General features: G+C 49.7%; 34 protein-coding genes and 14 pseudogenes (1 of these 48 running past the window's edge). 22 read left to right on the top strand and 26 right to left on the bottom strand.

Features of this window, described 5'->3' with window-relative positions; all coding sequences use genetic code 11:
- The 5 genes and pseudogenes from sapA to DZ54_RS0101265 all read left to right on the top strand — a co-directional run.
- On the top strand, positions 1-1,456 hold the 3' portion of the coding sequence (sapA, locus tag DZ54_RS0101285) for an ABC transporter substrate-binding protein SapA (protein ID WP_025672845.1). Its footprint begins 161 nt before the window's first position; only the last 1,456 of its 1,617 coding nucleotides appear in the window; its start codon lies off the left edge, out of view; its stop codon occupies positions 1,454-1,456.
- A 3-nt stretch (positions 1,457-1,459) separates the two neighbouring features.
- Positions 1,460-2,422 carry an ABC transporter permease gene (locus DZ54_RS0101280; protein WP_025672844.1) on the top strand — a complete coding sequence of 321 codons (963 nt, stop codon included), beginning with the start codon at positions 1,460-1,462 and terminating at the stop codon, positions 2,420-2,422.
- On the top strand, positions 2,409-3,296 hold the full coding sequence (sapC, locus tag DZ54_RS0101275; RefSeq protein ID WP_025672843.1) for a putrescine export ABC transporter permease SapC: 888 nt from the start codon (positions 2,409-2,411) through the stop codon (positions 3,294-3,296). Before DZ54_RS0101280 ends, sapC begins: the two co-directional genes overlap by 14 nt.
- Positions 3,296-4,301 (top strand): annotated as a pseudogene (locus DZ54_RS17980) (peptide ABC transporter ATP-binding protein). The gene sapC and the pseudogene DZ54_RS17980 overlap by 1 nt, the downstream one beginning before the upstream one ends.
- A 97-nt stretch (positions 4,302-4,398) precedes the next feature.
- Positions 4,399-5,100, top strand: a pseudogene (locus tag DZ54_RS0101265) (peptide ABC transporter ATP-binding protein); the annotation flags it as partial.
- A gap of 63 nt (positions 5,101-5,163) precedes the next feature.
- On the opposite strand, the gene pyrF reads toward DZ54_RS0101265, so the two are convergent.
- The 9 genes and pseudogenes from pyrF to gyrA all read right to left on the bottom strand — a co-directional run bounded on the left by pyrF (position 5,164) and on the right by gyrA (position 16,193).
- Entirely contained in the window at positions 5,164-5,862 is a 699-nt protein-coding gene (pyrF, locus tag DZ54_RS0101260) for an orotidine-5'-phosphate decarboxylase (protein WP_025672841.1), read from the bottom strand.
- 87 nt (positions 5,863-5,949) lie between these two features.
- Positions 5,950-7,120: pseudogene (gene lapB / locus DZ54_RS17975) on the bottom strand (lipopolysaccharide assembly protein LapB).
- Between the two features lie 3 nt (positions 7,121-7,123).
- A complete protein-coding gene (locus tag DZ54_RS0101250; RefSeq protein ID WP_025672840.1) occupies positions 7,124-7,411 on the bottom strand; it encodes a LapA family protein in 288 nt (95 codons plus the stop codon).
- Positions 7,412-7,710: 299 nt separating this feature from the next.
- On the bottom strand, positions 7,711-7,995 hold the full coding sequence (ihfB, locus tag DZ54_RS0101245) for an integration host factor subunit beta (protein ID WP_021022390.1): 285 nt from the start codon (positions 7,993-7,995) through the stop codon (positions 7,711-7,713).
- 72 nt (positions 7,996-8,067) lie between these two features.
- Positions 8,068-9,740 (bottom strand): annotated as a pseudogene (gene rpsA / locus DZ54_RS17970) (30S ribosomal protein S1).
- 102 nt (positions 9,741-9,842) lie between these two features.
- Positions 9,843-10,526, bottom strand: a complete 684-nt coding sequence (gene cmk, locus DZ54_RS0101235; protein WP_025672839.1) for a (d)CMP kinase — start codon at positions 10,524-10,526, stop codon at positions 9,843-9,845.
- A gap of 188 nt (positions 10,527-10,714) precedes the next feature.
- Entirely contained in the window at positions 10,715-11,995 is a 1,281-nt protein-coding gene (aroA, locus tag DZ54_RS0101230; protein WP_025672838.1) for a 3-phosphoshikimate 1-carboxyvinyltransferase, read from the bottom strand.
- 160 nt (positions 11,996-12,155) lie between these two features.
- Positions 12,156-13,238, bottom strand: coding sequence for a 3-phosphoserine/phosphohydroxythreonine transaminase (serC, locus tag DZ54_RS0101225; protein ID WP_025672837.1), 1,083 nt, complete (start codon positions 13,236-13,238; stop codon positions 12,156-12,158).
- Between the two features lie 271 nt (positions 13,239-13,509).
- Positions 13,510-16,193 (bottom strand): annotated as a pseudogene (gene gyrA / locus DZ54_RS17965) (DNA topoisomerase (ATP-hydrolyzing) subunit A).
- Between the two features lie 311 nt (positions 16,194-16,504).
- Here gyrA and ubiG point away from each other — a divergent pair.
- From ubiG to yfaE, 5 genes are all read left to right on the top strand, one after another.
- Positions 16,505-17,215, top strand: a complete 711-nt coding sequence (gene ubiG / locus DZ54_RS0101215; protein WP_025672836.1) for a bifunctional 2-polyprenyl-6-hydroxyphenol methylase/3-demethylubiquinol 3-O-methyltransferase UbiG — start codon at positions 16,505-16,507, stop codon at positions 17,213-17,215.
- A 28-nt stretch (positions 17,216-17,243) separates the two neighbouring features.
- Complete coding sequence (gene gph / locus DZ54_RS0101210) at positions 17,244-17,900, top strand: phosphoglycolate phosphatase (RefSeq protein WP_025672835.1); 657 nt, start codon at positions 17,244-17,246, stop codon at positions 17,898-17,900.
- A gap of 395 nt (positions 17,901-18,295) precedes the next feature.
- Positions 18,296-20,584 carry a class 1a ribonucleoside-diphosphate reductase subunit alpha gene (gene nrdA / locus DZ54_RS0101205; RefSeq protein WP_025672834.1) on the top strand — a complete coding sequence of 763 codons (2,289 nt, stop codon included), beginning with the start codon at positions 18,296-18,298 and terminating at the stop codon, positions 20,582-20,584.
- Between the two features lie 50 nt (positions 20,585-20,634).
- On the top strand, positions 20,635-21,768 hold the full coding sequence (nrdB, locus tag DZ54_RS0101200; RefSeq protein ID WP_025672833.1) for a class Ia ribonucleoside-diphosphate reductase subunit beta: 1,134 nt from the start codon (positions 20,635-20,637) through the stop codon (positions 21,766-21,768).
- Entirely contained in the window at positions 21,765-22,055 is a 291-nt protein-coding gene (gene yfaE, locus DZ54_RS0101195) for a class I ribonucleotide reductase maintenance protein YfaE (RefSeq protein ID WP_025672832.1), read from the top strand. Before nrdB ends, yfaE begins: the two co-directional genes overlap by 4 nt.
- Before the next feature lie 104 nt (positions 22,056-22,159).
- On the opposite strand, the gene DZ54_RS0101190 is transcribed toward yfaE, so the two are convergent.
- A complete protein-coding gene (locus DZ54_RS0101190) occupies positions 22,160-23,413 on the bottom strand; it encodes a CinA family nicotinamide mononucleotide deamidase-related protein (RefSeq protein ID WP_240473882.1) in 1,254 nt (417 codons plus the stop codon).
- Positions 23,414-23,638: 225 nt separating this feature from the next.
- Here DZ54_RS0101190 and tyrP point away from each other — a divergent pair, with 225 nt between their 5' ends.
- Positions 23,639-24,811: a tyrosine transporter TyrP gene (gene tyrP, locus DZ54_RS0101185; protein ID WP_025672830.1), complete on the top strand. Its 1,173-nt coding sequence runs from the start codon at positions 23,639-23,641 to the stop codon at positions 24,809-24,811.
- A 60-nt stretch (positions 24,812-24,871) separates the two neighbouring features.
- On the opposite strand, the gene DZ54_RS17960 is transcribed toward tyrP, so the two are convergent.
- The 3 genes and pseudogenes from DZ54_RS17960 to cysB all read right to left on the bottom strand — a co-directional run bounded on the left by DZ54_RS17960 (position 24,872) and on the right by cysB (position 28,014).
- Positions 24,872-25,507, bottom strand: coding sequence for a sulfite exporter TauE/SafE family protein (locus tag DZ54_RS17960; protein ID WP_338057017.1), 636 nt, complete (start codon positions 25,505-25,507; stop codon positions 24,872-24,874).
- 225 nt (positions 25,508-25,732) lie between these two features.
- Positions 25,733-26,968 (bottom strand): methyltransferase, encoded by a 1,236-nt coding sequence (locus DZ54_RS0101175; protein ID WP_025672829.1) that lies wholly within the window; start codon positions 26,966-26,968, stop codon positions 25,733-25,735.
- Positions 26,969-27,039: 71 nt separating this feature from the next.
- Positions 27,040-28,014, bottom strand: a pseudogene (gene cysB, locus DZ54_RS17955) (HTH-type transcriptional regulator CysB).
- 364 nt (positions 28,015-28,378) lie between these two features.
- On the opposite strand from cysB, the gene DZ54_RS0101165 reads away from it, so the two are divergent.
- Complete coding sequence (locus DZ54_RS0101165) at positions 28,379-29,137, top strand: hypothetical protein (RefSeq protein ID WP_025672828.1); 759 nt, start codon at positions 28,379-28,381, stop codon at positions 29,135-29,137.
- Between the two features lie 95 nt (positions 29,138-29,232).
- Here DZ54_RS0101165 and DZ54_RS0101160 read toward each other — a convergent pair whose 3' ends face one another.
- On the bottom strand, positions 29,233-29,712 hold the full coding sequence (locus DZ54_RS0101160; RefSeq protein WP_025672827.1) for a low molecular weight protein-tyrosine-phosphatase: 480 nt from the start codon (positions 29,710-29,712) through the stop codon (positions 29,233-29,235).
- Positions 29,713-29,866: 154 nt separating this feature from the next.
- Between DZ54_RS0101160 and cobO the strand changes: the two are divergent.
- A pseudogene (gene cobO, locus DZ54_RS17950) lies at positions 29,867-30,456 on the top strand (cob(I)yrinic acid a,c-diamide adenosyltransferase).
- Between the two features lie 57 nt (positions 30,457-30,513).
- Here cobO and DZ54_RS17945 read toward each other — a convergent pair.
- From DZ54_RS17945 to apbC, 5 genes and pseudogenes are all read right to left on the bottom strand, one after another.
- A pseudogene (locus DZ54_RS17945) lies at positions 30,514-31,574 on the bottom strand (metal-dependent hydrolase).
- 53 nt (positions 31,575-31,627) lie between these two features.
- Positions 31,628-33,772, bottom strand: coding sequence for an AsmA family protein (locus DZ54_RS0101145; protein ID WP_051415810.1), 2,145 nt, complete (start codon positions 33,770-33,772; stop codon positions 31,628-31,630).
- 98 nt (positions 33,773-33,870) lie between these two features.
- Positions 33,871-34,457 (bottom strand): annotated as a pseudogene (gene dcd, locus DZ54_RS17940) (dCTP deaminase).
- Between the two features lie 182 nt (positions 34,458-34,639).
- Positions 34,640-35,284, bottom strand: coding sequence for a uridine kinase (gene udk, locus DZ54_RS0101135; RefSeq protein WP_025672825.1), 645 nt, complete (start codon positions 35,282-35,284; stop codon positions 34,640-34,642).
- A gap of 141 nt (positions 35,285-35,425) precedes the next feature.
- Positions 35,426-36,538 (bottom strand): iron-sulfur cluster carrier protein ApbC, encoded by a 1,113-nt coding sequence (gene apbC / locus DZ54_RS0101130; protein ID WP_025672824.1) that lies wholly within the window; start codon positions 36,536-36,538, stop codon positions 35,426-35,428.
- 157 nt (positions 36,539-36,695) lie between these two features.
- On the opposite strand from apbC, the pseudogene metG reads away from it, so the two are divergent.
- Both metG and DZ54_RS0101120 read left to right on the top strand, forming a co-directional pair.
- Positions 36,696-38,733: pseudogene (gene metG, locus DZ54_RS17935) on the top strand (methionine--tRNA ligase).
- A 224-nt stretch (positions 38,734-38,957) separates the two neighbouring features.
- A complete protein-coding gene (locus DZ54_RS0101120; protein WP_025672823.1) occupies positions 38,958-39,776 on the top strand; it encodes a hypothetical protein in 819 nt (272 codons plus the stop codon).
- A 100-nt stretch (positions 39,777-39,876) separates the two neighbouring features.
- On the opposite strand, the gene serS is transcribed toward DZ54_RS0101120, so the two are convergent.
- The 5 genes and pseudogenes from serS to lrp form a co-directional block, all read right to left on the bottom strand.
- Entirely contained in the window at positions 39,877-41,163 is a 1,287-nt protein-coding gene (gene serS, locus DZ54_RS0101115; protein ID WP_025672822.1) for a serine--tRNA ligase, read from the bottom strand.
- A 73-nt stretch (positions 41,164-41,236) separates the two neighbouring features.
- Positions 41,237-42,556, bottom strand: coding sequence for a replication-associated recombination protein A (locus tag DZ54_RS17930; RefSeq protein WP_420804826.1), 1,320 nt, complete (start codon positions 42,554-42,556; stop codon positions 41,237-41,239).
- A gap of 16 nt (positions 42,557-42,572) precedes the next feature.
- Positions 42,573-43,217 (bottom strand): outer membrane lipoprotein periplasmic chaperone LolA, encoded by a 645-nt coding sequence (gene lolA / locus DZ54_RS0101105; protein ID WP_037353224.1) that lies wholly within the window; start codon positions 43,215-43,217, stop codon positions 42,573-42,575.
- Positions 43,218-43,233: 16 nt separating this feature from the next.
- Positions 43,234-46,028, bottom strand: a pseudogene (locus DZ54_RS23160) (DNA translocase FtsK).
- 223 nt (positions 46,029-46,251) lie between these two features.
- Positions 46,252-46,746, bottom strand: a complete 495-nt coding sequence (gene lrp / locus DZ54_RS0101095; protein WP_025672820.1) for a leucine-responsive transcriptional regulator Lrp — start codon at positions 46,744-46,746, stop codon at positions 46,252-46,254.
- 166 nt (positions 46,747-46,912) lie between these two features.
- Between lrp and ald the strand changes: the two genes are divergently transcribed.
- The 7 genes and pseudogenes from ald (at position 46,913) to infA (ending at position 54,470) form a co-directional block, all read left to right on the top strand.
- Positions 46,913-48,037 (top strand): alanine dehydrogenase, encoded by a 1,125-nt coding sequence (gene ald, locus DZ54_RS0101090; RefSeq protein WP_025672819.1) that lies wholly within the window; start codon positions 46,913-46,915, stop codon positions 48,035-48,037.
- A gap of 118 nt (positions 48,038-48,155) precedes the next feature.
- On the top strand, positions 48,156-49,115 hold the full coding sequence (gene trxB / locus DZ54_RS0101085; protein WP_025672818.1) for a thioredoxin-disulfide reductase: 960 nt from the start codon (positions 48,156-48,158) through the stop codon (positions 49,113-49,115).
- A gap of 77 nt (positions 49,116-49,192) precedes the next feature.
- Positions 49,193-50,961 (top strand): annotated as a pseudogene (gene cydD / locus DZ54_RS17915) (heme ABC transporter permease/ATP-binding protein CydD).
- Positions 50,954-52,671 (top strand): annotated as a pseudogene (gene cydC / locus DZ54_RS17910) (heme ABC transporter ATP-binding protein/permease CydC). Before cydD ends, cydC begins: the two co-directional pseudogenes overlap by 8 nt.
- A gap of 15 nt (positions 52,672-52,686) precedes the next feature.
- The gene (aat, locus tag DZ54_RS0101070) at positions 52,687-53,400 is read left to right on the top strand and encodes a leucyl/phenylalanyl-tRNA--protein transferase (protein ID WP_025672817.1); all 714 of its coding nucleotides are present in this window, start codon (positions 52,687-52,689) and stop codon (positions 53,398-53,400) included.
- Positions 53,397-54,122 (top strand): arginyltransferase, encoded by a 726-nt coding sequence (locus DZ54_RS0101065; protein WP_025672816.1) that lies wholly within the window; start codon positions 53,397-53,399, stop codon positions 54,120-54,122. The genes aat and DZ54_RS0101065 overlap by 4 nt, the downstream gene beginning before the upstream one ends.
- Positions 54,123-54,251: 129 nt before the next feature.
- Entirely contained in the window at positions 54,252-54,470 is a 219-nt protein-coding gene (gene infA / locus DZ54_RS0101060; RefSeq protein WP_025672815.1) for a translation initiation factor IF-1, read from the top strand.
- Between the two features lie 71 nt (positions 54,471-54,541).
- Here the strand turns inward: infA and clpA are convergent.
- Together clpA and clpS are read right to left on the bottom strand one after the other, a co-directional pair.
- Positions 54,542-56,798, bottom strand: a pseudogene (gene clpA / locus DZ54_RS17905) (ATP-dependent Clp protease ATP-binding subunit ClpA).
- 45 nt (positions 56,799-56,843) lie between these two features.
- Positions 56,844-57,164, bottom strand: coding sequence for an ATP-dependent Clp protease adapter ClpS (gene clpS / locus DZ54_RS0101050; RefSeq protein ID WP_025672814.1), 321 nt, complete (start codon positions 57,162-57,164; stop codon positions 56,844-56,846).
- Positions 57,165-57,671 lie beyond the last annotated feature (507 nt).

Below are 57,671 nucleotides of genomic sequence, written 5' to 3'. Positions count from 1 at the left end.
GACCGCGGACACCTTATCGAGCCAGCTATACGACCGTCTGCTTCGACTGAACCCTGACACCTACCAACCAGAGCCAATGCTCGCGAAAAGTTGGGAGGTCAGTGACGACGGTAAAACCTATACGTTTGTACTTCGTCGCGGCGTTGCCTTCCACCGCAGTGTGACGTTCACGCCCTCTCGTTATCTGAATGCAGAGGACGTTGTCTTCTCTTTTCGTCGCTTGATTAATCCCCGTCACCCTTTTCATCGCATTTCTGGCGGTCAATATCCATGGTTCGATAGCATGGATTTTTCAGGTTTAGTCTCGAGTGTCAAAGCGACCGATACCTACCGTGTACAATTTACCCTCTCCCGGCCCGATGTGTCTTTTCTTTCAACATTGGCCACCAAGTTTTCGGTGATTCTTTCAAAAGAGTACGCCAACCAATTATTAGAAGCTGGGACACCAGAAAAAATCGACACCTATCCGGTGGGAACCGGCCCGTTCGCCATGGCTGAGTATCAGCCTCGTGAACTGATTCGCCTACGCCGCCACTGGCAATATTGGCAAGGTCCAGCCCCTATGGAACAGGTGGTCTTTGATATCTCAACCCGAGGCACTGGCACCTTGGCGAAAATGCTCACCGGTGAATGTGATGTGCTCGCTTCTCCCGTCGCCAGCCAGTTGCCGGTGGTGATTGATGATCCGCGTTTTCGTTTATCCTCAAATGGGATGAACGTGGCGTTCATTGCACTCAACACTCGCCATCCGGCGCTCTCGGAAGTAGAGGTTCGTCAGGCGATCAACTTGGCGATTAATCGCGGTGCCTTACTCAGCTCGGTGTACTATGGTACCGGCACTCCCGCCACTAGCTTATTACCTCCGATGTCATGGGCATATGATCCGAATCGTCAAAGTAAATATGATCCCAAGCTCGCGGCGGCTTTACTCGCTAAAGCGGGGTATCGCCATGGGTTCAGTGTTGACTTAACGGTGCCATTAAAACCCACGGCATTTAATCCCAGTCCACGTAAAACCGCCGAGCTGATCCAAGCTGACCTCGGAGAAATTGGGATAGACGTTAATATCATTCCCGAAAAAACCGTTAACCGCGCATCCATTCGGGAAGGCGACGATAGTCACGATATGGTGCTCACCGGTTGGGTGGCCGATAATGGCGATCCCGATGCTTTTTTACGTCCTCTACTGACCTGTAATGCCAAGTTCACGGGATGGAATATCGCCAATTGGTGTAACCGCTTTTTTGATCAAACTTTAAATGAGGCGATTGCGACAGACAATATCGCCATGCGCAAAACCTTATACCGTGACGCGCAAACCATTCTTGACCGCAGAATGCCGGTGGTGCCGCTTGCGCATGGCATTCAACACCAAGTCCGTGATGCGCATTTAACCGGGCTGACGATGACCCCTTTTGGGGCGGACAGTTTTGCTGATGTGTCACGGGAGCGCTAAACCATGTTGATCTATACTTTACGACGCTTCAACTTATTCTTGATCACCTTGGTCATTCTCACGTTGGTCGCTTATAACATCATTTTATTGTCGCCTGATTCGGTGTGGCACCAATATGACTATTGGTTAGGGTGGATTTATTATCTACGCCAACTCATTGATGGAAACCTCGGGGCCACCGCAAATGGTGAGCCGGTGATTAATACCCTTTCACATGTCGCACCGGCGACGTTGGAGCTGTGTATTTCCGCCCTGGTAATTAGCGTGATGGTGGGGGTACCGCTTGGCACACTCGCAGGGCTGCGCAGTCAAGGGCCCACCGATAAGGTAATTTCATCTCTCGCGCTGATCGTATTTTCGATTCCTACCTTTTGGTTAGCGATCTTACTGATCATGGTGTTTTCACTCGACTTACAATGGTTCCCAGTCTCGGGCCGGTATAACCTTTTGTATGAGATCCCACACATTTCCGGATTTGCGTTGGTCGATTTATGGCTCTCGGATTTACCACTTCAAGGAAAAGTGGCGACCGATATCATGCGTCATCTTGCGCTCCCGACTCTAACACTGGCAGTGGTACCGACGACTGAAATTATCAAAATGGTCAGAAACTCGATGGCCTATGTCATGAGTCAGAATTACATTAAAGCGGCCGCTACCAAGGGGCTATCGAAAACTGAGATTGTGCTTCGTCATGGGATGAAAAACGCGATTCCGCCAATCATTCCCAACTTTGGTTTATTGGTTTCCACCATGGTGACCTTTGTGATCATCGTAGAGTCAGTGTTTAACTGGCCAGGTATTGGGCGCTGGTTACTTGATGCCTTACTTGCCAAAGACTACACATCCGTGCAAGCGGGCGTGCTAGCGATCGGTGGGTTTGTGTTACTGATTAATATTATCTCCGATGTGCTAGGGGCTTTTATGAATCCACTGGTAAGGAAGAAATGGTATGCCCTCAAATAATGTTTACGTCGAACAGCATATTCCCACTCAGTTTGAACGCACTTGGAATGCCTTCCGCCGCAACAAATTAGCGGTGATTGGCTTTTGGTGTCTGGCTGGGCTTATCTTGGTGACCCTCTTTGCGCCGTTGCTCGCGCCTTGGAATCCGCAACATCAAACCGGTCAACTTTTGATGCCACCCTCTTGGGTACAGTCTGGGCAGATTGAGTTCTTTCTCGGCACCGATGATTTAAGCCGAGATATGCTGTCGCGCTTAGTTGCGGGCTCTCGCTTAACCTTTGGTTTTGCCCTGATAACGGCATTAACCGCGTCGCTGGTCGGCGTCGCTATCGGTGTACTCGCAGGGATGACCAAAGGCCTAAAATCCAGTGTGTTAAACCACATTCTTGATAGCATTCTTTCTATTCCTTCTCTGCTATTGGCAATTATTGTGGTCGCATTTCTCGGCGTTGGTGAAACCCAGGTGTTGCTCGCGATTTGGTTATCATTGATCCCGCGTATTATTCGTGCAGTGTATACCGCGGTCCACGATGAAATAGAAAAGGACTACATCATCGCTGCACGTTTAGACGGGGCGAATGATATCTATTTGCTACACCATTCTATTTTACCCAATATTGTCACCGTGTTGAGTACAGAAGTGACCCATGCGATCTCGGTAGCGATCTTGGATGTTGCTGCGCTCGGCTTTTTGGGGTTAGGGGCTCAACCTCCGGCCCCCGAATGGGGCGCAATGCTCGGCGACTCTATCGAGCTGATTTTTACCGCCCCCTGGACAGTGACGCTACCCGGTATGGCCATTGCGTTTAGCGTGTTGGTTGTTAACCTTGTGGGTGAAGGGGTCAGCCAAGCCATCAACGCAGGAACTGAATAATGCCGTTATTAGATATTCGACACCTGACCATCGAGATTGAAACGCCTCAAGGAATGGTTAAAGCGGTAGATAGAATGAGCTTGACCATTAATGACGGCGAAATCCGCGGCCTAGTAGGTGAATCGGGCTCAGGCAAAAGCTTGGTCGCTAAGGCCATTTGTGGTGTGACCAAAGATCAATGGCATGTTAGCGCCGACCGCTTACGCTTGGCAATATTGATTTACTGGAGCTGCCCGCCAGAGAGCGTCGCCACGTGGTGGGTAAAGACATTGCGATGATTTTTCAAGAGCCCTCCACCTGTCTTGACCCCTCTGAAGTGGTGGGACATCAGCTTGAAGAAGCCATTCCTCCGCGTCCTTTCTGGTCAGTTGGTGGCAACGCTTAAACTGGCGTAAACAGCATTCTATCGCCCTACTTCACAAGGTGGGAATAAAGGATCATCGGCGGGTGATGGACAGCTACCCGTACGAGCTCACCGATGGCGAGTGTCAAAAAGTGATGATTGCGATGGCGATCGCCAACCGTCCTCGGCTATTAATTGCGGATGAACCGACCAATGATTTGGATCCCATCACACAAGCACAAATATTCCGATTACTCAGCCGTACGAATCAACTGTCGAACACGACGATTTTGCTGATTAGCCATGATCTTACCTTGGTCACGCGTTGGGCAGATAGAATTACTGTGATGTATTGTGGTCAGTCAGTGGAATCAGGGAATCGCGAACAAATCCTGACAACCCCGCATCATCCTTATACAGATGCATTATTACGGACCATGCCGGATTTCAGCCGCGAGATCCCGCATAAAAGCAAGTTAGAAACGTTGCCAGGATCAATACCGCCATTGCAACATTTACCCATCGGTTGCCGACTGGGGCCACGTTGTCCTTATGCGCAACGAAAATGCGTGGAAGTGCCACGGACCCAGAAAGTAAAAAATCATAAATTTGCCTGTCATTTCCCGCTCAACATGGAGAACAACCATGGCCGCTCTTCTTGAAATCGATGGGCTATCAAAAGACTATCATCACCGCACTGACTGGCTGAAAAAACGCGTGACTCATGCGGTGAAACCGGTCTCGTTCTCATTGGATGTGGGTGAGACAATTGCATTTGTGGGAGAAAATGGCTCAGGAAAATCGACCCTTGCAAGGATGATTGCTGGCGTGGTTGAACCGACTGCCGGACAAATCCGCGTGAATGGCGACCTGCTCCACTATAAAGATTATCAAACGCGCTGCAAGCTCATCCGGATGATCTTTCAAGACCCGAATACGTCACTGAACCCACGCAACCAGATTGGACAAATATTAGAAGGGCCTTTGCGTAGAAATACCAATATGACGCCTCAAGAGCGCGGAAAACGGATAAAAAATACCTTACTGCGGGTTGGCTTAATCCCCGAACATGCTTATTTTTATCCGCAAATGCTCGCCACTGGGCAAAAACAGCGGGTCTCGCTAGCAAGAGCGTTGATTTTGCAACCCAGTGTGATTGTTGCCGATGAGGCGTTAAATGGCTTGGATATGTCGATGCGGTCGCAGATCATCAATCTGCTCCTCGAGCTGCAAGAGGAAATGGGGCTGTCTTATGTTTATGTGTCGCAACACATGGGGGTGATTAAACATGTGACCGACAAGCTGATGGTGATGCAAAAAGGCGAAGTGGTTGAATCGGGCGACACCGCGTCGCTATTTGCTAAACCACAGCATAGCCTCACTCAGCGGCTTATCGATAGCCACTTTACCGCCCCTGTTTTAGACAGACGGTCTCGCAAATCCCCAAGCACACGGCCATAATGCCAATAGGGGCGGCCTGCTAAGCTTGCCGCCCAACCTTTTTACACGCTTATCAGTGTGGCATTAAGTGCGTAAGGATTGATTAATCGTATTTAACACAGCCGCCGGGTCGGCGGCTTGTGTGACAGGTCGACCAATCACTAAGTAATCAGACCCGGCATTCACCGCTTCTACTGGGGTCATGATACGGCGCTGATCGCCCACGGCGCTGCCGGCCGGCCGGATCCCTGGGGTAACCAGCTTAAAGCTCTCACCACACTGCGCTTTAAGCATACTGGCTTCATGCGCTGAACACACTACCCCATCAAGCCCTGCCTGTTTGGTTAAGCCAGCCAAACGCTGTACTTGGGCTTGAGGTGAAACATGGATCCCACTATCCGCTAAGTCTGCCTCTGTCATACTCGTAAGTACCGTCACACCAATGAGCCACGGACGATTGCCGCCATAGGGCGTTAACGCTTCGCGCGCGGCTACCATCATGCGCTCCCCCCCAGATGCATGTACATTGACCATCCATACACCTAGCTCTGCCGCTGCCGCCACAGCACGGGCACAGGTATTCGGGATATCATGGAACTTGAGATCGAGAAAGACGTCGTGTCCACCTGCATGAAGCTGTTTAACAAACGCCGGCCCAAACAAAGTAAACATTTCCTTGCCGACTTTTAGACGACATGAACCTGGCTCGATTTTATCCGCAAAGGCTAACGCTTGGTGCATATCTGCATAATCAAGTGCCACGATGACTTTTGGGTCGTGCATTTTGTCTCCTCGTTCCTCATTGAATTCTTACACACGGCATCATGCCGCAACAACTGATAAAAAAACGGCGATGCCTAAGCATCGCCATTACTCCCCATCAAGCCCCCGAATCGGCCTTGATAGCCCCCCAACTTTTGCAAGATGGGCATTGCCAATAAAGCGCATGGGTGGAAAAACCACATTTGCGACATCGGTAATGGGGTTTGACTTTCATTTGCTCGGCGACCAAGTCTTTCAAGGTGTTTAGGCTGGCTTTTGCACGCCCTTCCTCTGCTTGCTCCACATGGTATTCCATTAACTTATGAAAGCCGCGCATGGTGGGATTACGCGTAAGCTGGCGGGTGAGAAAACTCTGTGCCATGGCAATATTTTCGTTGCTGCCAATGACTTCAGAGAGCATGAGCTCAGCGCTGACGCCCGCGTTCTCTTCAATACATTCTTTTAAAAAACGTACCAGCTGCATCTCACGCCCCAAGGCGCGATAGCTTTCTGCGAGCAAAGGCAGCGCTTCACTGACAAAATCGGCATCCTGCTCTAAGATATTCTCGAGCTGTTTAAGCGCGCCTTTATAGTCTTCATGCTGGATATCGAGCCTTGCCAGCTTTAAGCTCGCCCGCACACAACTTTTATCGTAAGACAAGGCACGGCGTAATAATTGTCGCGCTTTGTGCTCATCCCCCTCAGCGAGTTGCTGCATTGCAAGCTCACAGTGAAAATGGGCAATATCTTTACGCAGCTTATGTTTGCCCATTTTGACCAGCTTCGCAGCGGTATCGATTGCTTGCTCCCATTCTCGCGTTTGTTGCGAAATGGCAAGCAATTGCTGAAGGGCGAATTCTCGATAATCTGGCTCATCAACCAGCTCTGCAAAGATTTTCTCGGCGCGATCAAAAAAACCCGCGACCATATAATCTTTAGCGAGCTGCTGCATCGCAAGATTACGCTGATCTAACGTAAGATTGGGGCGGGCAATTAAGTTTTGATGGATCCGGATGGCTCGGTCGACTTCACCACGAGAGCGAAATAAATTGCCCAAAGCGAGATGAGTATCAATGGTTTCGTTATCGACCTGTAACAGCTCAATAAACAAGTCGACCGCTTTATCTGATTGCTCAGACAGCAGCAAATTGAGCCCCGCCACATATTGGCGCGACAAATGATGGGACTGTTCTTGCCGTCGATGACGAGCATTCCTGTTACCCATGTACCAACCGTAACCGGCGGCAATGGGAAGTAACAGAAACAACAGCTCTAGCATGGATTATTTTTCCTTAAGCGGGTCCGTACGCAACTTATCAAGTTCTTTGCGTTGTTTTTCCACCTGTTTACGTAGTCCTCGAGCCGTCATCCGAGCCTTGAGGTATAGCGCACCGCAAACGAGCCAACCAATACCAAATCCGATGACAAAGACAATCCCCAAGATGACCGATAAACGAAACTCACCCTGAGCGATTAAATAATTAAAATTGACCACAGCTTGGTTCTGCGCTCCTAGCGCCAAGGCGATCAAAAAGCATAATACCAAAAACAGAATGCCGAGTATTTTCACAAGTATTCCCTCATTGCGAAAGGCCGAATGCCCGATCAGTGATGTAGATAGACAAAGTGCGAGGCACCTGCCACTGTGAACGTTTACGCTTGATTTCAATATCAAACGTCATCTTGAGCTTGCCCCTAGCTTACGCTTTATTCAGGCTAAGGTTAATCCAAATAATAACGTATCAGTCGTAGGTACAAGATCTTAAACAGGAGGTATGATTATGCAGGAAATTCGTCACGCAAGCTATGATCGACGGACATAAAAAAACGGCATACTCTCAGCATGCCGTCTTTTTCAGCGTCTATCGATTAACCATAAATGTTAACGCGATCACGAAGCTCCTTACCAGGTTTAAAGTGAGGGACGTATTTACCGTCTAACTCAACTTTCTCGCCTGTTTTAGGATTACGCCCTACACGAGGCGCGCGATAATGTAGTGAGAAACTACCAAAACCACGGATTTCAATACGATCACCGCTTTCTAGTGTGCTTGCCATATGTTCAAGGATCTCCTTGATGGCATCCTCTACCTGCTTCGCAGACAGATGGGTTTGCTGACTACAGAGCCTTTCAATCAACTCAGATTTGGTCATAAACACCCCGCTTTAGTATGTTTCTCAACAGTATAGACACAGAGGGGGAATATTTCCCCCTCAACGTATACATTATTCGCTTTTCGCTGCTGCTTTAAACGCGTCAGCCATCGCGTTGCCGATAGAACCTTCTTCGGTTTTGTTCAGGCTCGCGACTGCTTCTTGCTCGTCAGCTTCGTCTTTCAGACGTACAGACAGGTTAAGAACGCGGTTCTTACGGTCAACACCGGTGAACTTCGCTTCAACACTGTCGCCAACTGAAAGCACTTGTGTCGCGTCTTCAACACGATCACGCGATGCTTCAGAAGCACGCAGATAACCTTCAACACCTTCTGCTAGCTCAACAGTTGCGCCTTTCGCGTCAACATCGGTTACCGTACCATTAACGATAGCACCTTTTTTGTTGGCTGCCAGGTAGTTGTTGAATGGGTCTTCTTCCATCTGCTTGATGCCGAGTGAGATACGCTCACGCTCTGCGTCAACCTGAAGAACCACTGCTGAGATCTCGTCGCCTTTCTTGTATTCACGAACGGCTTCTTCACCGGTTGCGTTCCAAGAAATGTCAGACAAGTGAACCAGACCGTCGATGCCGCCGTCTAGACCGATGAAGATACCGAAGTCAGTGATTGACTTGATCTTACCAGTAACACGGTCACCTTTGTTCTGAGTTTCAGCGAATTGCTGCCATGGGTTGGCTTTACACTGTTTCAGACCTAGGCTGATACGACGACGCTCTTCGTCGATGTCCAGAACCATAACTTCAACTTCGTCACCCACGTTAACCACTTTAGATGGGTGGATGTTTTTGTTGGTCCAGTCCATTTCAGACACGTGTACCAGACCTTCAACGCCTTCTTCGATTTCAACGAAGCAGCCGTAGTCAGTTAGGTTGGTTACGCGACCCGTCAGCTTGTGACCTTCTGGGTAACGCTTAGCAATTGCTACCCATGGATCTTCACCCAGTTGTTTCAGACCGAGTGATACACGAGTACGCTCACGATCAAACTTCAGAACTTTAACGTTGATTTCGTCACCAACATTAACGATTTCTGATGGGTGCTTAACGCGCTTCCACGCCATATCAGTGATGTGAAGCAGGCCGTCAACGCCGCCCAGATCAACGAACGCACCATAGTCAGTCAGGTTCTTAACGATACCTTTAACTTCCATGCCTTCTTGCAGAGAAGCTAGCAGCTCGTCACGTTCAACACTGTTTTCTGACTCGATAACTGCACGACGAGAAACAACAACGTTGTTGCGCTTCTGGTCAAGCTTGATCACTTTGAACTCGAGCTCTTTGCCTTCCAGGTGAGAAGTGTCACGTACTGGACGAACGTCAACCAGTGAACCCGGTAGGAACGCACGGATGCCGTTCAGTTCTACGGTGAAACCACCTTTCACTTTACCGTTAATAACACCATTAACAGTTTCAGCTTCTTCGTACGCTTTTTCTAGCTGGATCCAAGCTTCGTGACGCTTAGCTTTCTCGCGAGAAAGCTGAGTTTCACCGAAACCATCTTYCACTGCGTCCAGGCTACATCGACTTCACCGCCTACTTCAATTTCAAGTTCGCCAGCAGCGTTCTTGAATTGGTCAGCCGGAATGGACGATTCAGATTTCAGGCCTGCGTCAACCAGAACAAAACCGTTCTCGATAGCAACAACAGTACCCTTAACAATAGAACCTGGGCGAGTTTCGATTTCTTTTAGAGACTCTTCAAAGAGTTGAGCAAAAGATTCAGTCATTATATTTAAATCTTCAATTTGATAAACGTCCACGGGTATCCTACCGCATGGGGTTGTTAAATATGTTAGCTATCATCCTTGCAGCTAACAGTTATAGACTGCTTATGCAGCCGATAATTTGCTTTCAATAAACGCCAGCGCCCGCTCGATCACCTCGTCAATCGATAATGAGGTAGAATCTAGCTCTAGGGCGTCAGACGCAGGGCGTAATGGTGCCACCGCACGGTTGCGATCACGATCATCACGCTCTTGAATTTCACTTAAAAGGCCATCAAAGGTAACATTAACCCCCTTGCCTTGCAACTGATGCTGACGACGGCGTGCACGCTCTTCAGCACTGGCATCTAAGAAGATTTTAGCTTCTGCCTGCGGGAAAACCACGGTCCCCATATCACGTCCGTCGGCAATCAAGCCAGGTTGACCAGCAAAAGCACGCTGGCGGCGTAATAATGCTTCACGTACTCGAGGTAACGCCGCCACTTTTGAAGCTTGATTGCCTACCTGCTCTGTCCGCAAGGTTCCCGAGACATCCTCGCCTTCGAGGATCACCTTAACCAAGTCACCTTCGGCCAAAAACTGCACGTCTAAGTTTGCGGCCAGTGGCACCAGTGCGTCTTCGGATTCAGTATCAACATCATGATGAATCGCTGCGAGTGCCAATACCCGGTAGATAGCACCAGAATCGAGCAGGTGCCAACCGAGCTTTTCAGCCAGTCGCATACATAAGGTTCCTTTTCCTGCACCGCTTGGTCCATCGACTGTAATAACAGGCGCCTGTGTCGGCATAAATCTCTCCACATTGGTCTCGATCGCTTACCGCGCCCATTCTATCGCTTCATGCGTTTTTATCACATCATGCTTTCGCGCAAACGGGCGGTTCAATAATTCGAGGGGTAGTATAGAAGAAATAGGCAAGAAAATCATTGCTGCTGCATCAATACCAGCAGCAATGAGGAACACGTTGGGCCTCACCCTTAAGCACTGATCGCCGCAAGCTTGTCAAAGTAATCAGGGAAGGTTTTTGAGGTACAGCCCGGATCGTTAATCGTCACCGACGTGTCACTGAGCGCCACCAGTGAAAAACACATCGCCATGCGGTGATCGTCATAAGTATCAATCGCGGCATGCTTGAGTTGCTCAGGTGGCTCAACATACAGATAATCTTCGCCTTCTTCGACCACCGCACCGAGTTTTTTCAACTCCGTTGCCATCGCATAAAGTCGATCAGTTTCTTTGACACGCCAATTATACACGTTGCGAATCCAGGTCGGTCCACTTGCAAATAAGGCAGTCACTCCAATCGTCATGGCCGCATCGGGAATGTGGTTAAAATCCATATCCACACCGTTGAGTGTATTCCGACGCGCTAAAACGTAATCGTCGCCCCACTCTATTTCCGCTCCCATGGCGGCAAGTGCATCAGCAAACTGGATGTCACCTTGCACACTTTTTCGTCCAATGCCTGTTACTTTGACTTCACCGCCTTTGATCGCGGCAGCCGCGAGAAAGTAAGAGGCGGACGACGCATCACCTTCGACCATAAAATGCCCGGGCGATTGATAGCGCTGACCTGCTGGCACCACAAATTGCTGGTAGTTATCGTTTTGCACCTCAATGCCAAACTGCGCCATGATAGCAAGCGTAATATCAATATACGGTTTCGAGACTAAGTCGCCTTTGATGGTAATCCGCGTGTCTTGCCGTGCAAACGGGGCGGCCATGAGCAGTGCAGTCAAAAACTGGCTAGATATACTACCATCGATGTTAACTTCACCACCGACTAATCCAGTGCCTTTGATGTGCAATGGCGGGTAACCCTCGGTCTCTAAATAACGGACATCAGCGCCAATCGCATTGAGCGCGTCGACTAAGTGGCCAATGGGGCGTTCTTTCATTCTGGGTTCACCCGTCAAGGTGACCTCACCTTTGCCAAGACAAAGTGCCGCGGTCAAAGGTCGCATCGCTGTACCGGCATTACCCAAAAATAATTCAAGCGGTGTGTCTGTCTGAAAGGCTTGTCCTCGCCCTTCAACTACACACTCGGTGCGATCCGAAGACAACTGATACGGCACACCCAACGCGGTAAATGCATTGAGCATATGTCGAATATCATCGCTATCAAGTAAGTTGGTCAATCGTGTCGTTCCCGACGCTAATGCGGCGAGCAGCAATGCGCGGTTAGACACACTTTTCGAGCCAGGTAGGTTAATTTGGCCATTCACATGAGAAACGGGGGAAAGTGTCAGTTGCTCCATTCTGGTTTATATCCATGATGCTTAGTGACTCCAGAGTAACCAAAATACAAGCTGTCTCACAATTATTATTTTTATCAAAGTGTCGATAAAGGAAATGAAGTAGAAACAACAACGCCCCATTGGCGCATAGCCGCTGGGGCGCGAGGCGTTTTATACCTGATTAGGCGTATTTTTTCTCAAATTCGGCCATAAAGTCGACTAAAGCCTGTACTCCCTCAAGCGGCATCGCATTATAGATAGACGCACGCATCCCACCGACATCACGATGCCCTTTTAGTGCATGCAAGCCTTGTGCGGTCGCCTCCGCGAGGAAAGTTTCATCCAGATCACTGTTGGCCAGTTGAAATGGTACATTCATCAGTGAACGGTTGTCAGGATGAATCTGGTTGCGGTACAAGCTTGACTGGTCAATCGCATCATATAATAACGCCGCTTTTTGCTGGTTGCGGGCATACACGGCTTCAATACCACCCAGTGTTTTTAACCACTTAAAGACTTCAGCCGCGAGATACCAGCCAAAGGTCGGTGGTGTGTTAAACATGGAGTCTTTATCCGCCAGAACTTTGTAGTTGAGTACGCTCGGCAACACCTCTTTGGCTAGACCGAGCAAGTCATCACGCACAACCACCAATGTCAGACCAGCAGGGCCAATGTTCTTTTGCGCCCCCGCGTATATGACACCATATTTAGACACATCAATTGGACGTGACAAGATGGTCGATGACATATCGGCCACGATCGGCTTATTGGTTTCAGGCAAATCGTTAATTTCAATGCCGTCGATGGTTTCATTAGGGCAAAAATGCACATATGCGGCGTCGTCACTGAGCAACCAGTCTTTGGCTGGCGAGATGGCTCGCTGACCTTCGCGCTCGCGTCGAACATTAATCACATTCGGCGTGCAATAGCGCTTTGCTTCTTTGACAGCACTCTCGGCCCAATAGCCACCATCAACATAATCTGCAATGGTATGATTACCCATCAGGTTCATTGGCACCGCGGCAAATTGTGCACGCGCGCCACCTTGGCAAAACAGAATATGATAATTCTCTGGGACAAACAGTAATTCACGAAGATCCTGTTCAGATTGGCGTGCTAACGATAAAAATGCCTCACTGCGATGCGAGACTTCCATCACTGACGTGCCAAGGCCTTGCCAGTTCATGAGTTCTTTTTGCGCTTTAAGCATGACCTCACGTGGCAGCATCGCCGGGCCAGCTGAAAAGTTATAGACCTTATCCATGTTGGGGAGGGGCTCCTGCTTTTTGTCATCTCCCGCGTCCGTTGGACGGTAAGAAAACTCGTTGTTTTAAAAAAGACGCTGGTTTTTAAAGCCGTTCATTTTAAAAGGCGTGTGATTGATTTAACACGTTTCACATACATTTTGAAAGCACCAAGATATATTCCACCGTGATTTCTTGGCTCTCGCTGATATTTTTTAGCGCTACCTAATTAGTAGGCAATAAAAAAGGGTGCAGTTCACTGCACCCTTCAATCTTATAGCAAAGTCACGATTAAGCGTTTGGATCATCATCCGGCGTTGACGCGTCGTCTTGATCATCGCTCACCGTTGACGAAGCATCATCGCTCGATGCTAACGCATCGGAACCTTCTGCCTTATTGGTCGCCGCCGCTTCGTTCGCGAGGGCTTCGATTTCTGCTTCGTCAGGCTCTTCAATGCGCTGTAAGCCAACCACTTTCTCATCGTCGCTCACGCGGATCAGGCGAACTCCTTGGGTATTTCGACCCACTTGGCTCACTTCTTCGGCGCGTGTACGTACCAATGTGCCAGCATTGGTGATCATCATCAGCTCATCGCCTTCACACACCTGAATGGCACTGACGACATCACCGTTACGTTCGGAGACTTTGATGGACACTACACCTTTGGTGGCACGGCTCTTGGTCGGATATTCATCCAGAGCGGTACGTTTACCAAAGCCGTTTTCGGTCACCGTCAAGATCTCAGCGCCTGCTTGAGGGATAATCAGCGAGACCACTTGGTCGTTCTCGGCCAATCGAATACCTCGAACCCCTGCAGCGGTGCGGCCCATGGCGCGCACGGTGTCATTTGAGGCGACAAAACGTACAACTTTACCGAATTGCGAGAACAGCATCACTTCACTGCTATCATCCGTAAGCTGCGCGCCAATTAGGCTATCGTTATCACGTAAGTTCACCGCAATGATGCCCGCGCTACGGGGACGACTAAAGTCGGTCAATGGCGTTTTCTTCACCGTGCCGTGTGCGGTTGCCATGAAGACATATTTATCTTCCTCGTACTCACGCACCGGAAGAATCGCGGTAATTCGTTCACCTTCTTCAAGCGGTAGTAAGTTAACAATCGGCTTACCACGCGCATTACGTGACGCGTGCGGCAATTGATAAACCTTGAGCCAGTACATCCGGCCACGCGTGGAGAAGCACAAGATAGTGTCATGGGTATTGGCCACCAATAGACGCTCGATGAAGTCTTCATTTTTCATGCGCGTTGCGGACTTACCTTTACCACCACGGCGTTGCGCATCATAGTCACTCAATGCTTGATACTTGACGTACCCATCGTGTGACCAAGTTACCACGACGTCTTCTTGGTTAATCAAGTCTTCGATATCAATGTCGGCACTCGCCGCAGTGATTTCGGTCAGGCGTTTGTCACCAAAGCTATCACGCACGGCTTCCAGCTCTTCACGGATCACTTCCATCAAGCGCTCAGTGCTCGCCAAGATGTGTAGTAGCTCAGCGATTTGCTCTAGAAGGCCTTTGTACTCGTCCAAGATCTTTTCGTGCTCAAGCCCAGTGAGCTTATGCAAACGCAGATCCAAGATAGCTTGAGCTTGTTGCTCGGTGAGATAGTAAGAACCATCATCACGGGCACCAAATTCTGACGCGAGCCACTCTGGGCGAGCATTTTCGCCCCCAACGGCTTCTAGCATGGCCGATACGCCACCGAGAGCCCAGCCTTGGTCTTGTAGCTTTTGCTTAGCCACTGCAGGGGTCGGCGCTTGACGAATAAGCTCAATCACTTCATCGATGTTGGCAAGCGCCACCGCCAGCCCTTCAAGGATATGGGCACGATCGCGCGCTTTACGCAATTCGTAAACCGTTCGACGTGTGACCACTTCGCGACGGTGATTCACGAAGCATTTCAACATTTCTTTTAGGTTGAAAAGCTTCGGCTGATTGTTATCCAGCGCCACCATGTTGATACCAAACGAGGTCTGCAATTGGGTTTGCGCGTAGAGGTTATTCAGCACCACTTCGGCAACCGCGTCACGGCGACATTCGATAACAATCCGCATGCCGTCTTTATCCGACTCATCACGTAGCGCGGAAATGCCATCGATTTTTTTGTCTTTAACCAGCTCGGCGATTTTTTCAATCAAACGCGCTTTGTTAACTTGGTAAGGGATCTCGTTAACAACAATGGTCTCTTTACCATTTTTTCTGTTTCGATATCCGCTTTGGAACGTAGGTAGATTTTACCACGGCCCGTTTTGTAGGCGTCTTCAATCCCTTTACGACCATTAATCATTGCCGCGGTAGGAAAGTCAGGACCGGGGATATAGTCCATCAACTCGTCGATGGTAATATCTTCGTTATCGATATAAGCCAGACAACCATTAACCACTTCGGTTAAGTTGTGAGGCGGGATGTTGGTTGCCATCCCGACCGCTATCCCCGACCCGCCGTTGACGAGAAGATTAGGTACGCGCGTTGGCAATACATCCGGGATTTGTTCAGTGCCATCGTAGTTAGGCACGTAATCCACGGTTTCTTTATCAAGATCGGCGAGCAGTTCATGGGCAATTTTGGCCATGCGCACTTCGGTGTAACGCATTGCCGCCGCAGAATCGCCGTCAATAGAACCGAAGTTACCTTGACCGTCTACCAACATGTAGCGCAGCGAAAATGACTGCGCCATTCGCACAATGGTGTCGTAAACCGCACTATCACCGTGTGGGTGATACTTACCGATCACATCACCGACCACACGGGCCGATTTCTTATATGGCTTGTTCCAGTCGTTGCCAAGTACGTTCATCGCGAATAATACGCGGCGGTGTACTGGCTTTAGGCCATCACGCACGTCAGGAAGAGCTCGGCCAACAATGACGGACATTGCATAGTCGAGGTACGAGCTTTTTAGCTCCTCTTCGATATTGACTGGCGTGATCTCTTTAGCAAGATCGCTCATGGAGCCAACATCCCTTCAAAATAATGTTTGCGTATTCAAATACGTGACCACGGAGAATAACACAAAGCCTCTTACGAGACACGTGAATATGGTCAAGATGTATCACGTATCTCGTTAGTAGACGCTCTGAACAGGTCTATAAGGATAAAAACCCACCACTTGCGTATTCGGCTATGCATTTTGACGAACAAAAGCCCACAATGTGTCTGAGCGCGTTGGCATGATGTCTTACGTCTACGTGACAGATAGGCTTCTTTTTATCGTGTTGGATTTCGCTATAATGCAGCAAAACCGATAAGGAAGCTGTAGTTATGACTCAGGTATCAAATGTCGATCCGGCAGAAATTCAAAAGTTTGAAGACATGGCATCCCGTTGGTGGGATTTAGAGGGGGAGTTCAAACCTCTACACCAAATTAACCCTCTGCGTCTTGACTATGTGATGGAAAAAGCGGCTGGACTCTTTGGTAAGAAGGTGCTCGATGTCGGATGCGGTGGCGGGATTTTAGCAGAGAGCATGGCGCAAGAAGGCGCCGAGGTTACCGGATTAGATATGGGTAAAGAACCACTCACCGTTGCCCGGCTCCACGCGCTCGAAGCCGGCGTTGATGTGCAATACATCCAATCAACGGCCGAGGAGCATGCAAGCAGCTTTTGCCAACAGTATGACGTGGTGACGTGCATGGAGATGCTTGAGCATGTGCCTGAACCAGCGTCTGTCATTCACGCCTGTGCCCAAATGGTTAAACCTGGCGGTCATGTCTTTTTCTCCACCTTAAATCGTAATACAAAATCCTGGCTCTTTGCGATCATCGGTGCAGAGCATATCCTGAAGTTAGTCCCAAAAGGCACTCATGAGCATCATAAATTTATTCGGCCCTCAGAGCTGATGGCGATGATTGATAGCACCGCCCTCAATGCCAACGATATGACTGGGTTGCACTATAACCCGCTTTTCGACACCTATAAGCTGTCAAACACCAATGTCGATGTGAATTATCTCGTTCACACTCAGGCTCCCTAACCGACCGAAGAAAAGGAAACAAGCTGGCATGACTCCGTCGACCGTCCTCTTTGATCTTGATGGCACCCTGCTTGATACCGCACCCGATATGGGTGAGGCAGCGAATCGTGTCCTGGCCGAATTTGACCTGCCGCCTTTGACGCGTGAGCAAATATACACCCACACCAGTTTTGGGGCCCGAGGCTTACTCACAGCCGGATTTGGCAAGCAAGCTAAATTCCAAGATCCCATCGCTCTTCGTGCGCGCTTTCTTTACCATTACGGCCAAGCCATATGCCAAGGGACGCAAGTGTATGATGGTATAGAGGCACTGTTAGATAGGTTGTCGCGGTTAAAAATATGCTGGGGCATTGTCACCAATAAGCCTGAGGGGCTGACCCATCAGTTACTCGCCCATTTCCCACGCCTGCAAGCGGCGCAAGTGATTGTGGGGGCAGATACCTATGCCCATGCTAAGCCTCACCCTCTGCCACTGTTAGAAGCCGCCAAAACGCTCAATTGTGCACCAGAGCGTTGCTTCTACGTCGGAGATATCGAAAACGATACCTTGGCGGCTCGTGCAGCGAACATGCAGTCGGTGGTGGCTGGTTGGGGATATATCGGCGATCCGGCTTTGATCAGCAATTGGGAAGCAGATCATATTTTCACTACGCCAGCGCAGCTTAGTGCCTTTCTTGGATCCTAGTCACACCCCACATTTTGTGGGGTTTGCTGGCTTTTCAATCAGTTAAAACCGATCACCGTTCATCGCTAAGATCAATCAAAATAAATTTTTTTTATTGCCGATTTTTGCCTTCCAGTGATTGAAATTTTCATTAATCTTGGCGGCCTTGCGCCAGTAGGTTGGTAATTACTAACTTGAGGGATAACATCCCCAAGATATCCACACCCTAGGGCAATCAGATTGGCTTGCAAAAGCAAGTCTATATCACTATCTTGTAATCGACTTACACGCCGACCCCTATATATAGTGTATGAACGACGCCACGTCCGCATAGAGGCCGACCAAAAAATCATCAGCATTTTATAAAACTTGCGAAAAAGAGCAGTTTGGCAAGGAAATATTGGGAAAGCATACAAATGAACCAAGAAATTACCGTATTAAAGCGTGATGGACGCAAAGAAAAGTTGAACCTTGACAAGATCCATCGCGTTGTGACTTGGGCTGCCGAAGGCCTCTCAAACGTTTCCGTTTCTCTGGTTGAGATGCGCTCTCACATCCAGTTTTACGATGGCATGCGCACTGAAGATATCCATGAGACAATCATCAAAGCCGCTGCCGACCTGATCTCTGAAGAAAGCCCGGATTATCAATATCTCGCGGCACGTTTGGCGGTCTTCCATTTACGTAAAAAAGCCTATGGCCAATTCGAGCCACCTAAGCTGGTTGATCATGTAAAAAACATGGTTGAGAAAGGCAAATATGATAAACATATTTTGGAAGATTACAGTGTCGAAGAGCTCGAGACCCTAGATGGTTATCTCGATCACTGGCGTGATATGAACTTCTCTTATGCAGCCGTTAAACAGCTTGAAGGTAAATACCTGGTTCAAAACCGTGTCACCGGTGAGATTTACGAGAGCGCGCAGTTTTTATATATGATGGTGGCGGCCTGTTTGTTTGCCTCTTATCCCAAAGAAACGCGCCTTGACTATATCCGTCGTTTCTATAATGCGGCTTCGCAATTTAAAATTTCGCTACCAACGCCGATCATGTCAGGGGTGCGGACACCAACGCGCCAGTTTAGCTCATGCGTGCTGATTGAGTGTGACGACAGTTTAGATTCAATCAATGCGACGTCTAGCGCTATTGTTCGCTACGTGTCACAGCGCGCAGGGATTGGCATCAATGCGGGCCGTATTCGCGCACTGGGTAGCCCTATTCGTGGTGGCGAAGCCTTCCACACCGGTTGTATTCCTTTTTACAAGTATTTCCAAACCGCGGTGAAGTGTTGCTCTCAAGGTGGCGTACGTGGTGGTGCAGCCACCTTATTCTACCCAATGTGGCACCGTGAAGTAGAATCGCTACTGGTATTGAAGAATAACCGAGGCGTAGAAGAGAACCGCGTCCGCCATATGGACTACGGGGTGCAAATTAACAAGCTGATGTACACACGCTTGCTTAAAGGTGGCAACATTTCGTTGTTCTCACCATCAGATGTGCCTGGGTTATATGACGCCTTCTTTGAAAACCAAGAAGAATTTGAACGTCTGTATACCCAGTATGAAGCAGACGAATCAATCCAGCGCGAGACCGTTAAGGCGGTTGACTTGTTCTCTCTCATGATGCAAGAACGTGCATCAACAGGCCGTATCTACATCCAAAATGTGGATCATTGTAATACGCACAGTCCATTTGATCCGTCTGTGGCACCGATTCGTCAGTCCAACCTGTGTCTAGAAATTGCACTGCCGACCAAACCATTAAGTAATGTTGAAGACGAGAACGGTGAAATTGCACTGTGCACCCTTTCTGCCTTTAACCTGGGTGCGCTTGAATCACTCGATGAGTTGGGTGAGCTGGCTGAATTGACGATTCGTGCGCTGGATGCCTTGTTGGATTATCAAGATTATCCATTGCCCGCGGCGCGTAAAGCGACCATGAACCGCCGTACGCTCGGCGTTGGGGTGATTAACTTCGCGTACCATCTTGCGAAGCATGGCGTACGTTACTCTGATGGCAGTGCCAACGGTCTTACCCACCGCACGTTCGAAGCGATTCAGTACCATCTGCTACGCGCATCGGTGGAATTGGCCAAAGAGAAAGGCGCGTGTCCAGCCTTTAACGAAACCACGTATGCACAGGGCATTCTCCCTATTGATACGTATAAAAAAGATTTGGATGCGATTTGCGACGAGCCGCTTCATCTGGATTGGGAAACGCTACGTAAAGATATTCAGACCCATGGGTTGCGTAACTCGACCCTGACAGCGCTCATGCCATCAGAGACTTCTTCGCAAATCTCAAATGCGACCAATGGCATTGAACCACCTCGTGGTTTTGTCTCGGTCAAAGCATCGAAAGACGGCATCTTGAAGCAGGTGGTGCCGGAGTACCACAAATATAAAGATAACTACGAACTACTTTGGAACATTGGTAGTAATGAGGGTTACTTACAGTTAGTGGGTATCATGCAAAAATTCGTTGACCAAGCGATTTCTGCCAACACCAATTATGATCCGAGCCGACATGCAAGCGGTAAAGTTCCTATGAACCAGCTGCTTAAAGATCTGCTCACAGCTTATAAATTGGGGGTAAAAACCCTGTACTATCACAACACGCGTGATGGCGCGACGGACGGTCAACCCGAGTCAAGCGCCGCACAAGCTGCCGATGATGATTGTGCCGGCGGTGCATGTAAGATCTAACACAATATGCGAAGGGCCCCGGGGCCCTTTTCTAGAGGTTAATAAGATTCATGGCTTACAGTACGTTTTCTAAAATCAACAACGACCCGCTTAAAGAACCCATGTTCTTGGGCCAGTCAGTCAACGTTGCCCGTTATGATCAGCAAAAATACGAAATTTTTGAAAAGCTGATCGAAAAGCAGTTGTCGTTCTTTTGGCGCCCAGAAGAAGTGGACGTGTCAAGCGATCGTATTGACTACAACAAGCTACCTGAGCATGAAAAGCATATTTTCATCAGTAACTTGAAGTACCAAACGTTGTTGGATTCTATCCAAGGACGTAGTCCGAATGTGGCATTGCTACCACTGATATCCATTCCCGAGTTAGAGACTTGGATTGAAACGTGGAGCTTCTCCGAGACTATCCATTCGCGCTCTTATACACATATCATTCGTAATATTGTCGCCGATCCAGCGATTGTATTTGATGACATCGTCATGAATGAGCACATTCAAAAGCGTGCCGAAGATATTGCTCAGTATTACGATGATCTCATCCAACTGAGCAACTATTATCATCAGCTCGGTGAAGGGACACACACCATTAACGGTCATACCGTCACCGTGAGCTTGCGTGCGTTAAAACGCCAGTTGTATTTGTGCTTGATGTCGGTGAATGCACTGGAAGCCATTCGCTTCTATGTGAGCTTCGCCTGTTCGTTTGCTTTTGCCGAGCGCGAATTAATGGAGGGTAACGCCAAGATCATTAAGTTTATCGCGCGTGACGAAGCCCTGCACCTGACCGGCACCCAACATATGCTCAATATTCTGCGCAGTGGTCAAGACGACCCCGAAATGGCCAAGATCGCGAAAGAGTGCGAGCAAGAATGCTTTGATTTATTCAAAAAAGCGGCCGAGCAAGAGAAAGATTGGGCCGAGTATCTGTTCCGTGACGGCTCCATGATTGGTTTGAACAAAGACATCTTGTGTCAGTACGTGGAATACATTACCAACCTACGTATGTCCGCCGTTGGCCTCGCCCCCGCGTACGACGATGCAACACAAAATCCTATTCCTTGGATTAATGCATGGTTGTCATCGGATAACGTACAAGTTGCCCCACAAGAAGCGGAAATCAGCTCTTACCTGGTTGGGCAGATCGATAATGAAGTGAGTGTTGAAGACTTCGGTGATTTTGAGCTATGACTCGTATCACCATCGAAGTGAACGGCTTAGAGGTGGGTGGCAACACCCACCAAAACTTGCTTGAACAACTCGAAAGTGCGAGCGTTCAGCCTGAATATCAGTGCCGTAGTGGTCTATGTGGCGCGTGCCGCTGCAAGCTCAATCATGGCTCAGTCACCCAAAGTGACGTCATGGCTTTCGTGATGCCCGGAGAGATCCTTGCCTGTCAAAGTGCCCCGCAAACGGACATTTCGATTACCTTTGACTACCAACCTGCAACCGTTAAAAAACAAGTGAACGAGGCGTGACCCACTGTCACTGCCTCGTGGCGTATTTTCCTATTTAGCTCAGCGCCTAGTCTTATCCAACCGTTCGCTTTGTGTCTTGGCGATTCGTACTCTAATGAATATCATTACTCTAGCGTCTGTGCATCAATAAAAATGTCGTCATGGCGAAACAGAGACGCATAATCAGCAATCACAGTGTCGCCACTGAGATAACGACGTAACATGTCTAATAAAACTGTTGCCATATAACAGCGTGCATCGTCATTTGATAGGTGGCGTTTGAAGCTAAGCCGCTGCCCCCACTCTCCCTTTGGAGTAGAAATTGCCACACATATTTGACCATGAAGCTCCGGTCCACAGGCCAGTCCAATTTGACTCTGTCCTGGCGTGATTGTCGCGCTTGCCATCGCTAATGACGCTGCCAAGGGGTTAGCCACCGCTTGCTCGGGCACATGCGCATTCGACATCACCCAGCCTTGCTCAACCAAATGTGCCGCCTGACCATTTAATGTGCTCGCCAGCCAACCTCCTGTGAATTGTTCTGCGACCTTCAACACCGCCCCGTGACGATTGATATCAGCGGCCAATGCCGCCGTCATCGGCTCAGCGAAAGAGACAACATAGTCAGCAAGGCGATGCCGTAATGCGTCCAGTACTGTATCTTTCTCAATATGATCCGCTTCGATAAACAGTTTGACTTCAATAAACGGCAAACTGGAGCGATATCCTAATGTCGCGTTTTCGGGAAGCACTAACGATGCCATCACATCGCTGATCCCCGACTCTGACAAACCAAATGTAAAAAAACGGTAACATAATCGCGCTTTAGCAGGGTAACTATGTAACAACTCAGGGAGAATTTGCTGTTCAACCATCGCGAAAAACTCAGAAGGCACTCCAGGCGTAAAGTAAAAGTGACATCCGTTGAGCTCGCAGTGGAAGCCACAGGCGGTCCCTTTAGGGTTATCGATCAATCTTGCGCCTTCTGGCAGCATTGCCTGCTTGAGGTTACTTTGTGCCATTGGTCGACCTCGGCGCTCAAATCGCTGTTTTAACTCATCTAACCACGCTTCGTTAAGGGTTAACTCTACCCCCATCGCTGCCGCCATGGCTGCCGTGGTTAAATCATCCGTAGTGGGCCCTAACCCGCCATTTACAATCACAACGTCTTCCGTCTGTGACAGGCGCACGAGCTCAATCGCCATATCATCCAGTTCATCGCCGATGGTCACACGACGAGACATTGCTAGCCCACTTTCGAATAACACCCTAGAAAGCCAAGCTGCGTTGGTGTCCGTAATATCCCCCAGCAATACCTCTTCACCTGTCGAGAGCATTGCGATCCTAGGCAATGGGGCTTCATGTTGTTGTTTGTCCACCTTGCCGCTCCTTTTTGTCGCGATCATCCGACCATGATTATGACATTAGACGACACAATGCACTACCCCGCCTTAACCGTACACTTTAAATTACACCATCGTACCTGTATCATTACACACGCCCGTTTTTTTATCTGCATAGACAATGCACAATACGAATAAATTCACGTTATCTTTTGTGCGAACACAATAATTAACTTTTTATTAACATTGGCTAAACATAATATGAATAAAGTACTCGGAAGTTCGCTCATTATTGCGGGCACAACAATCGGCGCCGGAATGCTGGCATTGCCCCTCGCCTCTGCAGGCATCGGGTTTGGTGCATCAATGGCACTCATGGGGGCAATGTGGGCATTAATGACCTACACCGCGTTACTGATGTTAGAAGTACACCAATACGCGGAAGCAGACGCGACGTTGCACAGTTTGGCAAAACAATTTCTTGGTGAAAAAGGGAAATGGGTAGCCTCGTTTGCAATGCTCTTCTTGTTCTATTCCCTGTGTGCCGCATACATTGCAGGTGGCGGAAGCCAATTAAATGAAAAGCTTGCGCAATGGTCAACTATTGAATTGCCACCTGCGGCGGGGGCGGTCTTATTCACACTGGTTTTCGGTCTTGTAGTGACATTAGGCACCAGTAAGGTCGATTTGATTAACCGAGGGTTATTCACCATTAAGGTATTATTTTTAATTTTGGCCTTAACCCTGCTGACGCCTCATGTATCTAGCATCAACTTAGTCGAAATGCCGATGGAACGTGGGTTGCTGGTGGCCGCTTTGCCAGTGATTTTCACCTCTTTTGGCTTTCACGGTAGTATTCCTTCTATTGTGCGCTACGTCGGAATTGACTTGCCTTCTCTGAGAAAGGTCATGATTGTCGGCTCAACTCTTCCGTTGGCGTTGTATATCTTTTGGCAAGTGGCAAGCCTAGGGACGGTGGCACAGTCCACCTTAGTACAAAACGGTGAGTTGTCTCAGTTTGTGGCAATCATTCAATCTGTGGTTCAGCAAGATTATATCGCCTCAAGCATCTCACTGTTCGCCGATTTAGCGCTCGCCACCTCATTTCTCGGTGTCAGTCTAGGCTTATTTGACTTTATCTCAGACAGCTTTAACCGCCAAGATAGTATGCGTGGTCGCTTGCAAACGGCGGCTATCACCTATCTCCCGCCTTTGGTCTTTGCTTTGTATTATCCGCAAGGCTTTATCACGGCGCTGGGGTACGCCGCGGTCGCACTGGTGATTCTTGCCGTCGTGCTCCCAGTTTTGATGGTGCGTAAGGCACGCAAGACGGTCTCAACCGACCAACATTATCAAGTCATTGGCGGCAATATCGGCTTGAGCTTGGCAATGGTCGGCGGTATCACAGTTGTCGCGGCACAATTTATCGGATAACACCGAAGCTTGTCTTTCCTTTCATACCATTGCTCGCCTCCCGTTATGGGGGGCCGAGCCTTATGCCCCGATTAGCCCGCGCGCTAATGTGCTCACTCCCGCCAACGTACAGAGTAATAGCATCGCTCGACGGACAAATTGCGGTTTAATATGTGGCGCGACACGATAAGCCAACCAAGTGGCCAGCAATACGGCAGGAACAGCAAATGCCGCTTGTTTGACATGCCACCAGGTTAAGTAATCGGTCGCGCTCAACGCAATTAACGATAAAATGCAGCTAACCACAAAGTAGCCTGCCAAACAGGCGCGCATTTTATTGACCTCAGCATGCTGTAACACAAGCGCCATCGGCGGACCACCGATGCTGGTGGTTGTTCCCATAACACCCGACGTGAACCCAGCAATAAAAAAATTACGCCGGTTGGGGGTAATGTTAAAACGCATCACACTGGCAAAAACAGCGAGTAAAACGGCAGCGCCTATAATTATTTCCAGCATTTGGGTGGTGACCACCAGCATAATCACGCCTGCAACCGCGGTGCCCGGCACTCGGCCGAAGTACGCCCAACTCAAATCTCGAAAAGAAAGCTGATGACGATACTGCCAAGCATTAATACTCGCTAATGTTAGCCCTACCATCGAAATCGTCGTTGGCACCAGTTTAGGATCAATCATCAATAAAAGTGGCGCCGCCACCAATGGCCATCCCAAAGCCAACCAAACTCTGCACAAAGCACCCCAATCCTAAGATCAGCGCCACTGCAATCGACACACCGAGATCTGGCATAATAAAGTTTCTTTACATTAAACTATTTATCACCAGTGTAACGATTTTCAGTCGCGACAGCGAGTGTCATCCGGCATAAGCACGTTGGCTATTGTCAACCAGACGTAACACATTATATTTGTGCTTGAATAGCGCTAAGCCGTTTCTTTTTCGGCGTGAAGACGGTCGCCGTGAAGACGCTCTGCATGAATGAGCAGATTGCGGGGCGTGAGTTCGCGCTCACAGAACTGAGTAAGGGTGACACGATAGCCATGTTGTTGAAGGTATAAGACACGATCAAGCACTAACCATAGCTCCATGGCTCGCCGAAATGCACTTTTAATCACATTAATTTGCTCTAGTACAACAAACCTTGCCTCACCGCGAGCGAGGTAATAAGTCTGGTCAAAATCATCTGGTAGCGTGAGCCCTTTTTGCGCGGCTCCCCAACGACAAAAGGCGGTGAACCCTTGGCTCAGCTGTGATTTTTTTAGTGCTGGCAGCGGTAAATAGCGTTCCGACTGTTGCACGTCACGTTGCCATTCATCAAAGCCTAACCGATAGGTGACTTCCTGCTCTCGTTGACGACGCACCCGCTGCCCACCAGTAACGGATTCTTGCACCGCGAGCTTTAAATCGGCTTTTGAAAGCGTCAGAGCCGATCCCTGTGCTTCCACAGATAACGGTTGATATATTTCTCCTCGAATTAACTGATAACAACAGGGTGACACCGTTAATGCACGCATCCCCGTTACGACCGCCTTTTGGAGAAGCTGTACGTGTAAGTCTCCACACGCGTGCAACGCCAGCCCGTGATCACAACCGGCCATGACTGACGTTGCCGCGTCACCCATTGCATCTAACGAGTAAAACCGCATCGGGAGCGCTTTTTGATTGGCAAACGTTTGTCCCTGTTCGCACAGTGCCGATTGCCATTCTACGCTTTCTACCGATTTACCGGTTATCGCCGCGACACCACGCCCAAGGTACCCTTTTCCCGCACACCACTCTAAATAGCACGTGGTCTCGTCCGTTTGCGGCATTGCCTCTAAATATGCTTGAATTTGTGCCCATTTTCGCCCCGGTACGCCGACACTCAAACGCGCGTCTATCTCAATGTCAGCATGTTCAGCAACCGGCACCGAGGTCAACGTCGGTAACGCGTTCAGAGTCGGCCACCAGGTCGCTAACTTTTTTATCGCCGCGCCTGGATCCGCGTTTAAGGCCGCAAGCTCTGTGTTATCCAGCGTTGCTAGCCATTGGCAAAGCGGCGCTTCGTCTTGCCAAGGCAGCTGAGTATGCGCCATCGGCATCGGTCGCCACAGGTTTTGATGCTGTACCAACAGAGAGGTCAACTGGTTAAATTGGTCGCTGAACGATAAAGGTGACATGATTAAATGAAAGTGTTGATGAATGCGTGATCAAAAAAGGCTGCATCAGCAGCCTCGTCGTTTAAGGCAGTTTATCGAACTGGGAGCGGAATGTCCTTGAACATGGCGTCAATTTCTTCATTGGTGCGCAGCGCGACCGCTTGATCAATCACGTTTCGGGTCAAATGCGGAGCAAAACGCTCAATAAAGTCATACATGTAACTACGGAGGAACGTTCCTTTACGGAAGCCTATTTTGGTGGTGCTCGCACCGAAAATATGGCTCGCATCGATAGCCACCAAATCTGAATCCGCTTGGCTGTCCATGGCCATACTCGCAATCACCCCCACTCCAAGACCTAATTTCACATAGGTTTTAATCACATCCGCATCGGTTGCTGTGAACACAATTTTCGGTGTGAGGTTCGCGCGATGGAACGCCTCGTCTAGCTCGGAGCGACCAGTAAAGCCAAACACATAAGTGACCAGCGAATACGCGGCGAGATCCTCAATGGTAAGGTTGCGTTTTTTGCGCTAAGGATGATCAGGCGTCACAATAATCGAGCGGTTCCAGTGGTAGCAAGGCAACATCACCAAGTCTTCATAGAGATGAAAGGCTTCGGTCGCAATGGCAAAGTCTGAGGACCCCTTTGCGACTGAGCTTGATATTTGCGTGGGTGTGCCTTGGTGCATGTGCAAGGAAACTTTCGGATACCGCTTGGTAAAAGCTTTGATCACGTCCGGCAAGGCATAGCGAGCTTGCGTATGGGTGGTCGATATATTGAGATTGCCCATTTCAGGGTGGGTGTGCTCACTTGCGACCGCTTTGATGCTCTCTACCCGTGATAAGATACTTTGCGAGATCTCAACAATCGCCTCACCAGCTGGCGTTACTTGGGTTAAATGCTTACCACTTCTTTCGAATATTTGTACGCCTAGCTCATCTTCTAACAGCCTGACTTGTTTGCTGATCCCTGGCTGAGAGGTATACAGACTCTCTGCTGTCGCAGACACGTTAAGGTTGTGGTTAACGACTTCAACGATATATCTAAGCTGTTGTAATTTCATAGTGCAGACGCGTAAGCCTCATGGATTAAGTGGCAGCATGGTTTATATCGTTTATTTATATACCCAAACTCGACCATTTAATAGGCTTTGGTTATATAAACGTTAGCGATTGCACATTCACTAAGCAATTTCTCTGTCATTATGACCGACGCGATCGCAAATATCATATTATTGCAATCACTTTATCGCAGATCGCGAGATCATGAACCACACTCATAGAGGCGCATTAGACGAGGCCGCAATGTTCAGAGTTAGAGGCGGATCACTCATGCTGCTTTCACTCTTCGATTGATGCTATCTCTGTCAGTCGAGATGGTGTATCTTAACCAGTTGAGTTTATTGCAAGGAACATCGACGCTAAATTATGAATATTGCCTTGATAGCTGGCCTTTGTGTCATATTGCTCGGCCTGATTGTCGGCTACAACATATTGGCTCAACAACGAAAGCAAATCGAGTCTCACAAACGTCAAGAGATGGCGAAGCACATCGCAGTCATCGATGCGACTGAAGAGCTGATTGGTAATGCGCATAACCTCCCTTACAGTGGGACGTTACTGGCTTGCTTGAATAAAAAAATTCTCGATTCTTTAAAAGCCATGTACGAAATTGACGATTCTGATAAGTCAATCAAACAACGGATTAATGCGACTCAAACGCAGATCGATCAGATCAAACAAAGCTATTCCAACCGAGAGTCAACATCGTTTAAGGTGCCTGATAACGATCGACAGGCCATATCAATGCTTAAGTTGGTGAAACGCTTACGCTCAGTGGTCAAAGCCGAACACTCAAAAGGGCGACTAGCTACACAAGCATTTGTAGCGGAAAACGCGCGGTTAGAGCAAATGCAGCTCAAGATCAATATTGAAAACGTGATTAAACGGGCTAATGATGCCAAGAATAAAGGCCAAATGGGTACCGCGCAGCAATTGCTGAAAAAAGCCATCGATGTGGTCAGCCCGAAAACGGATGAATACTCGATGGAAATGAAAAAGCATTTAGAAAAAATGCACGGTGACATTACTCAGACTCTTAATACGGGACATGAGAAATTACAGTCTGAGCAGGCAGAAGAGAAAAGTGAACTGGACGAGCTGTTTGCCCCGAAGAAGAAGTGGTAGTGACTGGCACAAAATAAAGATTTTAAAAGGCGCTTGAGGGCGCCTTTTTCGTTTGTTCACCATCAAGCACCCTAAAACTATAACTGGCTAGAAAACTATAACCGACTGGCGATATGGTCCAATACGCCATCGGCGGCCTGCTCTAGCAAGTCAAGCACATGCTCAAAACCATCGTCGCCACCATAGTAAGGATCTGGGATGGGCCCACCCGTATACTTGCCCCAACTTAAAAACAAAGACAGTTTATCTTTCTCGCTTTCTGGGCACTGTGCTTTTAAGTCTGCCAAATTACTGTCGTCAGCCGCCAAAATCATATCATGACATATAAAATCTTCCTGACGCACCTGACGCGCGCGAATGCCCGCGAAGGAGTAGCCTCTTGCTTGACCCGCTTTTTGGCTTCGTTTGTCGGGCGCGCTTCCCTCGTGATAACCGGCAGTTCCCGCTGAATCGATATGCACCGTCATTCCTCTCGCATTAGCACGGGCCCGCAGCACTGCTTCTGCCGTCGGTGAACGACAAATATTGCCCAAACAGACAACCAATATACTCGGCACATTTCTTTGGTTTGTCATCGATAGACGCTCCTTATCCGTGAAGTCTTATTTTATCAAGTCGCTACTCCGATGCCTAGTGGCTTCAATCTGCTCGCCTTTGCGTTGTTATGGGTAGCATGAAGCATGACGTCCCTTTACTATGGTGTAACGTTTATTTGGGGTTAGAAATCGTATGTCAGAACAAGGACACAAGCAGCGTCAGCAAAAACTGAAAGAAAAAGTCGATGCCCGAATTGACGCTGCCCAACAAGAAAAAGGGCTACTCTTGGTCATCACGGGCAATGGCAAAGGTAAATCAACGTCCGCATTTGGCACCGTGGCGCGCGCCGCCGGCCATGGGCTAAAATGCGGGGTAGCTCAATACATCAAGGGCACGTGGGCTTGTGGAGAACGGGATTTACTGAACCAACATGGTGTCGACTTTCACGTGATGAGTACCGGTTTTACCTGGGATACGCAGGACAAAACCGCAGATACCCAAGCCGCTCAGCAAATATGGGCAGCGTGTCAGTCCATGCTCGCGGATGACCGTTACGATTTAGTGGTACTGGATGAGATCACTTACATGATCACCTACAACTATATCGCTCTCGATGAGGTCATCGATGCCCTGCGACAGCTCCTAGCGAACAATCAGTGATAATCACCGGGCGCGGTGCACACCGCCGCTTAGTTGAGATGGCGGATACCGTCTCGGAAGTCAGGAACGTTAAGCATGCCTTCGACGCTGGAGTGAAAGCGCGCCAAGGCATTGACTGGTAAGCCACCGAGTAAAAACAAAGAAAGAAGTGGCTGACGTTAACTTAAGAGCCGCTTTTCTCAGGGTATCGCGTTTAACGATATCGACTGCGTGCTATCGACGAGGTTACCCTGACAAGGCTGGCGACACAGGCGCGCATCAATCGATTGGTCTCCGAGCAAGCGCTGCCACAGAGAGGGTAGCGCGCTGTCTCGCAGCGGCCCTGGTTCAAGCTGTTTCGGTGTCACTGGCTGACACTGCCCTTCTGCATTTTGTTCCGCGAGCAGAAATTGAAAAGGCTGATAGTTCGCCACGCCAAAACGCAAATCTGTCACTATCTGCTGGCCGTTTCGGCTCTCAAACCGTATGAAGTCGCGCGAAAACGCGCGGAGGTCGGCTAACGTCTCTGAATCTGCTAATGGCCACTGACCCCGAGGCTGCGTAACCCAGTCTATCTGCTTATCTTTATCTAGCCGTGAAGCCAGCCCTTCCCAATACTGCGTTTCCCCGACAACAACAACTCGCCACAGCACGGTGTTAAACGGGGTGGGCATAATAATATACGGCTTTCCTGCTAAGTCGGTCCCTTGGGTTTGGCTCGCAACGCGTGCTCTATCTTTTCAAGCTGATAGACAGAACTTACCAAGTAGGCCATAGCAAACAGCAAGCCAATACCACAGGCTTTTGCTCCGCGATGTCGCCATATTAACGCAACCGCCACACTCGCCAGCAAGGGCACCGTGTACAAAGGGTCAATAATAAACAGGCTGGCGACCGCCACAGAAGGTACCTCTAACGGCCAGAACAGTTTGGTACCATAGACCGTCATGGCGTCTAACAGTGGGTGTGTCACGAGCACCGAGATCACCAGTGTCATCACTTGCCATAGTGGCCATTGACGACGCCATCGCCACCAGCACCAAGCAATGACTGCCCCAAGCCAAGGCAGCACAAATAATGAGTGGCTGAACCCACGATGATTCACCGTATTCGCGACCGGATCGCCGTAATCAATCAGTACATCTAAGTCAGGCAAGGTGCCTAATGCGGCTCCAGCCAAAAGCACTTTCGGAGAACAGCGCTTGCCTGAGACTAATCCAGCAACTGCCGCGCCCAGTGCCGCCTGGGTAACAGAATCCATTACTCATCCTTAACAAGGTTTTTAATCTAGTAGCGTAAAGTGCTGCAAACCGATCACTGGAATAAATTCAGTAGTTTATTCGTTGCTTCTTTTACCTTGTCATCATCGGCTTTATCACCCAGTAGCTTTTTAATCCCACGTTGTGCCTCTTTACGTGCTTTTTCTTCCAAGACCTTGTTGCTGCTGAGTAGCTGCTTGATATCTAACTGATAACTGGGCGCCTGCCAAGTGCCTGCCACCGTCACTGGGATGGTCACATCACGCAGTTCATCAATATCTTTGCCGCCTTGGCCTTTACTGGTTTCCACCACAGACGTGAACACATCAAAATCGAGGGTCTCTTTTAGCAGGTCAGTCTGCCCTTCACTACGCACCCGCAGTGCAGGGGCTTCTAATAGCAAATCGTTGGTGCGTGCCATCCCATTACCAAGAGTAAAGCTCGCAGTCAGTGCGCTAAAGTCGGTTTTACGCACGTCATTGGTCGCTTTGTTGGCCGTTTCTCCTCTCAACGTCGCTTTGGCTTCTCTCAGCATTTGTGCCAAGTTAATGCCGTTGATCGCGCCATCCTCAAAGAAAATCGCGGCACTGCCCTGAATCGCCTGACGAAGTGCATAAGGTGATAAACCTTGACCTTGAAGGTTTATATCCACATTGCCTTTGCCCTCGAGCAGATCAACCTGTGCCGCGTCTTCGAGTAAAGGCAGGATAGCAATGTCGCGAGCTTGTTTGCTTAGTTGGTAGCGTGCAGGAGTTTGCGTGGCATCTAACATTCCTTGTACAACCACCTTGCCCTCATAGGCTTGCGTGGTTAGCTCGGACACGTCGACCTTGCCACGGTCAATAGCAACCGTCGCGCGTGTTTGTCCTAGGGTAATGTTACCCACGGTAAGCCCTTTCATCGCCAGTGAGCCAGCAATATCCAGCGTCTTCAACACACTCAGATCAGGCTCTTCTTGGCTAAGTGACGCAGTTTGCGCACTTGAGCTGGGTTCATCATTGGATTCAGACTGACTTTCGTTTGCGGATTGACGAGGCGCTGCCTTGTTTGCCGGCAACAAGGTATTGAGATCAATACGGTTAGTATTGAGTGCAAAACGAATTTGCGGGATGTCTGCCAGCTTGATGGCCATTTTACCGTCTATCACCACCTGATCAGTATTGAGACGGCTTGTCATCTCGGTGATATCTAGCGTTTGCTGTTTGGCATCAAAGACGATATCTGCCGCCAGCTCTTGGGTCAGCGACTCGCCGGGTAATGCCTCACCCGATAGCTGCGTGAGCATATCTAGTCCTTGCGCCGTTACTTTGTCTTGCATCTCAGACACAGTGACTTGCGCTTTCCCAGAGGTTTCAATCTTTACCTCTGACATCTGAGCATTAACGTTAAAACCTAGTGCCGCTGCTTGACCAAGCGCAAAGCGGTCTAAGGTAATATTTGCCTCGTTGAGAACACTATCACCTTGCTGTGCCGAGACAGTAAGCGCGAGTTCACGCAATTCGCTGAGTATCGGATCAGCAGCCAATTTCAATTCACCCTGACCTTGTGCTTCAAAGGTCGCTTCATTTTGCTCTCCGCGCAAAGACATTGAGAAGGGTGTCCACACATCGGTCTTCAAGTTGCCGACTTCAATATTGACATCGCGTAACGCTGTTTGAGTATCGACCTGATTATCTTTAATCACCACACTGGCATTGGTGACTCGTAACCCTTGCAGAGAAACGGTCCAAGCGCTACTTTGTCCATCGCTGGTTGAGTTTGTCGGCGTTGAGCTGGACTGTTGCTCTGGCGCAGCTTGAACAGGCCCCTGTCGCGCCGGGGTCAAGTTGGATTCACCATTAACCAACGTCTGAATAAAAATATGGGGGTCTTGCAACACGATCTCACCGACCTGTAATGTCTGAGACATCAGCGGCAGTACGTCGACTGATAACTGCGCCCGCGATAAACGCATTAGATCCGGCTCATCAAACTCTGGACGGTTTTTGATCGCCACATCAGCAATGGAAAAGCCCAAACTCGGCCAGAACTGCCACTCGATGTCGCCACCGATAACGACCTCATAGCCCGTTTGCTCTGCGACTTGTTCGACCAGCAATGGTTTAAATTGATTAGGATTTACCGTGGCAATTAAAGTCGCGATGGCGCCAATCAACACCACGACGAATGCTGCGAGAATAAGGGCGATTTTTTTTATCATTGCAAGATGCTCCTTGTGTGTCAGACGCGTTATCGACCACGATTTAACCGTCGAGTTCCTGGTGAGAAAAAAATGCGCCCTCAGGCGCATTTCACTCATTAAACCTTATCTTGACTAATGCGAGAGGCAACCGCCCCTTGCTGATTTTTATACTTGGCGTTGTCCCGTTTATTATAGGCTTATCCGCTGATCCTGACATAGGCTCAAAGCTCAAGGCGCCAATCGGCATGCCTGGACGTAGCGCTAGCGGTAAACGCCCGTTGTTATAAAACTCTAGTACAATTCGACCTGACCAGCCGGGATCAATCCGGTGTGCGGTGACATGAACCATCAAACCAAGCCGCGCCAACGATGAGCGGCCATCGAGCCAACCAACAATATTGTCGGGTAGTGTCACCGCCTCATGCGTCACGGCTAAGGCCAGTTGGCCAGGATGAAGATAAAAAGGGTCACCGTCAGCGATTTCTATTTCATCGCTCATGACACGCTCAAGCTGCGCGTTCACTTCTTTTTTCGGCCCCGATAAATCAATGTAAGCCGCCCCATGATCATTAAAAACACGGAACTGATTCCCTAGGGTCACATCCGCAGTAACTCCCGAAATCGCCTCGGCAGCGGGGCGGGGTTCAATTTTGATGCGGCCATCATCAAGGTGTTCTTTGATATGCCTGTCGCACAGTCGCATCGGACATTCCTCACGGTTATTTGATCGCGCGATGCTGGATACACCGCACTCGTTCGATATCTTCACCTAAACACACAATGTATTAAGACGTAAATGTATTAGGACGTAACTGTTGCCCCGCGACACACTGATAAATCACATCACGTGGCATATTGAACACATCGCATGATGCTTATCATACCTCACGCTTTCAGTAAACGCGCGATATGCGCTTTTAAAACATCAATCGCAATGCGGTTTTTACCCCCGCGCGGGACAATGATATCGGCATATTGCTTTGACGGCTCAATAAACTGCATAAACATAGGGCGGACCGTCTTTTGATACTGTTCCATTACCGAATCCATGGTGCGACCACGCTCGGCAACATCACGTTTCATGCGGCGTAGTAAGCAAATATCAAGTGGGGTGTCCATAAAAACGCTGGCATGAATCAGATTACGAAGACGAGGGTCGGTGAGCAGCAGGATCCCTTCTAAGATAATCACTTTTTTTGGCGTCATGGTGGTTGTTTCGCCCATGCGCGTATGCTCAGAGTAGCTGTAAACTGGCACATCCACCGATTGGCCGGCTACGAGTCCTTCCAAATGCTCACATAGTAAATCATGATCCAGTGCTTGCGGGTGGTCATAATTGGTTTGTACGCGCTCTTCCATGCTGAGGTGGCTCTGATCACGATAATATCTATCTTCGGTGATCACGCCGATTTGATGATCACCGACTTTTTCCTTTAATTCCTTATAAATGGTGCTGGCGATCAGGCTTTTACCGGAAGCAGAGGCACCTGCAATACCGATAATAACGCAGTGGTGGTTGTTGTCACTCATAATATGAATACCCAGGGGAAGCGTGGCGGAATCAACATAAACCGCCTGATTATAGGGAGTTGAAGCCGCTGGCGCCAGAGAAAATCGCGCTTGTCTGTATCGCCGACCGCTTTAGATGGTGAATCGCGGCCGGCTGCGCAATCAGGGCGACACGGTTTGTACGCTAATCTGTTCAGGGCGTATTTCACCTTGCCAGTAGAGCTGGCTGGCGACGCTCGCTGCCATTTGCCGATAAACCGCTGCATGCTCACTGTTAGGACGCGCGACCATGCTTGGCGTGCCGGCGTCAATATCTTCCCGAATCGCGACATGAAGCGGTACCTGTGCAAGCACTGGCGTCCCTTGCTCTTGTGCCATCTTATCTGCGCCTCCGGTCCCAAAAATAGCTTCATGGTGGCCGCATTGCGAGCAAATGTGATAACTCATGTTTTCTACCACGCCCAACACTGGCACCTGGACTTTTTCAAACATGGCTACCCCTTTAATCGCATCGGCCAGCGCCAAATCTTGTGGCGTTGTCACCACAATCGCGCCTGTGACCGGAAACTGTTGCGCCAGGCTCAGTTGAATATCTCCCGTGCCTGGGGGCATATCCACCACTAAGTAATCAAGATCAGGCCAACGTGTTTCATTAATAAGCTGTGCAAACGCCTTGGAGGCCATAGGACCTCGCCAGACGGTAGCGTTATCTGCCGGCACCAGATAACCAATCGAGTTTGAGGCGATACCATGGCGCATCACGGGTTCCATGAGTTTGCCATCGTGTGTTTGTGGCTCACTGTCTTTTGCACCTAACATGATAGGCAAAGACGGTCCATAAACATCCGCATCGATAATGCCAACCGCAGCACCTTCCGCATGCAGCGCAAGCGCCAAGTTCACGGCAGTGGTCGATTTACCTACGCCCCCTTTCGCTGAACTGACAACAATCAGATTTTTCACCCCATTTACAGGCGTTTTTTCGCCCGCTTTTAAAGGCGCGACCCGTTGCGTCAGGTCAAACTGCTTAGCCAACGTATCGGACTGTGCACTGAGCCAGTCTTTAAGCGCCTCGGCGATAGAATTGGCCGCAAAAGGAAACGTGACGCGAAAGCCATGTTCAGCTGCTCTCACCCAACCCGTTTGACTTGCCCACTGCTCGACCAGCTGTGGGTGTGAGAATTGGTTGAGTAAAGCGATCGCCTCATCAAGGTTTGCGAGCGAAGCGGGTATGTCTTCTTTTTTTGTTTTCTTCTTTTTGGACCCAAAAAACATGCAGCACCATCCCGTTGATTAAGTGTATTAGCCCCTAGCATGCGTCTTTAACGGATAAACGCGCGAGGACATGGCCTTGCACTAGGCAAGGCATATCGTATCAGGTAAGATTTCCGCAATCATTCCATTCATATCATAAGAGCGAATAAACAAGATTATGGCTGCAAACCCACGGAAAATTCTGGTGACCTGTGCGCTGCCTTATGCGAACGGCTCGATTCATTTGGGCCACATGCTCGAGCATATTCAGGCAGATGTATGGGTTCGCTATCAGCGCCTGCGCGGCAACACCACCCACTTTATCTGTGCTGACGATGCTCACGGCACCCCTATCATGCTAAAAGCGCAGCAAATGGGCGTCGAGCCAGAAGCCATGATCGCCGGTGTGCAACAAGAGCACCAGGCAGACTTTGATGGCTTTGATATCAGCTTTGATAATTATCACAGTACCCACAGTGAGGAAAACCGCGAACTCGCGTCGTTCATTTACACCCAACTACGTGACAAAGGGTATATTACCAGCCGCACTATCTCTCAGTTGTTTGATCCAGAGAAAGAAATGTTCCTGCCGGATCGCTTTGTGAAGGGCGAATGCCCCAAATGCCACGCCGACGATCAATACGGCGATAACTGTGATAATTGTGGTGAAACCTACACGCCTGCAGAATTAATCAATCCTCGTTCGGCAGTCAGCGGTGCGACCCCGGTGATGCGTGATTCTGAGTCACTTTTTCTTCGATTTGCCACAGTTCGAGCAGATGCTTAACGAGTGGATCAAATCTGGCTCGCTGCAAAGCGAAATCGCTAACAAGATGAACGAGTGGTTCGAAACCGGCCTTCAGCAGTGGGACATTTCTCGCGATGCCCCGTACTTTGGTTTTGAAATCCCCGACCAGCCCGGTAAGTTTTTCTACGTTTGGCTTGATGCTCCCATTGGCTATATGGGCTCATTTAAAAACTATTGTGACAAACGCGGTGATATCGACTTTAACGAATACTGGAAAGCGAACAGTGATACCGAGTTGTATCACTTTATTGGCAAAGATATCGTTTATTTCCACAGCTTATTCTGGCCCGCGATGCTCGATGGTGCGGGCTTCCGTAAACCGAATAACGTCTTCGTACATGGCTATGTCACAGTCAATGGCGCGAAAATGTCCAAATCTAAAGGGACATTTATTAAAGCCAGTACCTATTTGAAACATCTCGATCCTGAATGTCTACGTTATTACTACGCTGCCAAACTCAATAGTCGCATTGATGATCTTGATTTGAGCTTGGATGATTTTATCCAGCGCGTGAACACTGACGTGGTCAATAAGGTCGTCAACCTCGCCTCACGCAACGCTGGCTTTATCACCAAACGTTTTGACGGCCAGCTCTCTGACACCTGTGCTGAACCTGATCTTTATCAATCCTTCATCGACAAAGCGGAACACATTGGTGAGCTTTATGAAGCCCGTGAGTTTAATCGCGCCATCCGCGAAATTATTGGCTTAGCTGACAAAGCCAACCAATATGTGGACGAAAAAGCACCATGGGTTATCGCAAAAGAAGAAGGCAAAGAGGCTGAGCTTCAGGCCATTTGCTCTGTGGGCATTAACTTGTTCCGGGTGTTGATGACTTACCTCAAGCCTGTGATGCCTAAGCTGGCTGAGCGTGCGGAAGGTTTCTTGAATGACACCCTGACGTGGGAGAGCATTGCCACTCCACTGACCGACCACCGCATTAGCAAGTTCAAAGCGCTGTTTAACCGCATCGATCCGAAAGCGGTAGACGCTATGATCGCGGCGAGCAAAGAAGATGCTGCCGCTGAACAAGCAGAAAAAGCTAAAGCTCAAGGGCCATTGGCGGATGAGCCGATTGCCGATGAAATTGAATTTGGTGATTTTGCCAAAGTCGATCTTCGTGTCGCTAAAATCCTTGAGTGTGAGGCCGTGCCTAAAGCGGATAAACTACTGAAATTTAAGTTAGATATTGGCGGTGAAACCCGTCAGGTCTTCTCTGGGATAAAATCGGCCTACAAGCCTGAAGATTTAGTGGGGAAACATACCGTGATGGTCGCTAACTTAAAGCCTCGTAAGATGAAGTTTGGCATGTCAGAAGGCATGATCCTCGCGGCCGGTCCCGGTGGCAAAGAGATCTGGATCTTAGAGCCGCATGAAGGGGCTCAGCCTGGCATGCGCGTGATGTAGCACCGCGCTGAGTTATTAATACTGCAGAGCCCGAAAGGGCTCTTTTTTTTCTTCCACTCTCTTCGCAGTTGCACCATCTATGTGCACTTAAGCTCAATCATAGTGCGTATTCATCGGGTTTTATGCCTTTAAAGCGCCCCTCTATAGGATGTGACACATTTCTCATTTTTGGCATAGTTAATGCTGCACGTCTCTGAAGGGAATAGCTAAAGCAAGGAGGGCATATGGGATGGTTAGTGATGGTAGGCGCCTTGGCGCTCGGGGTCGCAGTCGTGGTCGCCGTGGGACTTTACCGCCAACGCCCAGACTGGCAGTTACACCACCTCCATGAGTTACGTGCGCTGCTACAGCATTCGTGTGATCTGGTCACCCAAACACGTATTAACCCCAGCGACTATCAACAGTTAATGAGCCAAACCCGCCAGTTGCATCACTTAGCGCCTCAGGCCCAAAAGCCGATGTATCGACTGTTGTTCCATCATTTACATGCGCTACCGCAGTACGATGAGGTCACACAAGCACGGATGAAAAACCGCGCGTTACAACATATTATTTATTTAGTCGATGAAGCGGTGCCGCCAGTCCTCATTGCCCACGATGACGAAGTCAGCTTGTCGCATTATCAACAAGTCTGGTATGCCGTGTTAGAGTTATTACAAGCACGTCAGCGGTTTTCGTACGCCAGTATCCAGCTTCACAAGGCGACACCGAATGCGAGCCAGTCATTACGCCTGCAACAGCAACTTTTAGCCAAACGCTTATGTCAGCTTCAGCGTCTCAATATCGGAGAAATGCTGAGTTCAGAGATTGCTCACCTCGTCGCGCAACTTGATACCACTGCTGAGCGCTCATTAGCGACTGAGAAGCCGTTAGCTGATGAGACACCACTAGCCAGTCGTCTCGCGCTGTCTCAGCAAGTCAATGCCGTGATGCTCACCGTGCTAGATAATTTTCTTGCCGACCTATTGGCACGCTTTCCTGCTCCTCAAGACGACATTTTTAATACCTTATCGCCCTTGAATGAGCCGCGAAATAGCGCGTAACGGATAGAGCTTAGCAAGCCTAACGCTGACAACCGTCCATCCTCGTTCAAGCATAAAAAAAGCCGGCAACGGTGCCGGCTTCATCGCTATCATGTGCGTATTAACCAATATGAGTTTGTTCACCCATATAAGGACGCAACACCTCTGGGATCTCAATACGTCCGTCTGCTTGCTGATAGTTTTCTAAAATAGCCACCAACGTACGGCCCACGGCTAAGCCTGAACCATTCAGAGTGTGCAATAACTCAGGTTTTTTCTCACCTTTACGGCGGAAACGCGCCTGCATACGGCGTGCTTGGAAGTCTAACGTGTTGGAGCACGATGAAATCTCGCGATAAGTGTCCTGCGCTGGCAACCAGACTTCTAGATCATAGGTCTTGGCCGCACCAAAGCCCATATCACCGGTGCATAGCAGCACTTTACGATATGGTAGATTAAGTAGCTGCAACACTTTTTCTGCGTCGGCGGTCAGTGATTCCAGTGCTTCCATGGAATCTTCCGGTTTCACCACTTTCACCAGTTCGACTTTATCAAATTGATGCATGCGGATAAGCCCACGGGTATCACGTCCATAAGAACCGGCTTCTGAGCGGAAACACGGTGTGTGCGCAGTCATACACAGTGGGAGATCTGCTTCATCGATGATCTCATCACGCACCATGTTGGTCAAAGGCACTTCCGCCGTTGGGATCAACGACATGCCGACACCTTCTTCGGTAGCCGGCTGGGTGTGGAATAGATCTTCGCCAAACTTAGGCAATTGACCGGTGCCATAAAGGCTGTCGGCATTAACCAAATACGGCACATACATTTCGGTATAGCCATGCTCGTTGGTATGCAAATCAAGCATAAACTGCGTCAACGCACGATGCATACGCGCCATCTGCCCTTTCATCACGATAAAGCGTGAGCCAGATAGTTTTACCGCACTGGCGAAATCAAGGCCACCTGACAGTTCACCTAAATCGACATGATCTTTGACCTCAAAATCAAACTGACGCGGTTCGCCCCAGCGCATGATCTCCTGGTTCTCTGATTCATCTTTGCCGCTTGGCACCTCTGCCGCTGGTAAGTTCGGTACGCCCATGACCAGGTCATTGACTTTTTGCTGCAACGCAGCAAGTTCTACTTTGGCCGCATCCAGCTCATCACCCAGATTGGAGACTTCTGCGAGCAACGGCATAATGTCTTCACCCTTTGCTTTAGCCTGGCCAATGGACTTCGATCGGGAATTACGCTCTGCCTGCAGTTGTTCGGTGCGAATTTGCAGCGACTTACGTTGTTCCTCAAGTTCACGCATAGCGTCAACATCAAGCGTAAAGCCACGACGAGCGAGTTGTTGAGCGGTTTCTTCCAGCTCAGTTCGAAGTAATTTGGAATCCAGCATGCTAATCCTGTGCTTTCGGGTTAATGACTGTTAATTGACGAAGTTAAACCTTACCCAAAAAGGGTAAACTTGCCTAGCGCTTTTGCGGGCTTTTTGGCATCCTGCTCTGACGGAGAAAGGTCGAGTCTTTTCGGTCGATTTTAATTTCTAGCCCACGATTGACGCTGATAATAGCGTGTATCCCCAAGATCGGGAGGTAGATAGCGCTCTCCTGCCGCATAGGCGTTGGCTCATCGTGGGCATACCGGTAGCCTTCACCATGTCCCATTTCTTCCATCAATGCGGTCGGCGCATTCCGAAGATGCATGGGGACAGGGGCATTGGCGGTGTCTTTAGCGTCTCGCAACGCTTGTTTCCAGGCGGTATAGACAGCGTTGCTTTTGGGCGCGCTGGCTAAATACACGGCGGCTTGCGCAATCGCACGCTCCCCTTCCGCTGGCCCCACGCGAGTAAAACAATCCCACGCACTCAGTGCCACCTGCATGGCGCGCGGATCAGCGTTGCCGATATCTTCCGAAGCGATCGCTAATAAGCGGCGAGCCACATAAAGCGGATCGCCTCCCGAACTCACAATACGTGCGTACCAATACAGGGCGCCATCGGGACTCGAGCCACGGACAGATTTATGAAACGCAGAAATCAAATCGTACCAAGCGTCTCCTTGCTTATCGAATTGCGCCACTTTTTCACCGGCAACGTCTTTAAGCATCGCGAGAGTGACGTGGCCATCTGCCATATCCGCCAGCATTTCTAGAAGGTTCAACGCCATGCGTGCATCACCGCTACATGCCGCGGTTAGGGCCGCTTTAACGCCTTTATCAAAGGTGAGTGGTTGTTCACCTAATCCGCGTGGCGAATCGACCAGTGCTTGATCAATCACGGCTTCTAGATCGCGATCATCAAGGCTTGTCAGTCGATAGACACGGGCACGCGATAACAAGGCATTGTTAAGCTCAAACGATGGGTTTTCCGTAGTCGCGCCAATAAAGGTAACCGTCCCCGACTCGACATGAGGCAGAAAAGCGTCTTGCTGGCTTTTGTTAAACCGATGTACCTCATCGACGAATAATACGGTGCGCACACCCGCTTGCTTATTTTGCTCTGCGCGCCCAATCGCGTCTCGGATCTCTTTTACCCCAGACGTAACAGCGGAAATTTGTTCAAGCTCAGCATTGGCTTGACGCGCGGCAATATCGGCCAGTGTGGTCTTGCCTGTTCCTGGTGGGCCCCAAAAAATCATGGAATGAAGCGTACCAGACTCAATGGCACGACGAAGCGGTTTACCGTCGGCAAGTAGATGGCGCTGGCCAATATACTGATCCAACGTCACTGGCCGCATACGTGCGGCCAGTGGTCGAAAGTCATCAGCAAAATCGAGGGGCAAGGTAGGCAAGGATCCTCCGATACAGTTAACGTGGCTGACGTTGATCGTCAATCATCACCGACTCGGGCGGGGTAAACGAAAACACGTCCGCCGCTGGTGCTTGCCGGCTAAATTGGCTCAGCACAAACTGGCTTTGTTGCCCATCTTGCTCAACCACCTTAAAGGCCGTCAAGGTACCATCCGGTTTAACCGTGACATCAAACTGCTCAATGGTGCCGGTGGTTTTCGGCGCCAGTGTAAAGGTATCGCCGGCTTGGCTAATTTGGTAGTCCTGCCAATCGCCCGGTTGATTTCGGGTCAATAACACAAAAGGCGTTTGTGCCGTTGCATCTTCTAGCCACATCGCGGTCACTTGCTCAACAAAGGGGCTGTAATACCACAAAGTTTCACCGTCGGAAATCATGATGGTTTCGTCCGGCGACGCCGTCGTCCAATTAAACAAATTGGGCCGTTGGATAGCCAAGGTCCCTTTCGCTTGATGAATCTCATCACCCTCTGGGCTCTGCACCCTTTGTTCAAACTGTGCGCTGAAGGCATCGACCTTATTCAGCCTTTCGACTAAGTGTTGTTGTGCGTCGTTTTTTTGTACCTCTGTTTGCGCCTGGGCACTGATGACAACCAACAGAGATATCACCGCCAACAAATGGCGGACAGCAGTAAATCGAGTCATTGAACCTTCCATTCGATCAATCTTTCGGTGGCGGCGGTGCGATTACTTCGCGATTACCATTGTGGCCTGGTGAACTTACGACACCATGAGCTTCCAGTTGTTCCACGATACGCGCCGCGCGGTTATAACCAATTTTAAATCGGCGTTGTACACCCGACACCGAGCCACGACGACTTTCAGTGACGAATTCAACCACTTGGTCAAACAACTGATCCAGCTCTTCGCCATCGCCACCGGTCGGCGCTTCACCCGGCAGCAGGCTGTCGGTGCCCTGATCGCCTTGGGTAATTTCATCGATATATTGCGGTTTGCCTCGCGCTTTCCAATTATTAACCACCCGATGGACCTCTTCATCACTGACAAAGGCACCATGTACGCGAATTGGATGGTTGGATCCATTGGGCATAAAGAGCATATCCCCCATTCCCAATAACGACTCAGCGCCGCCTTGGTCAAGGATGGTGCGCGAATCTGTTTTGGTCGAGACAGTAAACGCCATACGCGTTGGAATGTTGGCTTTTATGAGGCCGGTAATCACGTCCACAGAAGGACGTTGAGTGGCGAGCACAAGATGAATGCCCGCTGCCCGCGCTTTTTGTGCTAATCGTGCGATCAGCTCTTCAACTTTTTTACCGACCACCATCATGAGATCAGAAAATTCATCCACAACTACTACGATGTAAGGCAATTTTTCCAGTTTAGGCGCCGATTCATCCATGCTATCGCCCGGCTTCCACAATGGGTCGGGGATCGGATTATTCGCCGCTTCTGCCGCTTTGACCTTTTCGTTAAAGCCTTTAAGGTTGCGCACCCCAAGCGCTGACATCAGCTTATAACGTCGCTCCATCTCACCCACACACCAACGCAGCGCATTGCCAGCATCCTTCATATCGGTCACAACTTCTGACAGCAAATGTGGAATGCCCTCATACACCGATAGCTCCAGCATTTTCGGGTCGATCATGATAAAGCGTACATCCTCGGGAGACGCCTTATAGAGCATGCTAACCAGCATCACGTTGACGCCCACCGATTTACCCGATCCTGTCGTACCCGCCACCAGCATATGCGGTGCTTTGCCAAGATCGGTAATAATGGCCTCACCAGCAATGTCATTTCCCAACACCACGGAGATCGGTGACTGGCTATTTTTAAATCGCTCACTGCCAATCACTTCAGACATAAACACCGTTTCACGGTGCTCGTTCGGGAGCTCAAGGCCAATGTAAGGCTTACCTGGGATCACCTCGACCACGCGCACTGCGGTGGTTGATAGCGCACGCGCTAAGTCTTTGGATAAACCTGAAATCCGTGAGACCTTAACCCCCGGTGCCAAATCAAGCTCAAAACGCGTGATCACCGGCCCTGGATACACACCCACCACACGCGCTTGCACTTTAAAATCTTCCAAGCGTGCTTCAACCAAGCGTGCTATTTGCTCTAGCTCTTCGCGCGTGGCTTGTTGCGCTGTATGGCGCGCGGGATCCAACAGTTCGAGGGTCGGGAAAGGTTCTGCCGGTTTAGGCAAGTTGGGCTCATCTTTCACTAAGAAAGGATGATCGAGCCCGGCCGCTTGCTGCTGAGCTTTTTGTGCTTGGCGAATCGTTTCTTGGAACGGATCTTCATCGTCATCTGCCACTTTACTTGCCTGCTCCGCACGCTCTAGCTCCGAGAGCCCATCTTGATTGCCGTAGGTAGTATCAGCATGCACTGGTTGGTCAGTGGGTGCTTGCGGCGCGGCAGCCGGCTCAAGATCATGCTTAGGAGGTGTATGTACTGGATTATCTCGATCGGTGTCTGCACTCAATACCGGCGCAGAAGACTCGTCATCAGCAACAGCGGTTTGCCACTGTCCCAGTGTGGGCTCGTCCGCGCTGTCCGACGTGTCTGATTCGGATTGCACCGTTCCAGCTTGCTCAGACGCAGCTTGACCACCAAAGATGATCGGCCTCTCTGGTGCGTAATCGGCCTGATCATCGACGTCTGCGACGGTGCTGACTGTTTGGTCTACCGCTTCTTTTTCCGACGCTGCCGATCTTTCAGAGACGGGCGTATTCTTAGGGATGATGGCGTCAATCGACGTAAATCACTCAGCTCCATCGGCTCGGGCGCGTCACTCGACGGCATCGCGTCTTTACCCTCTCGCGCCGATGAGCCAGGGACACCAAGTTGCGTCGGTGTCTCGCCGCGAAGTCGATTAACCAGCCAGGTGATCCCCTTAAGCGTCACCGCGCCGAGATGATCCACAACCGTTAGCCAAGAAATACCAGTGAACAGGGTAAAACCGGCGGCCCAGCCAAACAGCATCACCAAGGTGGTACCGAGGACATTAAACAATGGTAGGGCGAGGCTATTGGTGACATCTCCCATGACACCCCCCGACGAAAAGTGCCAAAAATCATCAAAGTTAAGATCGGCCAGCGAACCACTAGTCAGAAAAAGAACAAGGAGACCCAGTAAGCGTGCACCAATGATGGTGTAATTAATGGGATCATCGTCACCACGCCGCCGTAAGAAAACCCAGCCACCAACAATGGCAGCCGGCGGCAATGGATACGCCAAAACCCCAAATGAGAAGAAAAAGCTATCGGCAATCCATGCGCCCATTGCGCCAGCCGCATTGTGGACATCACCATGCCACGCGGTTTGCGACCACGAAGGATCGGCCGGATTAAAAGACAGCAACGCCACCATGGTAAACACCGCAGCGGCGAGTACGACGATGAACCCACACTCTTTCAAACGCTGACCGCCATCTAAACGCGCTTTAGGCTGAGCCGTTTTCGGCTCTCGACGTAAAGAAAACTCCATCATTACCTGTTTAATATTGTTCGTGAATCGCATTCCTCACCCTGAATGGAGCTTGCTCTGATTGCCCTGACTTTATCACATTCATGCCGTGACAGCAGGCATGATGCGTGTTTACGCTCAATCTTTACCGAGATATCACATTCTCTGAGCCATTGCGTACAAAAAATAAGCCGAGCGCAGTGCCCGGCTTAGTGTGTGTTTTGCGTCACCCTCTACCCACGGTTTAACGTGTTTGGATTACCAGGTGATTGCTTTGTTTTACCTCTTCCATTACCACGTAAGTACGTGTGTCATTCACGCCGGGTAAACGTAGCAATGTTTCACCTAATAACTTGCGATAAGCGGACATATCCGCTACTCGTGTTTTAAGTAGGTAGTCGAAATCCCCTGACACTAACGAACATTCTTGGATGTCTTCTAGCGTCTGCACCGCTTTATTAAATTGTTCAAAGACATCAGGTGCACCACGATTCAGTGTGATTTCCACAAATACGAGCAGCGATGCATCTAAATACTGGGGGTTAAGCTGTGCCGTGTAACCAAGAATATAGCCTTGGCGTTCTAAACGTCGAACACGTTCGAGACAGGGGGTTGGAGAAAGACCGACACGTTTTGATAGCTCAACGTTGGAGACTCGTCCATCCTTTTGGAGCTCATTCAGGATGTTGCGGTCAATACGGTCCAATTCTTTGGAGGGCTTGTTTTTGGTATCTACCATTTTTTATTCCACCTTGTTACTTCCTTGCAAAAAGATATACCAAATTAAATAACATCTAAGCAATCTTTAGCATCAAATGCTAGTTTATTGCCTTTATACTAGCCTGAAAATTGACAATTTCAATAACAAGCCAGCCGATAACACTGAATAAACAAGAGGTGACAGCATGATCATTGGCGTTCCAAAAGAAATCAAGAACCATGAGTACCGCGTTGGTATGGTTCCAGCGAGTGTCCGCGAGCTTATTTCTCACGGCCACTCAGTCTATGTTGAGACCAATGCAGGTAACGGTATTGGTTTCTCTGACGATGACTATAAAGCCGCTGGGGCATCTATTCTGCCTGCTGCCGCTGACGTATTTGCGAAAGCAGAGATGATTGTCAAGGTCAAAGAGCCACAAGCTGTCGAGCGTGCTATGCTCCGCGAAGGACAGATTTTGTTCACCTATTTGCATCTTGCACCAGATTTTCCGCAAACAGAAGACTTAATTAAAAGTAAAGCCATCTGTATTGCCTATGAAACGGTAACAGATTCTAAAGGTCGATTGCCACTATTAGCGCCCATGTCTGAAGTCGCCGGCAGAATGTCTATTCAAGCTGGTGCACAAGCGTTAGAAAAATCACACGGCGGCTCAGGCATGCTGCTGAGCGGCGTACCCGGTGTTGAACCTGCCAAAATCGTGATACTTGGCGGGGGTGTGGTCGGCTCTAACGCCGCGCGTATGGCGGTTGGCCTCCGTGCTGACGTGACGATTTTAGATAAGAATGTTGATACCTTGCGTCGCTTGGACGAAGAATTCCAAGGCCGCGCCAAGGTAGTCTATTCAACCGAAGAAACTCTTGACCAACATGTCCTCAACGCAGATTTAGTTATCGGTGCGGTACTGATCCCTGGTGCAGCAGCACCTAAGCTGGTTAATGAAGACCATATCAAGCGTATGAAGCCAGGCGCCGCGGTTGTCGATGTCGCTATCGACCAAGGGGGCTGTTTTGCGACCTCACATGCCACCACCCACGCTGATCCAACCTACATCGTTGATGATGTTGTTCATTACTGTGTGGCAAATATGCCAGGCGCCGTGGCACGCACCTCAACCGTCGCCCTAAATAACGCAACACTGCCATATATTGTGAAGCTTGCTAACCAAGGCTATCGCGATGCGTTAGTTCAAGATGAGCATTTGCGTAACGGCCTCAACGTGCTTGGTGGCCACGTCACCATCAAGGAAGTGGCTGAAGGCTTTGATCTCCCTTACGTTAATGCCCTGGATGCGCTGAAGTCAGCCCATTAATCGGTAATATCAATAACAGAAATAGCGGGCACCATCACGGTGCCCTTTCTTTAGCCTTCCAATTTACCTACAATCACTCCATTCAAAAAACGAACCTCTTTCCTGCTCGGAGACGTGAATGAGTAACATTAAGCATGCGAACCTATTGATTCTTGGTTCAGGCCCTGCGGGCTACACCGCGGCTGTTTACGCTGCGCGTGCCAATTTAAACCCTGTTATGGTAACAGGCATGCAACAGGGGGGTCAGCTCACGACCACCACGGATGTTGAAAACTGGCCTGGTGATCCGGAAGGACTGACCGGCCCCGCATTAATGGACCGCATGAAAGCCCATGCAGAAAAATTCGACACCGAGATCATTTTTGACCATATCAATGACGTGGATTTATCCTCACGCCCTTTCCGCCTAAAAGGCGACAACGGTGAGTTCACCTGCGATGCGTTGATTATTTCTACCGGTGCATCGGCGCAATACCTCGGCTTACCGTCTGAAGACGCGTTCAAGGGACGTGGTGTATCTGCGTGTGCTACCTGTGATGGCTTTTTCTATCGCAACCAAAAAGTAGCGGTAATTGGCGGGGGGAATACGGCAGTCGAAGAGGCCTTATACCTCTCTAATATTGCCTCTGAAGTGCACGTCGTTCATCGTCGTGATACCTTCCGTGCCGAGAAAATTTTGGTCGATCGTATGATGGACAAAGTGAAGACCGGTAATATTGTCCTACATACTAACCGTGTGTTGGATGAAGTCTTGGGCGATGAAATGGGCGTGACGCAAGCACGTTTAAAAGACACACAAAGCGATGAGACCGAAACCCTCGATGTGATGGGCGTTTTTGTCGCGATTGGCCACAAACCTAACACGGAAATTTTTGCTGGCCAGCTGACGATGGAAAATGGCTATATCCACGTTGAGTCCGGCTTGAATGGCAACGCCACCCAAACCAGTGTTGAAGGTGTTTTTGCTGCTGGTGATGTCATGGATCATGTTTATCGTCAAGCGATCACCTCGGCAGGGACCGGCTGTATGGCGGCGCTAGATGCCGAGCGTTATCTCGACGCACTCGCGAATCAGTAATTTCTCGCGTTCATGCAGGCTATCATCCGATAGCCTGCCCAGCCTGTTGCCAGGCTTTGATAAAATAATAAGATGATATGGATAAATCTAAACAGCGGGCGCTAACCCAATGGCTCAAGTCGCAGAGCACGTTAGCTAAACCCTGGTTAGTTGCGACGATTAGCATTGCACTCCTCTCTGGCGTGCTTTTGATTGCCCAAGCAGCACTTCTCGCCCACCTGCTGCATCAACTAATTATTGAGCAAACCGATAAATACACCTTACTCCCAAGCTTTATCACACTGGTGGGGGTTGTTTTAGCTCGTGCCGGATGTAGTTGGGCCAAAGAGCAAACCGGCTATCGCTGTGGCGAGACCATTCGGCAACATATTCGTCAGTTAATTCTTAACCGCCTTCATGCGCTTGGGCCGGCGAGTATTCAAGGGCAACCGGCCGGGAGCTGGGCGAGTTTGATTCTTGAACAAGTTGAAGAGTTACAAGACTTTTTCGCTCGTTACTTACCCCAGATGGCAATCGCTGTCTTGATCCCCTTAGTGATTCTGGTCGTCGTGTTTCCCATCAATTGGGCCGCTGGACTGATTTTTTTGATCACGGCACCACTGGTTCCCCTGTTCATGGCACTGGTTGGAATGAAAGCCGCCGATGCCAACCGTAAGAATTTTAAAGCGCTACAGCGGTTATCTGGCTATTTTTACGATCGTTTACGTGGGCTACCCACACTCAAATTATTTAATCGCGTTGAGGCCGAAGCGGATCAATTACACTTGGCATCACATACGTTCCGTCAACGGACGATGGAAGTGTTACGTCTAGCGTTCTTATCGTCCGCTGTGCTTGAATTTTTCACCGCGATTTCAATTGCAGTCGTGGCAGTGTATTTTGGTTTCAACTTTATTGGCGAGCTTGATTTTGGCCACTATGGCGCCCCTATTTCACTCTTTACCGGTTTATTTGTGCTGGTATTAGCGCCTGAGTTTTATCAGCCACTCCGTGACTTAGGGACGTTTTACCATGCCAAGGCACAGGCCATTGGCGCTGCAGAGTCTATCGTTGATTTTCTTGATGCCCAGCCAGACACAGGTACACAAGGCGATAAAACACCGGATCTATCAGCGGTTGCTATCAACGCCCACGATCTCGAAGTGCTCAGCCAGATGGCCAAGTATTGGCAGGTCCAATGTGCTTTTCAATCCAACCGGGCGAACAGGTTGCGCTGGTTGGTGTCAGTGGTGCTGGCAAATCCAGCCTGCTTAATGCACTACTTGGCTTTCTTCCCTACCGCGGTAGCCTAACCATCAATGGCTGTGAGCGTAGTGAACTGGCACTATCACATTGGCGACAAGCCATTAGCTGGGTGGGACAAAATCCGCAACTGTTCCATGGCAGTATTCGCGACAATATCGCACTCGCTAATCCCGATGCGAGCCCAGAAACCATCAACCAGGTAATGACTCAGGCCTATGTCGATGAATTTGTAATGCGATTAAAAGATGGACTTGCGCACGGCGTCGGTGACCGTAATGGTGGCTTGTCAGTAGGCCAAGCGCAGCGTATTGCGGTCGCGCGCGCATTATTGCAAGACGGCGGGTTATGGGTACTAGATGAGCCGACCGCAAGCCTGGATGCACACAGTGAACAACTCGTGATTGAAAGCTTACACACGGCGACCCAGCAGAAAACCTGCATCCAAGTCTCTCACCGTTTAGATGCACTGGCTAACAGTGATCAAGTTTGGCTCATGGCCGACGGTAAGCTGGTTCAACAAGGCCAGTATCATGAATTAGCTCAAACAGGGCCGCTGGCAGAGATGCTGGCTTCAGCCGATAGGAGAAATCTTGATGCGTGAATTACTGCCTTATCTGCGCTTGTATAAACGCCATTGGTTTGGCTTAAGTTTGGGCATCGTCCTCGCGTTTGCCACATTGTTTGCCGCCATTGGCTTGCTCACCCTCTCCGGCTGGTTCATTGCCGCCGCGGCAGTGGCTGGCATTGCAGGCCTAGCCACCTTTAACTATATGTTGCCGGCCGCAGGAGTGCGTGGTTTTTCGATTGGCCGTACATTTGGTCGCTGGGCTGAACGTGTGGTGAGCCACAACGCCACCTTCAAACTGCTCGCCGACCTACGCGTTTCGTTTTTCCGTAAATTAGCGCCTTTGGTGCCCGACCACCGTCTTAATATGCGTGATGGTGATTTGCTTAACCGCATGGTGGCGGATGTCGACGCCATGGATCATGTTTACCTGCGCCTTATCAGCCCCATGGTGGTTGGCGTGCTCGGCGTACTCGCCGTAAGCTTGTTCTTGGGCTGGTTCGATCCCACGCTCGGTTTAGCCTTGGGCCTCAGTTTACTGGTATTGCTTATCGGCCTACCCATCGTTTTCTACCAGCTGGGTAAAGATCAGGGTCGAGATCAGTTAGAACAAAATGCCGCCACCCGAATTGCCCTACTCGACTGGCTGCAAGGTCATGCGGAGTTGGCATTATTTGGGGCCCGCGAACGATACCGCGCACGTATTGATGACAGCGAACAGGCCATGCTCAACGCGCAAGCGAATATGGCACGTATTACAGGATTAGCTAACGCAGTGCTGATCGCAGCCACTGGACTCACCTTGGTGTTGATGGTTTGGCTGGCGGCCGATGGTGTCGGTCATCGAGTTCCAGGGCCGCTTATTGCGATGGTTGCGTTCACGACCATGGCCAGTTTTGAGTTAATGATGCCAATTACAGCCGCTTTCCAGTATTTAGGCAAAACGCTCACGGCGGCAAAACGGCTCAACGCCATCACTGAACGTGAACCCAGTGTGCCATTCCCCGCTGCAGGCCATAAAGGGCCAGTTACGGGTACGATTGGCTTGGATAATGTTAGCTATCAATATCCGGGCGCGGCACAAGAGGCGGTATCAGGTATCTCGCTGGACATCGCCGCGGGACAAACTGTCGCCTTATTGGGCCGCACCGGTTGTGGTAAGTCTACCCTTCTAAGTTTACTCACCCGCGCGTGGGATCCGACTCAGGGTCAAATCACACTCGAGGGTGTGCCGTTGATCGAGTGGATGAATCGACGTTACATGATGCCATGTCAGTGGTGACACAACGCGTTGATCTCTTTAATGGCTCACTACGCGATAATCTCATTCTCGCCTGTCCAAGTGCCTCGGATACCGCGTTGTCTCACGTACTGAAGCAGGTTGGCTTGGCGCGTTTATTAGAAGGACAAGGCTTAGATACTTGGCTAGGCGATGGTGGACGCCAGTTGTCAGGCGGTGAGCGGCGTCGTTTAGGGATTGCGCGTGGTCTTTTGCATTCAGCCCCTATCATGCTCTTGGATGAGCCGACAGAGGGCTTAGACGTGCAAACTGAAGCAGAGATCCTATCTTTACTAAAAACCCATTGCCAAGATAAAACGGTTATCATCATTACCCATCGTCTGGTCGGCTTGGAGCAGATGGACACTGTCTGTTTAATGGACGCGGGTCAGATTGTTGAGCAAGGAACACACGCGTCACTGCTCAATGCCAATGGACGATATGCGCAATTAATGCATCGGCTGTAAATCAGAGAGCAAATTATGACCCTCTTTTTACCTCCTTTAGCAGAAGAGGACGTTCGTTTTCCACCTGTGACCGAGGCGCTGGCTCACCCCGATGGCTTGCTTGCCATCGGGGGCGACCTCCGCCCTGTGCGGCTTATGTCGGCGTATCGCAACGGTATTTTCCCATGGTTTGGCGAAGATGATCCGCTGTTATGGTGGTCACCCAGAGAGCGGGCCATCATTCAACCAACCGAGTTTCACGCTAGCAGAAGCTTGCAAAAAGCGGCGAGAAAGTCCGGAATGACGGTTACCTTGAATCAGGCCTTTGAGCGCGTTATTGCTCTATGTGCCGAGATTCGAGGGCCGGAGCAAACTTGGATCACGCATGAAATGCAAGCGGCCTATTGCCAGCTTCATCATCAAGGTGACGCCCACAGCGTGGAAGTGTGGCAAGATGATACCTTAGTGGGCGGATTATACGGTGTCTCGGTGGGCGCAATTTTCTGTGGTGAATCGATGTTTTCCAGCACAACCAATGCGTCTAAATTCGCGCTGTGGCAATTCAGCCAGTATTTTGCTCACCAAGGTGGCCAGTATATTGACTGCCAAATGATGACACCGCACTTAGCATCATTAGGTGCGCAGCCTTGGCCGCGTGACGCATTTATCCACGCCCTTAACGCGTATCGTGACCGCCCTATTACCAATGGCTATCCGTCGCAACGCCTTGCCGATTGGAGAATGACATGAGTGTTGGGATCCAAGTTGGCGTCACACCAGGCGCTAATTGCCAGTATCTTACTGATCACACCAAGCAACTCGCGGTGGTGATGTCTCCAGAATACCATCAACGCCAACGCTATGGCGCCCTGTTAGCGGCCGGCTTTCGGCGAAGCGGTAATCTAATCTACCGTCCTCATTGCCCTTCTTGTCAGGCTTGCCAAGCGTTGAGAGTCGATGTCGACCATTACCGTCCATCAAAAAGTCAAAAGCGGCATCGCAGCCAGCTTAAGCGCTTAACCATGCATGTCAGTGATCAGTTAGATGACCATTGGTTCGATTTGTATGACCGCTATATCACCGCCCGTCACGCAGAGGGCAATATGTACCCAGCTAAACGGCAAGACTTCTTAGATTTTATCCATAGCCGTTGGCTGACTCCGCGCTTTATTCATCTGTACCAGAATGAAGAGCCGGGATCACATTTGGTCGCCGTCGCAGTGATCGATCTGGTGGATGACGGCCTCAGTGCCTTATATACGTTTTTTGATCCCCAGCATCGATTTTCATTAGGGCGTGTAAGTATTCAGGCGCAGCTTCAGCTGGCAAAATCGATGCAGTTGCCTTGGCTGTACTTGGGCTACCAAATCGATGCCTGCGCCGCAATGCGCTATAAAGCAGACTATTATCCCCATCAACGCTTTATCAATCAGCAGTGGCGGGCCTTTTCCTGGCCAGTTATTCCACAATAGTCGCTATTTTTTCTAGCAAGGCGCGCCCCAACAGGGTAAAATTCGCACCCGAACTTTACAGACTTTCAGAATAGAGGCATTATCTGTCGGTCAAAAAATTGGCTATCAGAATAGGCCTAAGAGGATTCAATGGCAAAAGAAGACGTAATTGAAATGCAAGGCATCGTATTGGATACGCTGCCTAACACTATGTTCCGTGTAGAGCTAGAAAACGGTCACGTGGTGACTGCCCACATTTCAGGCAAGATGCGTAAGCACTATATCCGCATCCTGACCGGCGACAAAGTCACTGTTGAGATGACCCCTTACGATTTGTCGAAAGGTCGCATCGTTTTCCGTTCGCGTTAATCCTCCGAACGCGATCAAAAAAACCCGGCTTTTAAGCCGGGTTTTGCTTTACTGAACACGGGCAATCGCGGTTACGCTGGTTCCATTTGATCACTGAACTGGAAGTCCAAGCGGTTATTTTTCAATACCACGCGGACCGTTCCTCCGTTAACCAAACAACCGAAGAGCAATTCGTTCGCTAACGGCTTTTTCAAGTTATCCTGAATCACACGCCCCATAGGTCGCGCGCCCATCGCTTTGTCATAGCCTTCTTCTGCCAGCCACTGTTTCGCTTCAGATGTCACCTCTAGGGACACACCTTTTACATCCAGTTGCGCTTGTAGCTCGACAATAAACTTATCCACCACTTGCAAGATCACTTGCTCGTCCAAATGGTTAAACCAGATGATATTATCAAGACGGTTACGGAACTCAGGCGAAAAGATCTTTTTAATTTCCGACATCGCATCATGACTATGATCTTGCTGAATCAAGCCAATGGATTTACGTACGGTTTCTGCTACCCCAGCGTTGGTTGTCATCACCAAAATAACATTTCGGAAATCCGCTTTACGGCCATTGTTGTCGGTCAGTGTTCCGTTATCCATAACTTGTAGTAACAAGTTAAACACATCCGGATGCGCTTTTTCGATTTCATCTAGCAGAACCACACTGTAAGGATGCTTAATCACTGCATCGGTCAGCAGACCGCCCTGATCGTAGCCGACATAACCTGGAGGCGCACCAATCAAACGGCTGACGGTGTGACGCTCCATGTATTCGGACATATCAAAACGTTGTAGCTCAATGCCCATGGCACGTGCAAGCTGTACGGTAACTTCGGTCTTACCCACGCCTGTTGGCCCGGCAAACAAGAACGACCCCACGGGTTTGTTATCATCGCCCAAGCCTGCACGACTGAGTTTGATCGCCTCAGACAATGCCGTGATCGCGGTATCTTGCCCAAACACCAACATCTTGAGTTTGTCGTCTAACGATTGCAGCACATCTTTGTCGGATGAAGAAATCGACTTTTCTGGTATTCGTGCCATTTTAGCAATCATGGTTTCAACATCAGGCACATTGACGGTTTTTTTACGCTTACTCGCCGGTGCCATACGGCATCGCGCGCCCGCTTCGTCAATCACGTCAATCGCCTTGTCAGGCAAGTGACGTTCGTTGATGTATTTCGCTGACAACTCGACCGCCGCACGAATCGCTTTATTGGTATACCGCACTTCATGGTGAGCTTCGTATTTTGGTTTCAAGCCCATCAAGATCTTGGTGGTATCATCGATAGACGGCTCCAACACATCAATCTTCTGAAAGCGGCGCGCCAGTGCACGTTCTTTCTCAAAAATGGAGCCGTACTCTTGGTAGGTCGTCGAACCAAGACAGCGTAGTTTACCACTGCTCAGTAGCGGTTTAATCAAGTTCGCGGCATCGACTTGGCCGCCACTTGCCGCGCCTGCACCAATGATGGTGTGGATCTCGTCAATGAAGAGGACGGCATGATCTTCTTTCTCAAGCTGCTTTAAAATCGATTTAAAGCGCTTCTCAAAATCACCACGATACTTGGTCCCCGCCAAGAGTGACCCAATATCCAGCGAGTAGATAACACAGTCTTTAATCACATCAGGCACTTGGCCTTCAACAATCCGCCATGCTAGTCCTTCGGCAATCGCGGTTTTACCGACGCCGGCCTCACCCACAAGCAATGGATTGTTCTTACGGCGACGGCACAGAACCTGAATGGTCCGCTCGAGTTCTTTATCACGCCCGATCAATGGATCAATTCCACCGACCCGCGCCAATTGGTTAAGATTGGTGGCAAAATTCTCTAAGCGATCTTCACCGGGATCGGCACCCGCTTCTTCCGCTCCCATGTCGCTGCTCGGAAGATCGTCACTGTCGTCTTTGCTGGTGCCGTGGGAGATGTAGTTAACTACATCTAAACGGCTAACATCATTTTTCTTCAGCAAATAGGCCGCATGCGACTCTTGCTCACTAAAGATAGCGACAAGCACGTTTGCACCACTGACTTCGCTTCGTCCCGATGACTGAACGTGAAACACGGCCCGTTGCAAGACGCGCTGGAAGCTCAACGTCGGTTGTGTTTCACGCGATTTCATCATTCGCCGGAATCAGTGGTGTGGTTTGTTCAATAAACGCATCGAGTTCTTTGCGTAACGCCTCCAGGTCCGCCCGACATGCCACGAGCGCCTCATGCGCCGCCGCATTTTCGATCAACGCGAGAAGCAGGTGCTCCACCGTCATAAATTCGTGACGTTTTTCACGCGCACGTGCAAACGCGCTGTTCAAACTTGCTTCAAGTTCTTTGTTAAGCATAAAGGCACCTCCCTCAAAAACCGCGCTAAAGCGTGATGAAGCAGCTTACGCTTTCTCCATCGTGCACAGTAGCGGATGGCCATGCTCTTTGGCATACATCATTACCTGTGCCACTTTCGTTTCAGCGACCTCGGCAGTAAACACACCGCAGACCGCTTTTCCTTCGTAGTGCACCGTCAGCATCACTTGTGTCGCTTTGTCAATGTCCATGGCAAAAAACGTCTGGAGCACGTCGATAACAAACTCCATAGGAGTATAGTCATCATTGTTTAGCACCACCTTGTACATCGATGGCGGTTGTAACTTGGTCTTTTCTGACGCCTCAAGATCGGCGTCAGGCAAACCCCATTGATTCCAATTACTCATAACCACTTCAATGCATTGTTAGGGTGTCAAGACTCATCGTGTGGCGGGGCAGCACTGCCATCCACGAATCCCGTCCACCTATCCTTAAAGTTAAGCTACAGATTGTATTCCAGCAACCTTTTCAATGCGAACATCGTTTGCCTGAGCAATTGTTAATCACGGTAGCGTTTTATCATGGTAAAGGTGTATAGAGTTAAAAACGCCAATTCGTTCACTGCTCGTGATAAAACCTTTGGTAACGCGTTACCAACTGGCCACGCACGGTGATGCACAAAAAAAGAGGCACAAAATATACCTATCAAGACGCTCCTCCGTGGTTCAAACAAGGTCGCACGTACACTTCTTGCTCACCTCCTTTACGTGCAATTATTCAAGAAATCTTCATTTTTACGCAACCGCTGTTAGCACATATCAGCAAACCCCACATGACGTCGACAAAAAACGTAAAATCATTACACGAAAGATGATAAGAACAAAAATAATATAAAACAATGAGTTGAATAGCCC

The organism is Salinivibrio socompensis S35, assembly GCF_000513715.1.
Classification (GTDB): Bacteria; Pseudomonadota; Gammaproteobacteria; order Enterobacterales; family Vibrionaceae; genus Salinivibrio; species Salinivibrio socompensis.
This window is presented reverse-complemented; position numbering and strand designations above follow the sequence as displayed.

Coding starts and splice junctions, on each gene's coding strand:
- DZ54_RS0101280 (WP_025672844.1), top strand. CDS start 1,460: ATGTTGATCTATACTTTACGACGCTTCAACTTATTCTTGATCACCTTG.
- sapC (WP_025672843.1), top strand. CDS start 2,409: ATGCCCTCAAATAATGTTTACGTCGAACAGCATATTCCCACTCAGTTT.
- pyrF (WP_025672841.1), bottom strand. CDS start 5,862: ATGCACGACCCAAAAGTCATCGTGGCACTTGATTATGCAGATATGCAC.
- ihfB (WP_021022390.1), bottom strand. CDS start 7,995: ATGACCAAATCTGAGTTGATTGAAAGGCTCTGTAGTCAGCAAACCCAT.
- cmk (WP_025672839.1), bottom strand. CDS start 10,526: ATGCCGACACAGGCGCCTGTTATTACAGTCGATGGACCAAGCGGTGCA.
- aroA (WP_025672838.1), bottom strand. CDS start 11,995: ATGGAGCAACTGACACTTTCCCCCGTTTCTCATGTGAATGGCCAAATT.
- serC (WP_025672837.1), bottom strand. CDS start 13,238: ATGGATAAGGTCTATAACTTTTCAGCTGGCCCGGCGATGCTGCCACGT.
- ubiG (WP_025672836.1), top strand. CDS start 16,505: ATGACTCAGGTATCAAATGTCGATCCGGCAGAAATTCAAAAGTTTGAA.
- gph (WP_025672835.1), top strand. CDS start 17,244: ATGACTCCGTCGACCGTCCTCTTTGATCTTGATGGCACCCTGCTTGAT.
- nrdA (WP_025672834.1), top strand. CDS start 18,296: ATGAACCAAGAAATTACCGTATTAAAGCGTGATGGACGCAAAGAAAAG.
- nrdB (WP_025672833.1), top strand. CDS start 20,635: ATGGCTTACAGTACGTTTTCTAAAATCAACAACGACCCGCTTAAAGAA.
- yfaE (WP_025672832.1), top strand. CDS start 21,765: ATGACTCGTATCACCATCGAAGTGAACGGCTTAGAGGTGGGTGGCAAC.
- tyrP (WP_025672830.1), top strand. CDS start 23,639: ATGAATAAAGTACTCGGAAGTTCGCTCATTATTGCGGGCACAACAATC.
- DZ54_RS0101175 (WP_025672829.1), bottom strand. CDS start 26,968: ATGTCACCTTTATCGTTCAGCGACCAATTTAACCAGTTGACCTCTCTG.
- DZ54_RS0101165 (WP_025672828.1), top strand. CDS start 28,379: ATGAATATTGCCTTGATAGCTGGCCTTTGTGTCATATTGCTCGGCCTG.
- DZ54_RS0101160 (WP_025672827.1), bottom strand. CDS start 29,712: ATGACAAACCAAAGAAATGTGCCGAGTATATTGGTTGTCTGTTTGGGC.
- DZ54_RS0101145 (WP_051415810.1), bottom strand. CDS start 33,772: ATGATAAAAAAAATCGCCCTTATTCTCGCAGCATTCGTCGTGGTGTTG.
- udk (WP_025672825.1), bottom strand. CDS start 35,284: ATGAGTGACAACAACCACCACTGCGTTATTATCGGTATTGCAGGTGCC.
- apbC (WP_025672824.1), bottom strand. CDS start 36,538: ATGTTTTTTGGGTCCAAAAAGAAGAAAACAAAAAAAGAAGACATACCC.
- DZ54_RS0101120 (WP_025672823.1), top strand. CDS start 38,958: ATGGGATGGTTAGTGATGGTAGGCGCCTTGGCGCTCGGGGTCGCAGTC.
- serS (WP_025672822.1), bottom strand. CDS start 41,163: ATGCTGGATTCCAAATTACTTCGAACTGAGCTGGAAGAAACCGCTCAA.
- lolA (WP_037353224.1), bottom strand. CDS start 43,217: ATGACTCGATTTACTGCTGTCCGCCATTTGTTGGCGGTGATATCTCTG.
- lrp (WP_025672820.1), bottom strand. CDS start 46,746: ATGGTAGATACCAAAAACAAGCCCTCCAAAGAATTGGACCGTATTGAC.
- ald (WP_025672819.1), top strand. CDS start 46,913: ATGATCATTGGCGTTCCAAAAGAAATCAAGAACCATGAGTACCGCGTT.
- trxB (WP_025672818.1), top strand. CDS start 48,156: ATGAGTAACATTAAGCATGCGAACCTATTGATTCTTGGTTCAGGCCCT.
- aat (WP_025672817.1), top strand. CDS start 52,687: ATGACCCTCTTTTTACCTCCTTTAGCAGAAGAGGACGTTCGTTTTCCA.
- DZ54_RS0101065 (WP_025672816.1), top strand. CDS start 53,397: ATGAGTGTTGGGATCCAAGTTGGCGTCACACCAGGCGCTAATTGCCAG.
- infA (WP_025672815.1), top strand. CDS start 54,252: ATGGCAAAAGAAGACGTAATTGAAATGCAAGGCATCGTATTGGATACG.
- clpS (WP_025672814.1), bottom strand. CDS start 57,164: ATGAGTAATTGGAATCAATGGGGTTTGCCTGACGCCGATCTTGAGGCG.